This window comes from Streptomyces sp. NPDC044044, from assembly GCF_056434405.1.
In genome coordinates this window covers 113164-169739 of record NZ_JBWKFG010000007.1, presented here as the reverse complement: position 1 = coordinate 169739, position 56576 = coordinate 113164, and the positions used below count along the sequence as shown (strand labels likewise).

The following is a 56576-nucleotide window of genomic DNA, read 5'->3' as shown; positions in this document are numbered from 1 at the left end:
CGCTCAATACATCGCCCGGAGGGCCACGGAGGCCGGGACGGACGCTGCTGAGTACGTCCGCCGCGCTGCCGAGTCGCGCGCCGCCGCCGAGCTGGCAGAGGGCGTGCGCCAAGGAGTTCACCCTGATGACGTCGAACTCTGTCTCGAGCTCGACCGCTTCCCCTTCGCCATGGTGGCGACGTTGGAAGACTCGCTCATGGTCCTCCGCCCGTACGCCATGCCTTCGCTGACCGACGATGCCGAGATCTGATCCCCGGCGAGGTCGAACTCGCAGCGTGTGAGCGCCGGCACCCGGTCAGACATGCGACGTCAACTGCATGTCCGGTTGTGGTGGTTCGGAGGTTCGGAGTGGGGGCAGGTGACGCCAGCCCGCCACCCCGCGGGGTGGCCGTCAGCCGCGCGTCACGCCATTGCGACGGGCATTGCCCCCCCGTCGTGCGTCGGGTCGCGCGGTCCGGGGAATCCCGGCTACCGCGCGACCCGACGGAGCAGTCAGTACTGCTGGGTCTCGACGAAACCGGCGTCCGCGTCGTCGTCGGCGGCGAGCGTGTCGACGGCGGCGACGGGGTCGAATCCGGGCGGGCTGTCCCTGAGCGCGAGGCCCATCCCGTGGAGCTTCATCTTGATCTCGTCGATCGACTTCGCACCGAAGTTGCGGATGTCGAGCAGGTCCGCCTCGGAGCGGGCCACGAGCTCACCCACGGAGTGGATGCCCTCGCGCTTGAGGCAGTTGTACGACCGGACGGTGAGGTCCAGGTCCTCGATCGGCAGCACCAGGTCGGCGGCCAGGGCCGCGTCCGTCGGCGAGGGGCCCATGTCGATGCCCTCGGCGTCGATGTTGAGCTCGCGCGCCAGACCGAACAGCTCGACCAGGGTCTTGCCCGCGGACGCCATGGCGTCACGCGGCCGCATGGCCTGCTTGGTCTCGACGTCGACGATCAGCTTGTCGAAGTCGGTGCGCTGCTCGACACGCGTCGCCTCGACCTTGTACGTGACCTTCAGGACCGGCGAGTAGATCGAGTCGACCGGGATACGGCCGATCTCCTGGCCCACCTGCTTGTTCTGGACGGCCGAGACGTAGCCGCGACCGCGCTCGACGGTCAGCTCCATCTCCAGCTTGCCCTTGCCGTTCAGCGTGGCCAGGACCAGGTCGGGGTTGTGCACCTCGACACCGGCCGGCGGGGCGATGTCAGCGGCGGTGACAAGACCGGGACCCTGCTTGCGCAGGTACATCACGACGGGCTCATCGTGCTCGCTGGAGACCACCAGCTGCTTGATGTTGAGGATGAGGTCGGTGACGTCTTCCTTGACGCCCGGCACGGTGGTGAACTCGTGCAGGACACCGTCGATGCGGATGGACGTGACAGCCGCACCCGGGATCGAGGAGAGAAGGGTCCGCCGCAGGGAGTTGCCGAGGGTGTAACCGAAGCCCGGCTCCAGCGGCTCGATCACGAACCGGGAGCGGAATTCGTCGACGACCTCTTCGGTCAACGAGGGACGCTGAGCGATCAGCATGAAGTATTTCCTCCAGTGGTTAGCGCCCGCTATTTGACGCCGTAGACACTGCGAAGCGTAACGGTCCAGAGGACCACTCCTGGTGATCGGGGTTCACTAGCTGCGTGTCAGAACCGCTGATCTGGGATGTTGAAGGCCGAAGAGAGCGGCCGGAAGGCCCGTCTCCACGGCGCAATTCGCGTGCTCGGCAGGAGCGTCGCGGCTACGTTGACCTCGTTCAGACTCGCCGCTCACCAGCTGATTCCGGCCGCCACCGGCAGGTGGTCGCTGCCGGTGTCCGGCAGTACCCACGAGCTCTCCGGCTGCACGCCGCGGACCAGGATCTGATCGATCCGCACCACCGGGAACGTCGCCGGCCAGCTGAAGCCGAAGCCGCTCCCGGCCGCCTCCTGGGCCGATCGCAGCTGCGAGGTGATGGCGGAGAACGCGCGGTCGTCCATGGAGCCGTTCAGGTCCCCGAGCAGCACCACCCGCTCATTTTGCTCGGCGGCGACGGCCGCGCCGAGCGCCCGCGCGCCGCGGTCCCGCGAGTCCGTCCAGAATCCCGCCCTGGGATTCACCCGTGCGGACCCCAGGTGGGCCACATACACCGCCAGCGGACCCTGGTCCGTGGCCACCGTGGTGCGCAGCGCCCGGTTGTAGGCCATCTTGACCTCGGCCGATTTGGCGTCCCCCAGCGGCCCGGCGTCCTGCTTGATGTCGACCGGCCGGGTGTTCGACAGCGGCAGCTTGCTCCACAGTCCGACCGTGCCCTGCACCGTGTGGTGGGGGTACGCCTTCGCCAGCTCCTTCTCGTACTCCGGCTTCGCCTGCGGAGTGATCTCCTCCAGGGCCAGGACGTCCGCGCCGGAGGCGGCCAGTTCGCGGGCGGTGCCGGCCGGGTCGGAGTTCTCGGCGCCGACGTTGTGGCTGACCACGGTGAGATCGCCGCCCGGGTGGGACTTGTCGCCGAGCAGCCCGCCGAAGAGGTTCAGCCATACGATGACCGGCAGCAGCAGCGCGGCGACCGCGGATGCGGAGCGGCGCCACAGCGCCCCGGCCAGCAGCACCGGGATGAACAGGCCGAACCACGGCAGGACGGTCTCCGCCAGGCTGCCGAGGTTCCCGATCCGGTTCGGGATCTTCGAGTGCAGCAGCATGACCAGGCCGAGCAGCAGCGCAAGGGCCGCGAGCACCCGGCCGCGTTTCCAGGGGCCGGGCCGGGAAGCGATGCGGATCGCCCGGCGGATGCGCGTGTGCCGGGCGCCGGGAGCGGTATCCGGGCTGACGCCCGCGCTCCGGGCCCCGGAGCCGGTATCTCGGCGGCCGGCGCCGCTCTGTCCGGTCTGTGCCGTGTCCACCTGCGACGAGTCCACGTGCGCCGTGTCCACCTGCGCCGTCTCCACCTCTGCCATGGTCTGTCCTCGCTCCCTGCCGGTCACTGCTGCGTCCTCGGGTCCTCGGTGGGGTCGGCATACATGCGCGGGCAGCCGTGATCGATCGCCTCGGTGCGCAGTTCGTAGTGCCAGGGTTCGTTCTTGTAGATCCGGCACAGCCCGTAATCGGCGCCATGTTCGGACAGCCACCCCGTGGCATCAGATGGCCCGATATCGACGGCCCTGCCCGACACGTGAGGAGACGTCGCCGCGGTGGCCACCCACCGTGCGGCCTCGTGTTCGGACCCGTACTCGGCGACCGCCTTGCGGAGCAGCTGATTCTGGTACGCCGGGGAACGCCAGCCGCTGTTGACGTGGAACTCGACTCCGTCGTCCGCGGCAGGCGTCGCGGCCTGGCGGAGGGCCTTGAGCAGACCTGGATCGAGTTTGGCCACGGCCGGCATCGCGTCGTCGAAGACCGTCACGCCGTCGGGCACGACACCATCAGCCTCACCGACGGCGCCACGGTGCTCACCGCGGTGAGCACCCGAGGGTGACGCGGCCGGGGCGGGCAGGGAGGCCGAGGGGGACGAGGGGGACGAGGAGAGCGAGGCCTTCGGCAGCCGGTGCCAGAGCGCCGCGGTGATCACTCCTATGACGACGGTCAGGCCGAAGACAATGAGCCATCGAATCCGGCGGCTCGTTGTTCGTGCGGGGATGCGAGTCATACCGCCAGTCAAGGCAGCGCGGCGTTGCCGGCACGTATGCGGTTTTCGATACGCCGACGATATGTGCCGACTCGTAGCATTCCTCATGCACTGCGCACATGGCTCGGCGAACCCTGGATCATCGCCACCGTGCCAGGGGATGAGCTCCGCACCACTGTGGAACTCCCGGCGGCGACAGCCCCGTACGCCGAGCGGTGAGCGTGGTCGTCTACGACAGCAAGGGCACCGCACCGCCGTTGAGCAGATCGGCGCCCAAGGGGGTGAGGATGTGCCGCACCCGCTGGCGCTCCCGCATGCTGGCGATCAGCCCGGCCCGGCGCAGCACCGCCGCATGTTCGCTGGCCGATGACAGCGATACGCCGGCGTGGCGAGCCAGTTCGGTGGTGGTACGGGGTTCGTGGAGCGTCTGCAGCACCGCGGCACGGGTGTGCCCCAGCAGCGGCGCCAGCCTGGAGTCCGCCGTGGCCGCCTGCTCCGGCACAGGGGAGCAGGCGGGGTAGACGAGGACGGGCAGCAACTGCTCGTCCAGGAGGGCCACCGGCGTACGGCGGCAGAAGTAGGACGGGACGAGCAGCAGTCCACGCCCGCCCAGGTGCACGTCCCTGTCCACCGGATAGTCGGCGGCCAGCACCGAGGATTCCCAGCGCAGCATGGGCGCGAAGGTGTGCATCATCGCCTCGGTCCCGGCGCGGCACTGCACTCCGGTGCGGTGCTGCCGGTCGGCCTCCACGCGGGCGGCGACTCCGGGCCAAAGGGGCTGAAGGACGCACCTGTTGTACCGGTGCAGGGCCCTGCCCAGCCAGTGCAGCGTGTCCACTTCGCCGTCGGCGAGGGATCGTGTCCAGGCGGGCAGGGCGCGGTGCTGCGCCAGCAGGGAGAGTTCCTCGCGCATGCGGCGCCGGGGTGTGGAAAGGACGGCGTCGATGCCGCTGTCGATCCCGTCCAGCGCCGCAGCGGGGGTGAGGAAGTCCGGAAAGTATCCGCGGGCGGGCATCAGCGGGGTCAGCGCACGCAGTATCTGCTGTTGCGGGTGGGACGGCGTCCGGCCGCCGAGGATCGCGCGGGTGTTCCTTCTGCCTTCCTGGAGTTGGTGCATGCTCAGGACGATTTCCCACAGTGGGTCCGGCCTCTCGGCGACCCGGGTCCGGGACAGATCGCCCCTGGTGAAGTGCATACGCAGCACGGTTTCCCCCGATGGTCCGCTACGGCGCTGTCCTGCCGGCGCAGGGTCTTCGCGTTCCTCGGCAGCCGACCCCTCACGGGACGGCCCGAATCGCCGGGGCAGGCAGGCGCTGCCCCTGACGTTCGGCTCTTCCGGCGCTGGTCAGGGCGCCGAAATCGCCTGGTGCGCGGGCAGTTGTCTACAGGCTAGAAGTCACCGGACCCGCGGACCAATGTGCACGGTGCTCAACTCCGGGCGCGGGTTGTGCACGATGCTCAGATGCCTCGGGTGGTCCGGGCCGCGGCGATGTGCAGCGCGTGGACGACGTGGTGGGTGCCGGTTCCGGTGGTCAGGAGATCCAGGCCCAGGGCGGCCTCGGCGGTGCGCAGGTGGGCCCGGACCGTGTTGCGGCTGATGCCCATGTGGTGGGCGGTCCGCTGCGCGTCCGCATTGGCATCGATCCATGCCTGGAGCGTGCGGCGGTGGCGGGGTTGCAGGGGGCGCAAAACCGTCTGGGCCCAGGCGGCGGCAGACTCTGTGCTCAGCAAGTCCTCCAGGGCAGGGGGCACGTGGTGGCCATCGGGTTCGGGACCGGAGCCGGAACCGACGAGCGCGAGGGCCAAGTGGACAGCAGCGCGGCAGCGGACGTCTGCGAGGTCCTGACCGAGAGCTTGTTGGGCACGTCTGAGGTGCGCGGTGACGGTGTTGCGGCTGAGGCCCAGCAGACGGGCCACGCCGGAGCGGGGCATGCTCGTCGCGAGCCGGGTGATGTCGGCACTGGTCTTGGGGGCGGTGTCCAGCGGCCGCAGAAACGCCCGTGCCCAGGCGAGGGCGGGCTGAGCGGGCAGGAGGCCCGTCAGTGAAGTCTGGCCCTGGTGGAAGGCGACACGGCCGGCCGTGGTGCGGGCGCCGGCCAGCGCATGGGCGGCCTGGCTGTAGGCCTCTGCCGTGGCGTGCAGGGGCTGTACGCCGCTGATGCCCAGTGCGTAGCGCGGATTGTCGCGCACCAGACGCCGCAGCGTCTCACCCAGCCTGCGCGCCGGGACGTCGCTGCCGCCGTCGCTGCTGGCGTCGCGGGCGCGGCCGGTGTCGTCGTCCTCGGCGATGAGACAGATCAAGTGCTCTTTGAACACGGGGCAGTGCACTATCAGCGCCGACCCGTGATAGCCGGAGGAATCCTGGTGGGCCTGTGCGATCCGGTCACGGTCGGCCGACGGGCAGCGCAGCAGGTGGATCCGCAGCCGATCAGCGTCCAGGAGCGGGGGAACGACACCGGTCGTCATCCGCCGGGCCAGCAGCGGACCTCCGGCCAACAGCCCGTGCAGCACGGCGAACCGCAACTGGCGTGCCTTGTCGTCGTAGACCCGCCGCGATTGCTGTCCGGCCTCAGCGCTGCGCAGCAAGGCCAGCACGCTGCCGGTGTGCGAGGTCAGCGCGACGGTCTGGGCAGTCGGCTGCGATTCGGAGACCACCACCAGTACCGGGCGCGGTCCGTGCGGCCCCAGCGCTTCGCAGCGCACGTGCAGTCCCAGCCCCAGCCCTAGTCCCTGGGCCTGGGTCGCAGCCGCGGCCAACTGACCCCCGCACAGGCGCGCGAGGAGGCCGGCGAGCTCGGACAGCACCTCCTGAGGAAAGCCTGCCGTGGACGCCTCCTCCGTGCCCGCGTCCTGCGCGACCACCGCAGCGTGGACGCCGGTCTCCTGGCGCAACCAGTCGAGCATCCTGCGGACGTCCGGCCCGGCCTCGCACGATGCCTGGCGTCGCACCTCGCGCAGCAGCCCGCCCAACTGGGCTTCCAGTAACTGCTCCCCGTTGTCCCTCACGGCTCCGCGCCCCCTGCCGTCAGCCAGATTCTCCCCGCGTGACGCTCGACGAACCACCCGCCCACGGGCTACGCGCCGGCCGCACCCCATCCCCACGAGGGCGTGGCCACCCCAACTCTCCTGCAGGCAGACGGACGTCACGACCAGCCTGCCCGAGTTCGCCGTCCCTGCGCAGCCAACTGCCCCCCGGCTTCATCCTGTCGTGGCCGCGCAGGCCTGGTCCGTGGACGGGTAGAGGTTGAGGACCTGGTCGGCGCCGGTGATCTGGAGCATGCGCAGCAGTTGGGGCGGCGGAGCGGCGATGCGCAGCGTGGTGGCCTGATGGATGAGGAGCAGCAGGTTCAATGCGGAGGAGTCCGCGAAGCTCACTGCGCCGGTGTCCAGGATGAGCACCGGGAGTGCGGCGGCCGCCCTCTCCATGGCTTCGCGCACCGGGGGCATGGAGTCCATGTCGAGGTCCCCACGAACGACGACGACCCAACTGCCCTCCCTCGTGTACTGCTCCACGACGCACTTGGGGCGGCTGAGGCCCTCGGGCATGGGGCTACTCCTGACATGCGGGTTCTGGGTACGCGCTCATTGTTACTACCACCAATACCCAATGTCTAATCTGGCGAGGATAGATTTCTGCATTCTGGTCTGTGAGGTAATCGACTCCTGTCGGGTTAGGGGAGTGCTGGGCGGGGCGCGAGGGGGTGGCAAGGCCGAGGATCTCCATCCCGGACACCGAACGTGGGTTCGTCGTGGGCCGACGCGGCAGGCGCCTCGATGAGCGAGGTGCCGTCCGTCGGCTCCGGCTGAGGCCTCGTGCCGGCAAGCAAGGCGCACGTTCGGTGCGGGCGCGCAGAGCCACGTTCGTGAGTCCCGCGTCGGCGCAGTCCTTTACCGCCTCCAGGGGAGTAGCCTCAAAGTATCGAGAGTCTTTCGCACACCGGCTTCCACGTCGGTGTCGTTCTCGGCGAGTGACGACACCGAGCCGGGCCCCCTGGGCCAGCGGTCCGGAGACAGGTTCGCGCAATGCCCGCGACCACCGACCGACCCACACTGCGGATCGTGCCCTTCAGGGCTCCGACCGCCCGCCTCGCGCTGAAACCCGTGAGCTCCGCCCGAGGGGTTCTGGACGGCGCCTGGTGGCCTCGCTCCCGGGACTTGGCGCAGGAGCTCTCCACTCTGGCCGACGTGCTGGATCCCTTGTGGGGGCGGATCACTCGCATCGCCGTCAACCCTATGTACTGGCCGGTCGTCCCGCGGGAAGTGCCCGTCAACGGCCATGTGGTGAAGGTGGGTTGGTTCACGACGGAGTTGGACCCCCACAAGATCATGCTCCTGTCCTACACCGCGGGTCGATGGGACCTGCTGGTGATACCGCCCGAGTCCAGCGCCCCGGCAGCAGCCCGCCTGATGGCCGCCGCGAGCGAGAGCGCCGGGCCTCCTGTGACCGCGAGCACGCTCATGGCAGCGGAACAGGTCCTCCACGGCAGTTCAGAGGCCGGCCGGGAGCCGGATGCCGAGGACGACTGGGAGTACGGCGGTGGCGGCACCCCGTTGGCGCTGGTCGCTGTGGCTCTGCCGAGCCGCCTGACCGGGGAGACGTGAGCGTCGTGCTCACAGGCTTGGCCTTCAGCGTCCTGCTGATCCTGATCGTTGTCGCGACACGGGCCGGGCAGGCCGCAGGCCAGTCACCCACCGCCCCCTCCACGGAGCCCGCCGCGATCCGGCCGCGGCGCGCAATCGCGACGGCGGCCGGGGACGATCGCGCCCTTGGCGCCGGAACACGCATCGTCGCCGGCGCTGATCCGGCAGCGGACGGACGCGGACTCTCCGCGCGCTTCCGCCCGATCAGGTGGCGCCGCTCGCGGCGGCGGCCATGAGGGGCTCGGCGGTGTCCGGCGGGGTGTCGGGCGGCACGACCAACAGGTCCCAGCGTCCCCGGCCGGGGGCGAGCAGGCAGATCGTGTGCGGGGCGGATGCTGCGGTGGACCTGTGCAGGCGCACGACCTGACCGAGCACGAACATCCGGCGGGGTGTCACGGTCCACGTCGATCCGTTGACGGTGACGCTGCTGATGTGACCCCAGGCCCGCGGCAGCCCGGTGAGCAGCCGGGGGAGTTCTGCCAGCAGGTCGTACGAGGAGGGCCACCACACACCGTCGATGGGGTGCGGCAGAGGGCCGGGAGGCACGAGACGCAGACGGAGGAGGGGCTGTGAGGGGAGTGAGGGCTGCAGTGCGGTGGCCATGAGAACTCCTGTGGAGCGCTGTGCGGAGGGGGCGGGGGGATTCACAGCCGGCGGGAGGCGACGCGATCGGGGGTCGGCCAGCGCACGTCGTGCAGCCAGCCGAGGCGCTCGAAGAGACGGATGACGGCGGCCGAGGGGTCGAGCTGGCCGCGGTCGACGCCGTGGCGCGCACTGGTGGGGTCGGCATGGTGGAGGTTGTGCCAGCTCTCGCCGAAGGAGAGCAGGGCCAGCGGCCACAGATTGGTGGCCCGGTCGTGGCGCCGGGTGCGGAACGGCCGGTCCCCGATCACGTGGCACAGGGAGTTCACGCTCCACGTGACGTGGTGGAGCAGCGCGATGCGCACAAGTCCCGCCCACAGCAAGGCGGTGAGGGCGTGGACCAAGGTGCCGCCGATGGCCCAGCCCACCGCGAACGGCAGTGCCAGGGTGAGGATGCACAGGGCGGGAAAGGCGCGCGAGACAGCGCGGATGTCGCGATCCGCGAGCAGGTCGGGGGCGTAACGTTCGGCGGGCGTGGCGTCGTTGCGGAAAAGCCAGCCGATGTGCGCGTGCAGCAGACCGCGCAACTGGCCGCGCAGGTGCGTGCCGTAGCGGTAGGGGGAGTGCGGATCTCCCGGCCGGTCGGTGAAGGCGTGGTGGCGGCGGTGGGTCGCGACCCAGCCGATGACGTCCCCCTGGAAGCTCATCGACCCGGCCACCGCGAGAGCGATGCGTACCGGCCGGACGGCTCGGTATCCGCCGTGGGTCAGGCCGCGATGGAAGCCGACCGTGACGCCGAAGCCCGTGACCATGTAGAGGACGAGGGCGAGCAGGACGTCAGCGGGATGGATGAGGCTGCCCCACAGCAGCCAGACGGCCAGGCCCAGCGCCAGGAAGGGGGCAACGACGATCACCGTCGTCACGATCACGTACAGCCGCTCACCACGGCTGCGCGGAGCGGTCGGTTCTTCACCGGAGAACGGCGCCGCTCCGTCGTACTCCTGAGCGGGCTCAACGGTGCTCGACGGCAGGGCCGTTGAAGGGGAACGGTTCGTGGACGTGGGGGGACTGGCCGACATGTGGAGCTCCTTGACTTCGGCGCGATGGCGCGGCCGGGGTCACGGGCTGCTCCTGTGCGGGCGGATGGCGTGCCGCGAAAAGACGTTCAGCGGGCGATCCGACTCTCGACATGGCCGGTGAACCAGCGATGAGAGGCGGACTTCGGCGGATGGAACCGCGAGGCCCAGGCCAGCCTGAGCGCCGGCATACGAAAGGTCCCGCTGCCCTCAGCGTACTCCTGGTTGCCCGAATGACGTGGCTCTGTGCATCTGCGGAACCGCGGCTGAGTCGAACTGCCGCCGTCCTGCCCGACGTAGAGGAATCGGGCTGTGCGGATCGGTTCTGGGCCCCGTCGAGGGAGGAGGGTGGAGGCAGGGCGCGCCGTCCGTGTCGAGGTCTCCTCCGCGGCCGGCGCAGACCCGATCGTGGGCACCGGTGCAGCGGGACGCATCGGTGCCCATGGAAAGCTGCCGCTCCCGCACCTCACGATGGCCGGGCCGGGCTCAAGGGCGCCCCGCCCTACTGGAGAAGGCGGCCAGGTATCGCCGGAGACGGCGGGCCATGGAGAGCGGGCGCGAGAGCTCGGCTACTTGGATTCGTCCCGCGCCTTCAGCAAACGCCCGATCTCCGCGACGAGTTCGGCGTCGCTGGTCACCGACTTGTCCGAGGCCAGCGCGCCAAGACGCTCGGCGGTCTGGAAGTCGTAGGCCCGCTCCACCTCTTCGCCCGCCACCTTGTCGTAGGTCTCCTCGGCGCGGAAGCCGACAGTTCTGTCGACCACCTTCGCGATGATCCAGGTCAGGATGAAGGAGAACGCGATGACGGAGACGATGGCGACGAGCTGGCGGCCCAGCAGCCCGAGCCCGCCGCCGTAGAACAGCCCCTCCTTGCCACTGATGCGCGCGGTGGCGAACAGGCCCACCATGATCAGGCCGATCAGGCCGCCCACACCGTGCACACCGACGACGTCCAGGGTGTCGTCCACGCCGAAGCGGTACTTCAGCGTGATGGCGAAGGCGCAGACCGCGCCGGCGACCAGACCCGTGACGACCGCTCCCAGGGTGTTGATCTCTCCGCAGGCCGGGGTGATGGCGACCATGCCCGCCACGGCCGAGGAGACGACACCCATGGTGGTGACGCGGCCCGTGCGCCACTTCTCGACGAGCGGCCAGGTGACCATGGCGCCTGCCGCCCCGAGCTGGGTGTTCAGGAAGGCGGCCGCGGCGGCCCCCTGATCGGACAGGGCGGAGCCGGAGTTGAAGCCGAACCAGCCGAACCACAGCAGACCCGCGCCGATGACGACGAGCGGGATGTTGTTGGGCCGCTCCTCGCGGCGCTCCAGATCGCGCGGCGAGCGCAGCACCAGCGCGACCGCGAGACCGGCGACACCCGAGTTCAGCTCCACGGGCAGTCCGCCGGCGAAGTCGAGCGCCCCGAGATGGCGCACGATCCAGCCGTCCTCGTCGAACACCCAGTGCGCGATCGGGATGTAGACGATCAGCAGCCACAGCACGACGAAGACAAGCCAGCCCTTCATCCTGGCGCGGTCGGCGATGGATCCGCTGATCAGCGCGACGGTGATGATGGCGAAGCCCATCTGGAACGTGCTGTAGACGTACGTGGGGATGTGACCGGTCAGGGTGGTCAGGTCGATGCCGCGCATGAACACGTGGTCGAGATTGCCGATCACTCCGGCGCCGCCGACGTCGGGGCCGAAGGCGAGCGTGTAGCCGATCACCCACCAGAGGAGGGTGCCGAAGGCGAGCGCCGCGAAGCTCATCTTGATCATCATCAGGACGTGCTTGGTGCGGACCATGCCGCCGTAGAAGAACGCCAGTCCGGGCGTCATCAGCAGCACCATCGCGGTGGATGCGAGCAGCCAGGCGGTGTCCCCCGAGTCGTATGCGGGGGGCATCGGAGGGGGAGCGGTGATCATCGGCGAATACCTCGTGGGGTGCGGGAGAAGCGGCGGGAACGCCTAGGGCTTACGCAGGTCGGGAGCGGGATGGCCGGTGAGTAGACGGCGTACGGAGTCCCAGGCGGCGTCCTTCGCGGCGGCGACCTGAATCGGGTCGTCGCCCAGGAGGCGCACCCAGGCGCCGCACTCCCTGGGCAGGACGCTGACGCCGTACGGCAGACCGCAGCCGGACAAGCGGGCGTGCAGGGTGTCGGCGACTTCGCCGGCGGGGCTGCGGTCGGTGACGACGAAGAGCGAGGCGACGTGGTCGTGCCCGGCGAACACGCCGGGCCCCGTGACGTCCGCCCGGCCGCCGTTCGGTGCGAGGCGCAGGGTGTCGATGGCAAGGACGGTGCCGTCGGGACGGCCGACGCGCAGGTCGGTGGCGAGGATCCGGTAGTCGTGCCGCTCGCCCCGGGCGAGCCGCCCGGCGGTGAGGGTGTCACCGAGGACGACGGTGGCGCCGGGGGCGACGGTCACCTCGGTGCGCTGGTAGAACCGGGCGTCCTTGAACGGGATCAGGGGGTCGGGGAGGTACTCGACGTAGGAGTCCTCCTGCGCGGTGATGTGCACGCGTTGGCTCGCGTAGTCGTGCTCCATCCGGAAGACCTTGCTCGCTGCCTGGGTGGTGAGATGGACCTGGGTGCCGGGCCCGCAGCGGAAGTCCGTCCGGTAGCGGTCGGCCTGGGCGATGCCGCCGCCGGTGGCCATCAGATACACGTAACTCATGCCGGGCAGCGCCGGATCGATCCACAGCGGCCGCATGATCTGCAGCGGGGACTTCTGATAGCGCTCGACCAGCTCGGTGCGACCGTTCCGGACGGCGAAGGCCAGATCCAGGATGCCGACCTTGGCCGGTGAGCCGGGTGCGAGGGTGTCGGGAAGGGACGCGAGGGCCGCCACGTCCGGGGGGAGACGCACCGCGGCGTAGTGCTCCGGGGCGAGCCGGTCCGTGCCGGGCCGTCGCGTCACGGGAGGCGCGGGCGTGGGCGGCACGTCAGATCAGTACCTTGCGGCGGGACTCCAGGTAGCTGGCGATGTCCTTGATGCCCACTCCGGTCAGGCAGTCCGTCAGGACGACCGGGCGGTCGTCGCGGACCCGGTGGGCGTCGGACTCCATGACGTCGACATCGGTCCGCACGTACTGCGCGATGTCGATCTTGTTGATGACGAGCAGATCGGATTCGGTGATCCCGGGGCCACGCTTGCGCGGCATCTTCTCGCCCTCGGCCGTGTCGAGCACGAACAGGAACAGGTCGACCAGGGCCGGGCTGAACGTCAGGGTGAGGTTGTCACCGCCGGACTCGTACAACAGCGTGTCCGTGTCCGGGAAGTGCTCCAGCATCTCGGCGCCGGCCGCCAGGTTCATCGTCGGGTCGTCGCGTACGGCGGTGTGCGGACAGGCGCCCGTCTCCACGCCCACGATCCGCTCCGGATCCAGGATCCCGGCCAGGGTGCGGCGCACGTGCTGGGCGTCCTCCTGGGTGTAGATGTCGTTGGTGATGACGGCGGGAACGTGGCCCTGGGCGATGAGCACCGGCACCAGCGCCTCGATGAGGGCGGTCTTGCCGGAGCCGACCGGACCGCCGATGCCGACCCGCAGTACGTTGTCGTCCATGGTGCTCCTTTGCACGGTGGGGTGAGAGTTCAGCTGGCGAAGAGACGTGCCTCGGCGCGCTCGTGGCGGCCCGACATGATGTCGGAGGCGAAGACGGTGGCGCCCACGTCGTCGAGATCGCGCCGCAGCGCCTCCTCGACGACGCGCTCGATGACGGGCGCGGCGCCGCGCAGCAGCGTCTGCGCCTTGCGGTGGTCGGTCAGCCGCAGCCGCAGGGCCGCACCGGCGAAGCTGGCGCAGAAGGCGAACAGGTCCGCGGCGACGGCCTGCCGGACGGGGACCTCGGTGGCGGCGTAGACGACCCCGGCGGCGACGGCCTGGGTGCCGGGTGCCTCCCGGCCCCGCACCCGGGCGAAGTACCCGGTGATCGCCGGGCGGTCGAAGACCTCCGCCGCCAGGTCGAGCAGCTGACGTCCGGTCCTGGTGGATGCCTGACGCATCTCCCGGCCCAGTTTGGTGGCGAACAGGTGCTCGTCGATGCCCGCCACCGCGTCCAGGTCCGCGGCCGATGCGGCACGGTGGGCCAGGGCCAGCGCGGTGGCGTCCGCCGGACCGACACCGTGCAGCAGCAGGTCGCTCAGGAGCGAGGACAGGCTGTCCGGACCGACGGCCCCTGCCTGTGCGAACCCCTCCAGGCTGTGCGACAGCGTGTAGAAGCCGCTGGGGAACGCCGAGTCGGTCAGCTGGAGAGCGACCAGCAGGGGGGCGAGGCGGTCACCCTCGTGGGAGCGCACCGGCTTGGGGGAGTGCACCGGCTACACCAGGAAGAACAGGTGGTTGAGGGGAAGTTCCTCGGCGGGGTCGATCGTGGCGACCTTGCCGTCGAGGGTGACCTTGAAGGTCTCGGGGTCGACCTGGATGTCCGGCAGGGCACTGTTGCGCACCATGTTGTGCTTGCCGATCGTGCGGGTGGCGCGGACCGGCAGGACCCTCCGGTCGAGGCCGAGCTCCCCGGGCACTCCGGCGGCGATGCCCGCCTGCGACATGAAGGTGACGTGGGTGGCCGGGAGCGCCTTGCCGAGCTGTCCGAACATCGGCCGGTAGATGACCGGTTGGGGAGTCGGCAGCGAGGCGTTCGGGTCGCCCATCTGTGCCCAGGAGATGATGCCGCCCTTGATCACCATCTTCGGCTTGGCCCCGAAGGAATGGATGGGCCACAGCACGATGTCCGCGATCTTTCCCTTCTCGAGGGAGCCGACGTGGTCGGCGATGCCGCTGGCGATGGCCGGGTTGATGGTCACCTTCGCCAGGTAGCGCAGGACCCGCTGGTTGTCGTTGCGGGCGGAGTCTCCCTCCAGGATCCCGAGCTTGTCCTTGCAGTGGTGCGCGGTCTGGAAGGCGCGCGTCACCGACTCGCCGATGCGGCCCATGGCCTGGGAGTCGGAGGAGAACATGCTGATGACGCCGAGATCGTGGAGCACCGACTCGGCAGCGATCGTCTCGGCGCGGACCCGGCTGTCGGCGAAGGACACGTCCTCGGGGATGTCATGGCTGAGGTGGTGACAGACCATGACCATGTCGAGGAGCTCGTCGACGGAGTTCTTGGTGTACGGCAGGGTCGGGTTGGTGGACGAGGGCAGGATGTTGGGCTCGCCCGCCACTCGCATGATGTCGGGGGCGTGGCCGCCGCCCGCGCCCTCGCTGTGAAAGGTGTGGATCGCACGTCCGTCGATCGCGGAGCGGGTGTCCTCGAAGAAGCCGCTCTCGTTCAGGCTGTCCGTGTGGATGGACACCTGGACGTCGTACCGGTCCGCGACGTTGAGCGCGTTGTCGATGACGGCCGGTGTGGCGCCCCAGTCCTCGTGCACCTTCAGGCCGCAGGCACCGGCCTCGATCTGCTCGTCGAGCGCCTCGGGAAGGCTGCCGTTGCCCTTGCCCATGATGCCCAGGTTCACCGGCCAGCCCTCGGCCGCCTGGAGGAACCGGGCGATGTTGTACGGGCCGGGGGTGCAGGTGGTGCCGTTGGTGCCGTCCGAGGGGCCGGTGCCGCCGCCGATGAGCGTGGTGATGCCGTTGGTCAGTGCCTGTTCGGCCTGCTGAGGGGCGATCAGGTGGACGTGGGTGTCGATGGCCCCGGCGGTGGCGATGAGGTGCTCGCCCGCGATGGCCTCGGTACCCGGACCGATGACCAGATCGGGGTGGACGTTGTTCTGTGTCTGCGGATTGCCGGACTTGCCGATACCGGCGATCATCCCGTCCTTGATGCCGATGTCGCACTTGACGACCCCCACCATCGGGTCGATGACCACGACGTTGGTGATGACGGTGTCGAGCGCGCCCTGGGCACTGGTCGCCTGAGGGGAGGAGGCCATGCCGTCCCGCATGGTCTTGCCGCCTCCGTAGAGGACTTCGTCGCCGTACTGGCCCTCGCTGAAGTCCTTCTCCACCTCGACGACGAGATTTGTGTCGGCGAGGTGGAAGCGGTCTCCGGTCGTCGGGCCGAACATGTCGGTGTACTGCTTACGGGGCAGGATGGGCATCAGCGCGGACCCTTCTTCTTGGCCTTCGCGCTTTTGACGCTCGGCGTGCTCTTGGCCTTGGACGTCTTCCCGGTGCCGGATGCCTTCGGGCTGCCGCTGGTTGTGCCGGTGGAGCCCTTGCTTCCGTCGGACTTCTCGCTGCGCGGGGAGGCCGTGGGCCCGGCCGGTTGCCCGGCACCCTGGAAGCCCTGCTCGATCGCCTTGCGTACGGCCTCGACCTTGGCCGGGTGGGAGGCGAGGCTGCCGTTGAGGAGCCCGCTGAAGCCGACCAGGCGGCCCGTTCCGGCGTAGGCGCACAGTTCGACCTCCCGTGAGCCGCCGGGCTCGATGCGTACGGAGGTGCCCGCCGGGATGTTGAGGTGCATGCCCAGGGCCTGCTGCCGGTCGAACGACAACGCGGAGTTCACCTCGAAGAAGTGGTAGTGGGAACCGACCTGGATCGCACGGTCGCCGGTGTTGCTGACGGTGAGCTTCGCCGTGCGCCGGCCCGCGTTGATCTCGACCGGGTCATCCCCGTAGATGTACTGCTGACGGAACGTCATGCCGAGCTCCCAAGGACGTGTCCCGCGCGCGTGTCTTGCGGGTGCGGGTGCGGGTGATCGTGGCTGTGGCGCTGCTCTTCACCGAGAACGTGACCGGCGGCGTGCGGGTGGCCGGGGCCCGGTCCATCAGCGTGGCCCTCGCCCGGTGGGTGGGTGTGCTGGTGTCCGTGTCCGTCGGCCGCGCCGAGGCCGGCGGTGATCCCGTCGTCACCGTGCTCGCGTCGGCGGCGGACGGCGACGGCGACCCGTTCGCGGAGCACCTGCCGCAGCGCGGAGGGAGGCACGCAGGGACCGGCGACGGTGACGTTCGCGCCCGGTACGTCGGGGACTTCCGGCACCGCGAACGCGGCGGGCAGCAGGACCACCCGGTCGGCGCCCAGCAGCAGACAGCGCCGGACGCCCTCCGCGAGGTCGGGGTCGCCGCCGCCGAACGCGACCTCGACCAAGGCGTGATCGCCGTGGCGTCGTACGAGGCTCGCGACCCGGTACAGCTCGGCGTCCTCGAAGGGGTCACCTGGCGGCGCCGTGACCAGCAGCGCAGCGGAGGCCGGAGTGCGACGGGCGGCGGCCCGCAGCCGGCCGACGAGGTGCTGTGCGGTACCGAAGGGTTCCGCCAGCACGGCCCCGCGCCGGTCCGCCGCCGGTACGGCTCGCAGCGTACGGGCGGAGTCGGCGACGAGTCCGGGGTCGCGCCCGAAGGTCATCGGCACGACGCAGCACGCTTCGCCCCTGCGGCCGTGCTCGACGACGGACCGGAACAGCTCCCGTCCACGGGTCACCAACGTGACGTCCGGGCCCGCGAGTTCCACCAGCGCGCTGCCGTCCCCGGCCTCGTGGCCGCGGACGGCGATCACCCGGCAGGGCGTGTCCACCGGGATCAGCCGCCGACGGGGTCGTGGCAGGAGACGAGTTTCGTGCCGTCGACGAAGGACGCCTCCACCTGGAGCAGGCCGAGCATGTCGCGTACACCCGGCATCGTGTCGTCCTCGCCGACGACCTGACGGCCCAGTTCCATGCAGTCGGCCACGCTCTTCCCGTCCCGTGCGGCCTCCAGGATCGCCTCGGTGATCAGGGCCACCGACTCGCTGTAGTTGAGCTTGAGGCCTCGCCCCTGGCGCTTGCGGGCCAGATCGGCCACGACGTACACCAGCAGCTTGTCGATCTCGCGAGGGGCGAGGTTCATCGTCGCTACCTTCCTCATCGGGGGTATCGGGGGTACCGGCAACACGCCGACCGGCGGGCGGCTCAGTCGCTCGGGCGGAGACGTGGCAGCAGCGGCACCGCGGCCATGAGCACCCAGGTCGTGAGAATGAAGGGCCAGGTGAAGGTGTGGCCGCCGAAAGGCTTGAACAGTGAGGTCAGCGAGGCTGTCAGCCCGGTTGAGGCGGCGGCCCCGAACAGTGCGTACGCACCGTTCCCCACGGTGCTCGCCAACAGGACCGCTCCGACCGCGAGGGCCACCAGGACCGCGTTGTACCCGTAGATTCCGTTGGCGATCAGCTCCGTGGGTGCGCCGAGCCCCCAGGCGGTGAGGATGCCGACGACACTGCCGGCCGCGGCGAACAGGACGACGCGCGCTCCGGCGAGGGCGAGTCCGGCGAGCATGATGAGCCCGACGTACCACTCGTCGACCAGGAAGACCTGCGAGACGTTGGTGAAGAACGCGTGCCACAGGTCGTCCCAGGTCAGCCCCGTCCCTCCGGCGGTCGTGCTGGAGACCGGCGCCGGGTCGCCGTGCCAGATCCTGCCGAACGAGGGCGCCCCGAGAACCATGACGCCGGAGACCAGGCAGAACGGCGCGGTGAGCGGGGTGAGGCCGGCGGGGGCGAGCAGTGTGGTCAGAGCGGCCATCAGGATGGTGCACATGACGGCGCCGACAACGGTGAGCACGTAGGTGGCCGGGTGATGGCCCAGTGAGGTGAGGAGTGCGATGCCGGTGAGGCAGCCGCAGTAGCCCTGAAGCCCCAGAGCGATTCCCGACCGGTCCGCACGGAACGCGTAGGCGGCCGCGGTGGAAACCAGTGTGCCCAGTGTGGCGAAGAGCCCGATCTGCCAGCCGGCCACCCACAGGGCGATAAGGATGACCGCCCCGGTCCACGCCCGGGACTGGAGGTCCACCTGGCCGACCCCGCGCACCGAGGCGAGCAGGAACGTCAACGGCTGAGGAGCCTGCGATCCATGATGCTCTGGCGCTTGGGCGGAAGACACGAGGAACTCCGTAGCTCGGCAAGGGGGAGCCCGGCGGCGCAGCCGCCGCCCCTCGTGCAGGGGAACGTGCATCGCCATATATATCCCATTTGTATATGTTCATCTCGGCGAGGCTGTGCGAGTGTTCCGCCATTGGAGGGGATGGCGGCAATGGGCGGTGGGCCGGCCTCCGCAAAGGCCGACCTCGACCTCGGAGTGCCTTGCCACGGTGGCGGCCTGGCCGAGAGCGATGACCAGGATGCCGTCGTCCTACTCGGGTTCCGGGATGGTGGCGACGAGGATCTGGGCGGCCTCGGTGATGTTGTCCGCGTGGACAGCTCGGGCCATCGCTTCGCGGGCGGCGTCGGCTGCGGTGTCCGGGGGAACCACCAGCAGGGCGAAGTGGTCGTTGTCGCCTCGGGTGATGAGGATGGTGTCGTCGCCGACGGGGTCGGAGTCGAGGTGCACGACCCGGTCGTCGATGACCAGGCGGGTCGGGAGGCCGTTCCAGGCGGACGCGTCCACGCCCACCCGTGTGATCGGCCCCAGGTGCCCGGTCAACACGCTGATCAGCGCGGGCAGCTCGGTCTCGATGTCGCGGGTGCGCGGCCACCACGCGCCGTCCAGGAGCCCCTCCCTGGATCGCTTGGTCTCCAGCCGCAGCAGGGCCGTACCCGGTTTCACCGCCTGGTGGATCGCGTCCGGCAGGAGCAGTGGAGGCGTGTGGGAGATGTCGGAGTCAGTCATGTCGGTCCGCCTGTCTGCGGCGTGCGGCCGTGCATCGCCGCAAGCCGGCGCCGATGCCGACGCCGGTACCCGGTCGGCGATGTGCCCGAACCCGCCGTCGTTTCACGATACTCCGCCCGCCGGAAAACTCCTGGTCAAACCGGTCAGAGTCGGCCGAACAGGCGTAGGGTGAAGGCACCGGGAGTATTTCGCACACCGGCTTTCACGCGGGTGTCATTTCCGGCGATCGCCTAAAAACCGGGCTGCCGACGGGCAGTCCGGGGGCAGGTCCGCATCATGACCACGACCCTCGACCGGACCGCGCCCCGCGACCTCGCCGTAGAGTTCCCGGCTCGCTTGTCCCTCACCCCGAAGACCACGCTCGCCGGCCAGCTGGACGGGGCCTGGTGGCCGCACTCCCGCGACCTAGAGGTCGAGCTCCCACCGCTCGCCGCCGCCCTGGAGGAATCCTGGGGCCGCGTCACCCGCGTCACGGTGAACCCCACCCGATGGCCCGTCGTCCCGCACACGGTTGCCGTGGACGGGCGCAGGCTGCATGTGGGGTGGTTCACGGAACAGGACCCCGACAAGCTCATCCTGCTCTCCTACGCCGTCGGGCGCTGGGACCTCCTCGTCATCCCGCCCGAGACCGCACCGGCAGCTGCCGCGCGCCTGATGGCGGCCGCGGCGATCCCGGGCAGTGTTCTCACCGCGGGCATCCTGATGGCCAACGATGCCCTCGTCGGGCGCGGCATCCGTGACGCCCTGCGTCAGGAATCCACCTGGGAGGGCGAGGGCGGGGCGTGCATGTCGCCCTTCGGGGACCGGATGGGACGAAGCGCCCTCCCTCTGCCCGGTCATGGATGGAGGTGAGCCCCATGGAGACCCTCGTCTTCGTCGCTGTGATCGTCCTCGCGATCGGCATCGGTATGCGGCTGATCCACCTGCTCAACGCCCAACACGACGCACGGATCGAGGCCTACCACTTCAGCGACCCCCTGCCGAAGCCTCCCGGTCTGCCGGACGACACCAGTCGTCGGGCCCACCGCAGGGATGCCGATCAGTGAGCAAGAGACCTTCCTCCGGCCCGGGGCAGCGGGTGGGGCGCTTCGGCGCCCCACCCGCCGGCTTTTCGGCCGTCCTGAAGCTCAGTGCGCCGGGTGCGACAGCTCGATGTCGAGTGCGTCGGTGCCGGGGCCCGTCACGCGGAGCGGGGTGGCGACGGGCGGGTAGCCGCTGGCGATGACGGAGTACTCACCGGAGTCCAGGTCCGTGAAGGCGTACGCGCCGTCCGCACCGGTGGTGGCCGTCGCGGCGACGTTGCCCGCCGCGTCGACCAGTGTGACGCGGGCGTCCGGCACCACGCGCAGATCGGCGGAGCGTACCGCGCCCTGGAGCCGGGCGCCCGGGATGAGAGCGATCTCCACTCGGCCGGTTCCGCCGTCGCCGACCGTGGCGGGAACGGCGGCCGGCCGGTGCCCCTCCGCCGTCACGGCGACGGTGAACTCGCCGGCGGGCAGCTCCTCGAAGGCGAACTCCCCGTCCTGGCCGGTCTGTCCGTTCCCGAGCACCTCGCCGCGCACATCGGTCACGATCACCGTGGCGCCGACGACCGGCAGCCCGTCGGCGCCGCTGACGCCCCCGCTCAGACCCTGCGGGCCGGCGAGCAGGATGTCGTACGCGAGCGGCTCGTCGCCGATGGTGACGGTGGCCGCCTGCGGCTGGTGCCCGTCGGCAGCGGCGATCAGTACGTAGGTGCCGGCGCCGGGTGCGGCGAGCTCGTAGCCTCCGGCGGAGCCGGCCACGGTCCGGCCCAGTTGACGTCCCGTCAGGGAGATCAGGGTGACGGTGGCGCGGGAGGCGCCGGTGGAGGTGCGGATGTGCCCGTGGAGGGTGGGGCCGACCTGGGTGGGCGCTTCCTGGGCCTCTGCGGGAGCGTCGGCCCGTGGTGTTTCCTGGGCCTCTGCGGGAGCGCCGGCCTGGGGCGTTTCCTGGGCGGAGGCCGGAGTCGCCGGCGGGGCCTGCTGGGGGCGGCGGAAGCCGATCAGGGTGGCCGTGGCGATCAGGGCCACCAGCATTCCGACCGCGCCGATGGTCATGCAGACGTGGACCGCGTCGGTGAAACTCGCGCCGATCGCGCCCAGTGCGGGACCGGTTGCCTCGGGGGACAGCCCGAGGTGTCCCGCGGCACCCACACCGCCCTGCGCGAGGGCCTCGCCCACCCGCTGCTGGTCGGCGGTGGACAGTCCGGAGTCCGCGAGGTGCCCGGGCAGGGCGGAGGTGAGCCGGCTGGTGAGAACCGCGCCGAGGACGGCGGGGCCGAGAGCGCCGCCGAGCTGGCGCAGGGTGTTGTTGCCCGCGCCCGCCATGCCCGCCAGGTGGTGCGGGACGCTGCCGACGGCGACCGCGCTGATCGGCGTCATCACGAAGCCCATGCCGAGGCCGAACAGGGCGAGCGGGCCGGCCATCGCGCCGAACCCGGAGTCGGTCTGCAGGCCGGTCAGCCACAGCATGGCGCCGCCGGTGCCGAGCAGGCCGACGCACAGGAGTACGCCGGGTGCGACCTTGCCCATCAGACGGCCGACGAGCGGGCCGGCCACGATGGAGACGCCGTTGAAGACCAGCATCCGCCAGGCGATGTCGAGGACGGAGAGCTGCTGGACGCTGCCGAAGAAGAGGCTGAGGGTGAAGACGGAGCCGATCATCCCGAACATGACGATGGCGTTGACGACACCGGCGCCGGTGAAGGGACGCACTGCGAACAGCTTCAGGGAGAGCATCGGCGAGGGGGAGCGCAGTTCGGCGACGACGAAGGCGATCAGGCCGAGCGCGGCGACGGCGAACGCGACGACGACCTTGGTCTGGCCCCAGCCGTGGACCCCGCCGCCCTCGATCACGCCGTAGATCAGGCCGATGATGAAGACGATCGCGGCGATCTGGCCGGGTACGTCGATGGCGCGGCCGTGCGCGGAGCGGGAGTCCTCCAGCATCCGCACGGCCACCAGGCCGGTGACGGCGGTGATGACGGCGGCCGGAAGGAAGATCCAGCGCCAGGTGGCGTGCTCCAGGATGACGCCGCTGATCAGCGGGCCCAGGGCCATGCCGATGCTCAGGGACGCGGCCCAGGCGGCGATGGCCTTGGCGCGGGCCCGGAAGTCCGGGTAGGCATGGCTGATCAGGGCAAGGGTGGAGGAGGCGAGAGCCGCGGCACCCGCGCCGGCGATGGCCTGGCCGGCCCAGACCTGCTCGACGCTGTGCGCGGTCAGGGACGTCACGGAACCGGCGGCGAACAGGAGCATGCCCGCGAGGTAGGCCTTCTTGCGGCCGTACAGATCGCCGATCAGGCCGAACGTGAGGATCAGCGCGGCCATCGGCAGGATGAACGCGTCGGAGACCCACTGCAGGTCGGACGTGGAGGCGCCGAGCCCTTGCTGGATACGTGACAGGGACACCGAGACGCTGCCGATCGGCACGTAGGCGGCGAACATCCCGAGACACGCCAGCACGGTGGTCAGTGCCGGGCGCGCGACGGCGCGGTGGTGGGGGGTGGATATCGCGGACATGGTGAGACGGCCCTCCTGATCGAACGCGCCGGTCAAGTTATCAGTTGCCTGTCAAAGTCCCAAATGACTGAGACCGGAGGGCGGAGAGCTCTCTCTCGGTACGGAGGGTGTGGACGCACGGTTCAGGCGCCGGGGTCTGCGGGCGCGGGCGCCCCCCGGTGATCGCAAAGTGGCCTTGGTCGGCCGGGCTGTGAAGGGCTCGGCTCTCAGCCGGCCTTGGGCGGGTCCGGCCACATGCGGGCCACGGGGGAGTCGGGGCCGTCGAGGGCCACGGCGATGCGGCGCATGCCGAGCGTGAGACGTTCCAGTTCCTCGGGCCCGCCGACCACTTCGCAGAGCCGTTCGACGACCGCTTCGACGAGCTGCCGCCCCTTGGCCATGCCCAGCAGCCCCGCCTCGGTCGGCTCGACCAGCAGCACACGTTTGTGCACGGGGTGCGGATGCCGCTCGATCCACCCGATCTGCTGCAGGTGCGCCAGCGCCGTCGTCACGCTCTGCGGCGTGATGTTCTGCCCCCGGGCCAGATCCGCCCCGGACAGCGGACCGTGCTGGTCGAGCGTCATCACGATCCCGAGCTGCGTCATCGTGACGCCCAGGGAGCGCAGCCGCTCGTTGAGGGCGCGATGCACGGAGTTGTTCGCCCGCCACATCGAGTGGCTGAACGTCTGGTTCCACGGCATGTCGGAGGCGGTCCCCTCCGGGCGGCGGCTCGGCATCTTCAACTCCCTGCGGGCAAACGGCCCTCATCCTAGCGGTGGGGCGACCGGCCCCCGGCCCGGCCGCGTGCGGGGGACGAGCCATCGGCAGCGTATGCGCAAGGTCAACAGCTGACCTGCGTCCGTTCAAGTGTCGTTCAGCGCACAACCATCGACCGTTTCCGCGTGTCTCGCAGATGAATCACATCTGCGCGCACGCGTCTCGACATCGCTCGCGCTCTAAGGAGGAACCGTGGGCATCCGCAGACCCGCCATATCGACCGCCGTGGCCGCCGCACTCATCGGGTCGTTCAGCGTGCCGATCGTCGCGGGCACCGCATCCGCGGAGGACGGCGCCGCCACCGTGCGCGAGGACTTCGACGGCGACGGTTACCAGGACGTCGCCGTCTCCGCCCCCGGCGCGAAGGTCGGCGGCCACGACTGGGCCGGCTACATCACGATCAGCTACGGATCGGCCAATGGCATCGACTCCGCGCGCACGACAGTCATCACCCAGGACACCCCCGGCGTGCCCGGCGCCTCCGGCGACAACCAGGTCTTCGGCTACGCGATGATCTCCCGCGACCTGGACGGCGACGGTCTGACCGACCTGGCGGTGGTCGCCCGCGATCACCGAGCGGAGAACAACGTCAACGGATCGGTGATCGCCTTGTGGGGCCGGAAGACCGGCATCTCCGGCGAGGGCGCGGTCCGCGTCGATGCACCGGCCAATGCCCAGGTCGGCGACGACATCACCGCGGGCGACTTCGACAGCGACGGGCACACGGACCTGTTCATGCGCAACGGCGAGGACTACGACTACCACGACGTGCTCTACGGCCCCTTCAGCCGTGACGGCGCCCCCGCCCGCGAGCAGCAGGTGCAGGTGTACAGCACCGACAACACCATCAACTCGACCGCCGCGGGCGACTTCAACGGCGACGGCATCGAGGACCTCGCGACCTTCTACGTCTACGAGAACCACGCCGAGGGCGGCAAGCTGTGGCTCGGCACCAAGGACGGCCTGTCCACCGTCCCGCAGCGCCTGAACTCCTCGTCCAGCACGGCCGTGGCCGACTTCGACCAGGACGGCTACGCCGATCTCGCCACCCGCATCTTCCCGAACGGCGACACCGAGGGCACCGAGGAGGACCCCGGCACCGTCAAGATCTACTACGGTTCGTCCTCCGGCCCCAGCCAGACCCGCACGCAGACGATCACGCAGAGCACGGCGGGTGTGCCCGGTTCGAACGAGAAGGGTGACCAGTTCGGCGGACGGCTGAGCGCAGGCGACGCGAACGGCGACGGATACCCCGATCTGGCCGTCGGCGTCCCCGGCGAGGCGATCGGCTCGAAGGCGAAAGCCGGCGCCGTGGTGCTGCTCAAGGGCGCCAAGGCCGGGCTCACCGGCAAGGGCGCGCAGGCGTTCCACCAGGACACGGCGGGCGTGCCGGGCGTCGCGGAGTCCGGCGACGTGTTCGGCGGTTCGGCACGTCTGCTCGACGTGACGGGTGACGGCAAGGCGGACCTGGCCGCGGGTGCGCCCGGCGAGAACCTGGATGCCGTCGTGAACGGCGGCGCGGTGTGGCTGCTGCGCGGCGCGGCCTCCGGCCTGACGGCCTCGAAGTCGGTCGCGCAGAACCCGAAGGACATCGGGGCGCCGGCGACGAAGGCGTTGTTCGGCGCGAACCTGAGCGGCGACAACGGCCCCGGCACCGTGATCCCCTAGCGCGCGCAGCATGATCACGGTCACGATCGGGTCCTCAGTGTTGCGGTGGCCGGCGCTCGGAGCAGCCGACCTCGCACCACTGACGGCCTGTGGGACCGCTGTTAACCTGCGCCCATGATCAAGGGGAGATCGTCCGGCCGAATAGCTCACATGGCGGGGGCCAACAGGTCGGAGCGTGTGCTGATCCTGGCCAGCTTCGTGAACCGAGTCGGCAATGGGCTCTTCAACACGGCGGCGGCGCTCTATTTCACGTTGGTCGTGGATCTACCGGCGGTGCAGGTGGGTGCCGCCCTCACCGTCGCCGGATTGATCGGCCTGCTCGCGGGGATACCGGGAGGGCACCTGGCCGATCGACGTGGGCCGCGCACGATCATGATGCTCGCCCTGGCCGTTCAAGCAGTGGCGATGTCCGCTCTTGTGTGGGTCGAGAGCTGGGCCGCCCTCACCATCATCGCCACCGTCGACCAGCTTGCCGCAGCCGCTGCCGGCGCGGCCTGGGGAGCCCTCGTGGTCCGGGTCGGCACTGACCGCCCGGCGCTGTTCAGGGCGAAGCTCCGTACTTACGTCAATTTGGGCGTCGTCCTGGGAACGGTGGGCGCCGGCTTCGCGGTCGCAGCGAATACGCGTACTGCCTACAGCGTGCTGATTCTCGGCAACGCGGCCAGCTTCGCCCTGTGCGCCCTGCTCCTGTTCCTGCTCCCCAACTACAGAGCCTTGGCGGCGCCGCCGCAGCAGCGCCGCTGGATCGCTCTCACCGACCGTCCGTTCGTGGCCTTCACCGCCCTCTATGGCGCGATGGGGCTGCAGTACCCGGTCGTGTCGCTGCTGCTGCCGATCTGGATCTCGTCGCACACGGACGCACCGCGCTGGACCGTAGCCGCGGTGTCCGCGATCAATGCGGGAGTCTGCGTCCTCTTGCAGACCAGAATCGGGTCCCGCATCGAAACCCCTCGCGACGGCGGCAGAGCGTTCCGCACGGCAGGGCTGCTGTTCCTCCTCAGCTGTCCGATGATGGCCCTGAGCGCGCACACTCCCGTGTGGGCGGCCGCAGGCCTCGTGGTCGCGGCGATCTTCGTCCACAGCCTCGGAGAGATATGGGAGTCCTCGGCCGGCTTCGCCCTTGGCTTCGGCCTGGCACCGGACCATGCCCAAGGCCAGTACCAAGGGCTTCTCGGGCTCGGCTTCAGCGCGGGCCAGGCGCTCGCCCCCGCCATCCTCACCACTGTCGTCCTTGGCCTTGGAACGGGTGGCTGGCTGCTCCTCGGCGTGTTCTTCGCCGCTCTGGGGGCCGTTGGCCCATCGATTGAACGCTGGGGCACGCGAACCCGTTCTCGACAGGAAGCTGCGGCTTCGGGCCCCAGCACGGCAGCCCGAGGCGGTCGCCTCTGACCCTGCTCAGGGTTTCATCGCCACCGCGCCGAACTGGGGTAGTACGGAAGCGGAGTTGGACTCAGGGCGCCATTGGGAGCACGACACGAGGCCGGGTGCGACAAGGTTCAGGCCTTCGAAGAAGGAACTGATCTCTGCGCGGCTGCGGGCCGTGATCGGCGGGGTGGCGTTTTCGTTCCAGAACTTCATGGCCTCGACGTTGCCCTCGCCACCGAGATCGGCGTCGGTGGTGGGGTGTGTCAGGGCGAGACAGCTGCCGGAGGGGACTGCGTCCATGATCCGGCGGACGATGTGCTGCGCCTCGCCCGTGTCGAGAACGAAGTTGAGGATGCCCAGCATCATGACCGCGACGGGCTGATCGAGGTCGAGGGTGGCCGACGCGCCCTCCACGACGCCGTCCGGGTGGTGGACATCGGCGTCGATGTAGGCGGTTGCTCCCTCGGGGGTGCCGGTCAGCAGGCTGCGGGCGTGGACCAGCACGATGGGGTCGTTGTCGACATAGACGATGCGGGACTCGGGTGCGATCCGTTGGGCGATCTCGTGGGTGTTGTCCAGGGTCGGCAGCCCGGTGCCGATGTCCAGGAACTGTCGCACTCCGCGGTCGGCGGTCAGGAATCGGACCGAGCGGCCGAGGAACTGGCGGTCGGCGCGGGCCACGTCCCGGATCACCGGGAACATCGTGGCGACCTGGTCACCGACTCGCTGATCGATCTCGTAGTTGTCCTTGCCGCCGATCCAGTAATTCCACACGCGTGCGTTGTGCGCGACTCCGGTGTTCAGCCTGCCCGACACGTCTGCCGGGTGGTGCTGTCTCTCACTCACGTCTTCCCCTTCTCCCGCTCACCCGCGAGGTGTTCAGGGCGAGCAGCGCCGCGGCGGCATCAGAACGTGGTGCCATTGTGATGCACGTAGATCACGGCGTCCGGGTATTCGGCGTTCCCGAGGCTGAGGTCGAGTGGCGGACTCAGGTGCGGGGCAGCAGGGACTCGACGATCACGGCGGTGCCGACAGCAGGTCGAGCTTCGTGCATCGTGATCACGTCTCCGCACCGCAGATGTCTCCACTGTTCCGGGGCCAGAGGTGCCAGCCGGACATCGGCAGTCCCTCCCGGACCGAGCTCTTCGGCGAACTCCACCCAGAGCCTTGCGATCATCAGGCCTGGGTCTCCGTCAGCGGTGCCGCCCCCGATGTCCCACAACGGCCTGAGCCGGCCGTCCCCGGAAACGGCGCTCCGGCGTCCGCCCTCCTCGGGGCCCAACAGGCTCAGCGTTGCCCGGAGGGTGCCGTGCCGGACCTCCCACCCTCGCCACTGACACCACCGGTGGCTGCGGTCGAGCATCATCTGCCGGGCGGACTCGGCCAGAAGCTCCCAGAACTCCACGGACACGGGGCAAGAATCACCGATCTCGATGAGAACGCCGAGCGCCGTCTCCCACTCCTGACGAGCGACGTCCTGACGGACATCGCCGACCGTGACGCCGTTCGCCGCCGAGGCGCCTGCGGGCAAGAGGTCGACGGCCTGCCGAATGAGTGTGAACGCGTCATCCATGTGCTGCATTTTCCCTGGTTCCCGTACCCCCTCTGTGCGATCGCGACCAGGCGCTGCGGAGGGTGACAGGGTGCGATGCCCGTCATCTCCGGGCAGAGTTGAGCGCGACGGTTGTGCCAATCGTGCACGTGGTGGAAGACAGCTGAACTGACGCGAGGTGCTCTCGCGGAACCGGGGCGATCAATGTTCCGTACGCAGGCGGCCGACGACGGTGACGAGCTGCTTGCCAGGCTCGGGGCGCTGACTGCCCGGGCCCGGGAGCTCGCGGAGATGCAGCGCTCCCGGGTCGAGCTGGCAGTGGCCCTGCAGCGCGGCATGCTGCCCCACGACCTTCCGCAGCCCCCGGGCATCCGGCTGGCCGTGGGCTACATGCCCGCCAACCACGGGCTCAACGTCGGGGGCGACTGGTATGACGCCTTCACCATGCCCGACGGCCGCATCGGCCTGTCCATCGGAGACGTGCAGGGGCACAACATCAAGGCCGCCGCGTTCATGGGGCAGGTCCGTGTGGGGCTGCGGGCGCTGGCCTCGGTCACGAGCGACCCTGGGGAACTGCTCGCGCGTACCAACGATCTCCTGGTTTCCCTGGGCGCGGACCTCTTCGCCACCTGCACTTTCCTCCGGCTCGATCCGGCCACCGGTGTCCTGGAGTGCGCCCGGGCCGGCCACATCCCCCACATCTGGGCCACGGCCGACGGGCGATCCGGTGTCGACGAAGGAGAATGCGGCCCTCCGCTCGGCGTACTCGAAGGCGCCGAGTACCCCGTGGTGTGCCACAGGCTCACCACGGGTGGCGTAGTCGTGCTGCTGACCGACGGAGTGGTGGAGGGGCCGACGCTGAGCCTCGATGAAGGCCTGCGCCGGGTGACGCGGCTCGCCGAGGTCACGGCCGCTGCCGGACTGGGCATCAACACTCTCGCAGGCGGTGTCATGCGGCTGGCGGACACGGTGGGGCATGAGGACGACGCCGCCGTCCTCATCGTCGGTCACGACGGCGGCGCCCCGTAGACGTGCCCACCGCACACCGCCCGTAGACGTGCCCGCGCGGGCGCTCGCATGGCCGAAATGGCCCGCCCGGTGTCTGATGGCTGCTGTGTTGGTGACCCGGCGGTTCCGGCTGTCCATGGAGGTAGTCCTCAAGACACTGGCTGTTGCCGCCTGCTACTACGTGGCCGGGCGGCTTGGCCTGCTCGGTCGACTCACCGTCGAAGGAGTGATCGTCACCCCCATCTGGCCGCCCACGGGCCTCGCCGTCGCCGCACTGCTTGTCTACGGCGTGTCGGTCTGGCCCGGGATCGCCCTTGGGTCCTTCCTCGTCATCGCGTCCCTTGCCACCCCGCAGCCCGCCACCTTCATCACCGTCGCGGGCAACACCGTCGCCCCGCTCTGCGCCTACTGGATGCTGCGCGCGGTCGGATTCCGGCTCGGGATCTCACGAGTGCGGGACGGCCTCGCCCTGGTCTTCATCGGCGGGCTCGGCGCCATGCTGATCAGCGCGACGGCGGGGGTCGCGCCACAGCTGGTGACCGGTGGACTGGCGACAGGGGAGTTCTGGTCCGTGTGGCTTGCCTGGTGGGTGGGGGATGCGATGGGCGTCCTGCTCATCACTCCGCTCCTGCTCGTGCTTGCGGGAGCCGCTGGACCACTGAAACTGAGGCGCTGGAAGGAAATGCTGTGCCTCGGCATCGTGGCCGTGATCGTCGTTCCCGTGGCCGTGCTCGGCGAATTGAGCCTGCTGTTCCTCGTCTTTCCGCTGCTCATCTGGGCGGCGCTGCGCTTCCAGCTGGCCGGGAGCATGCTGTGCGCGCTGTTCGCGTCCGTGCTCACCACGTTCGAGGCGAATACGCAGCACGGCGCCTTCCTCCATCTGTCGGCCATCGAGGTCATGACCAAACTTCAGGCGTTCAACGGTGCCACCGCGCTTACGGCGCTCTTGTTGTCCGCCATGGTCGCCGAACAGCGCGCCACCCGACGATCGGTACAGAGCGCCTGCCGGGAACTCGCCGAGGTCCTGGAGCACCTCGCCGCGGGAGAATCCGCACCCGAACCGTCCGCCAGGGGCGCCACCGGCGTCCGCACGGACCACACGGCGCCGGGGGCCTACCGCGACCAGGAAAAGTAACCTGGTCCGCTCCTGAGGCATCCGCTGCGGGCGTGACCGGGGTACGCGGGCGCCCGCCACGTACGCTGGCAGCTATGCGGATGCGCCCCACACTGACCTGGGAGCCCACTGGTGGCCTTCTCCCGGCCGTCACCGACCTGACGCCTGTCGTAGAGGCGGTGCGCGGAGGCGGCGTCGCGGTGCTGAGCGGGGCCGGGCTGTCCACCGAGTCGGGTATCCCGGACTACCGCGGGGAGAACGGTTCCCTGCGCCGGCACACCCCCATGACGTACCAGGAGTTCGTCGGCGCTGAGCAGGCCCGGCAGCGGTATTGGGCCCGCAGCCAGCTGGGGTGGAGGGCCATGACGCGGGCCCGCCCGAATGCCGGTCATCGGGCTGTGACCGCCTTGCTCGACGCAGGCCTGCTCACCGGTGTGATCACACAGAACGTCGACGGGCTGCAGCAGTCCGCCGGGGCCCGGGACGTCATCGAACTGCACGGGAGCCTGAGCCGGGTCGTGTGCCTGGCCTGTGGGCAGAACAGCTCCCGTTCCGAACTCGACCAGCGGCTGCGTGAGGCCAATCCACGGTTCGAGGCCGACGCCGAGAGGCACCGAGCGGCGCGGGTCAATCCGGACGGTGACGTGGAACTGCCCGACGAGGCGGTCCGTCAGTTCCGGGTGGTGGCGTGCTCGGCCTGTGGCGACGGGGTTCTCAAGCCGGATGTCGTGTTCTTCGGAGAGAACGTGCCGCCCGAGCGAGTTGCGGCGTGCCGGGGCCTTGTCGAGGAAGCTGCCGTTCTGCTCGTGCTCGGATCCTCCCTCACCGTCATGTCCGGACTGCGCTTCGTGCGCCAGGCGGCACAGTCCGGCACGCCGGTCCTGATCGTCAACCAGGGCCCGACCCGAGGTGACCGTTACGCCACCCAGCGGGTCGCACTGCCCCTCGGGGAGGCGCTGGCCGCCCTGGTGGCCCGGGTGAGTCCCTGAGGCCCGAGAGGCTTCAGGCGTGGGCGGCCACGGTGTCGAAGTGAGGCTGGACGGTGAGGAGTTCGGACGCATCGGCGCCGGTGGGGAGTTCGCGTGGGCCTGTGCCGCGGGTGAAGAAGCGTGCCGGGTTCTCGCCGCCGAGCGTGGCGCGGCCCTCCCGCACGCGCAGCCACGATCCCTCACGCAGGCCGAGCACGGGGACGTCGTTCTCCTCGAGGAACTCGGTGAGGCGCTCCTCGCGGGTCTCTCCCTTGTGAGTTGAGGCCGGATCCGGGTCAAGGTAGTGCGGGTTGATCTGGAAGGGGACGAGGCCGAGGCACTCGAAGGACGGCGGCTGCACGATGGGCATGTCGTTCGTGGTGCGCAGGGTGGGAGCGGCCATGTTCGTGCCGGCGCTGGCGCCCATGTAGGGCAGCCCGCCCCGTACGGCGGAGCTCAGGGCGTCGCGCAGTCCGGTCCGGTACAGCGCGCTCAGCAGGCGGAAGGAGTTGCCGCCGCCGACAAAGACCGCGTCGGCCTGTGCGAGTGCGGACAGCGGAGCGCCGTCCTCGTGCACGCCGTGGACGTCGATGCCGCACGGGGCGAGCGCGTCGCGGACCTTGGCCGTGTAGGCGTCGTGGTCGGCGAGGGCGTAGGGGACGAAGGCGAGGCGGGCGCGCTCGGGGAGGAATCCGGTGACGGTGTCGAGGGCGTGGGCGAGGTAGCCGCGGCCGTGCTGGGTGGAGTTGGAGAGCAGCAGCAGGTTCGTCCGGGTCAACTCAGGCTCCTAGCAGGGTATTTGGTGTGTGGGTATTCGGGTGCTGGTGGGTTGTTGCTCGCGTGACGTGGGCGGTGACGGCGGCGGGTGGCCGTCGTGCGGCGTCTCGCTCAGGCGGTGTCGACGCGGGGGCGCCGGGTGCGCTGCGGGGGGTGGGTGAGGCGCTTCTCCAGGAGCTGGGCGGCCCGGCGGAGGGCATCGAGGCGACCGTCGGGACCTTCGGGGAAGCGCTCCTTGGCCGCGCCGAGGCTGAGGCTTCCGTACGGTTCGCGGCCGAGGAAGACCGGTACGGCGACGGTGCCGATGCCGGCGTCGTACTCGCCGACGGTCCAGGCGTACCCCTGCGCGCGGATCTGCAGGAACTCGCGCTCCAGGACGTCCGGGTCGGTCACCGTGCGGTCGGTGAAGCGGGCCATGGGGCGCCCGCGGAAGAGCCGGTTGCGCTGCTCGTCGGGCAGGAAGGCGTAGTACGACTTGCTGGTGGCACCGGCGTGGGCCGGATACAGCTCGCCGACCAGGGGGTAGTAGCGCAGCGGCCCCTCCTCGCCCTCGACGGCGGCGACGCAGCGCATGTGGAAGCTGTCGGGCAGGCAGAACAGGACGGTGTCACCGGTGGCGGCGCGCAGCTCGTCCAGGACGGGTCCGGCGAGGAGTTCCAGGGACCCGGAGCGTTCCCAGAGACGGCCGAGGCGCAGTACGGCGGGCCCGATTCGGTAGCGGCGGGTGACCGGGTCGGAGACCAGGAAGCCGCGGCCGGCGAGGGTGGACAGCAGCCGCTGGGCGACGGAGGTGTCCCAGCCGAACTCGGCGGCGACCTCGGTCACGCCCCAGTCCGGCCGGGTCCGCTCGAAGGCGAGCAGCACGAGCAGGGCACGGTCGACGGTCTGCAGGGCGCCGGCCGGGGTCTTCCGGTCGAGCGGGATGTCCTGGGGCATCGGCGGTCGCTCCTGGTTGGCGGGGGAGGGGGCATGCGGGCCCCGGTGTGAGTGCGGGTGCGGGCGGGTGTGGATGTGCGCGGCTTCGGCCTCGGCGTCAGCCTCGGTATCTCACCATGCAGACCTTTATTGCAGATAACGGGAAACTGTTGCCCACAACGCTAACTCATCCCGACTCTGGTCTCCGTACCGGCGCGGGGCTACCCGGCCGCCGGCGTGCACGATCAGGAGAGGTCGCCCATGTTGAAGTACGTCCTGGACATCATGGATCTGCTGGATGATCCGGACGCCGACGGCAAGCGTGCCGTCGCGTACCTCGACTCGGCCGCGGGTCCAGAGGGATCGGGCGCCGAAGTCACCACCGTCACCGGCGAGCGCGGCTCCACGGACTTCGTGCGCGTCCGGATCCCGGGGCGCTCGGGCCGTGCGGCGGGCGGCAAGTCCCGCACGCTCGGCGTCGTCGGCAGGCTCGGCGGCGTAGGCGCACGGCCCGAGATCGCGGGACTGGTCTCCGACGCGGACGGCGCGGTGGCCGCCCTGTCGACCGCGGCCAAGCTGCTCGACATGCGCCGCCGCGGTGACGTCCTGGAAGGCGACGTCGTGGTCGCCACCCACATCTGCCCCGACGCCCCCACCGCGCCGCACGACCCGGTCCCGTTCATGGACTCGCCGGTGGACATCGCCACCATGAACCGGCACGAGGTGACGGACGAAATGGAGGCCGTGCTCTCCATCGACACCACCAAGGGCAACCGGATCATCAACCACAAGGGTCTCGCCCTCTCGCCCACCGTCAAGGAGGGCTGGGTGCTGCGGGTCAGCGAGCAGCTCGGCGAGCTGCTCGCCGTGGTGACCGGTGAGCCGTTGGTCACATATCCCGTGACGAACCAGGACATCACGCCCTACGGTAACGGTGTACACCACATCAATTCGATCCTGCAGCCGGCCACCGCGACCTCCGCCCCGGTGGTGGGCCTCGCGGTCACCTCGGCCGCGGCGGTCCCCGGCTGTCAGACGGGTGCGAGTCACGAGACCGACATCGCGTCCGCCGCCCGGTTCGCCGTCGAGACCGCGAAGGCCTACGGCGGCGGCCGACTCGACTTCCACGATGTGGCGGAGTTCGACAACCTTCTCAACCGGTACGGCTCGCTGGCGCACCTGCAGACCTTCGGCCACGCATCCAGGGAGTCGTGATGGCAGCCCCCTCCGCCGCCGAAACAGGCGGCAAGCGGATCGGCAGCGACGACTACGCGCTGTCCCGGGTCCCGCGCGACAAGCGCCTCGGCTTCTGGACGATGCTGCTCCAGTGGCTCGCCCAGTCCGGCTCGATCTCCCAGTTCACGCTGGGTGCCACCATCGGCGTCGGCATGACCTTCGGGGATGCGTTCCTCGCCTTCACGCTCGGTGCGGTCGTCCTCGAGGTCGTGATCTTCGCGATCGGCCTCGCGGGGATGCGCGAGGGCCTAGCCACGCCGCTCCTGACCCGCTGGGTGGGCTTCGGGCGAAACGGTTCCGCGCTGGTCAGCTTCGTGATCGCGGTCAGCCTCGTCGGCTGGTTCGGCGTGCAGAACTCGATCTTCGGCAACAGCGTGTCGGCCCTGGTGGGCGGACCCTCGTGGCTCTGGTGTGTGGTCGCCGGTGTGGCCATCACCGCCCTGGTCATCTTCGGCTTCAAGTACATGGCGATCTTCGCCAAGATCGTGACGCCGCTGTTCTTCGCCATGGTCGCCTGGTCGGTGACCAACGCCCTCATGGACCACTCCGTCGCCGACCTCGTCAGCTCGCCCCCGCCCGGTGAGACCATCCCGCTCGCCGTCGCGGCCACGGCCATCGCGGGCGGCTTCATGACCGGTGCGATCGTCGCCCCCGAGATGACCCGCTACAACAAGAAGGGCTCGCACGTCTTTCTGCAGAGCGCCTCGTCGATGATCCTCTCCGAGTACATCGTCGGCATGACAGGCGTGCTGCTCGGCCACATGGTCAAGAGCAGCGAGGTCTCGCACATCGTGCTCTCCACCTCGGGCGCCTTCGGCGTCCTGGTCGTCCTCATGTCGACGGCGAAGATCAACGACTGGAATCTGTACGGCTCTTCCCTCGGCGTCGTCAACTTCTTCCAGGTCGTCTTCGGCAAGCGTCTGCACCGCGGCGTCGTCACCATCATGCTCGGCCTGGCCGGCACGCTGCTGTCGGCGGTCGGCATCATGACCCACTTCACCGAGTTCCTGTCGGTGCTCGGCGTGGCCATCCCGCCCATCGGCGGCATCATCGTCGCGGAGTACTGGGTGGTGCGCCGGATGTGCAAGCCCCTAGACGACACCCGCGCGGCCCAGACCCTGCCCACCACCTCGCCGACCTGGGTGCCGATGTCCCTGGTGATCTGGGCACTGGCCTTCTGCGTCGGCAAGTTCTACGACGGCGGCATCCCCGCCCTGAACTCGCTCGCCATCGCGTTCGTCCTCTACTCCGTGCTCGGTCTGCTCGGCTGGATCAGGACGTACGGCACCACGACCCTGGACGACGAGGCCACACCCGCCCCCGCCGCCCGCACGTCCGAGACCGTAGGAGCGGCATGAGCAACCCCGACACCCCTGTTCCCGGCGCGCCCGTGAACACCACCCCGGCCTCCGAGGAGGCGCAGACAGAGGTCGTCGATCTCTGCGCGGAGCTGATCCGCTTCGACACCTCGAACCCCACCAGCGACGAACGGGCCTGCGCCGAATGGGTCGTGGCGCGCCTGTCCGACGCGGGCATCGAATCGACGCTCGTCGAGAGCGCACCGGGACGAGCCAACGTCATCGCCCGTATCCCCGGCACGGATCCCACCCGGGGCGCCCTCCTCGTCCACGGTCACCTCGACGTCGTACCGGCCGACGCGACCGAATGGCAGGTGCCGCCCTTCTCCGGCGAAATCCACGACGGGTACTTGTGGGGCCGCGGCGCGATCGACATGAAGGACACGGTGGCCGTGATGCTGGCCACCGCACGGCACTTCGCGCGCACCGGAACCCGGCCGGCCCGCGAGATCGTGCTCGCCTTCCTCGCCGACGAGGAGGCGGGCGGCAAGTTCGGCGCGCACTGGCTGGTCGAGCACAGGCCCGAGCTGTTCGCGGGCGTCACCGAGGCGATCGGCGAGGGCGGCGGCTTCAGCTACGCCCTCGACGACACGCGGCGCCTCTACCCGATCGAGAACGCCCAGCGCGGCATGGCCTGGATGGAGCTCACGGCGAACGGCCGTGCCGGGCACGGATCCTCGCCCAACGACGAGAATGCGGTCACGGACCTCGCCGAGACGCTGACCCGCATCGGCCGCCACACCCACCCGGTGCGGCTGATCGAGCCGGTGCGCGCCCTGCTCGCCAAGGCGGCCGAACTCCTGGGTGTGGAGATCGACTTCGAGGCTCTCGGCACCCTGGACCAGGAGGCCGTCGACAAGGAACTGACCAAGCTCGGTCATGTCGCCGACTTCATGCAGGTGGTGCTCCGCAACTCGGCGAACCCCACCATGTTCTCGGCCGGCTACCAGACGAACGTCATCCCCGGGAAGGCCACGGCCCGCGTGGACGGCCGCTTCCTGCCCGGTCACGAGCAGGAACTCATCGACATCATCGACGCGTTGCTGCTGCCCTCCGTCTCCCGCCGGTGGGTCAATCACGACATCGCCATGGAGACCTCCTTCGACGGCCCGCTCGTCGACGCCATGTGCGCGGCCGTGCGCGCCGAGGACCCGGACGGGCACCCGGTGCCGTACTGCAATCCCGGCGGCACCGACGCGAAGGCCTTCACCCAGCTGGACATCCGGTGCTTCGGCTTCAAGGGCCTCAAGCTCCCGCACGACTTGGACTACGGCCGCCTCTTCCACGGCGTCGACGAGCGGGTGCCGCTCGAGGGGCTGCGGTTCGGCGTGCGGGTGATGACCCGCCTCTGGCAGAGCTGCTGACCCTCCCGCGCTCGGCCCGCTGCCACGCCGGCGCCGGGCACGCCCGGCGCCGTATGCCCAGTGCCGGTTCGTAGCACTTCCCCTCGCGCCTTGTGCACCGCGGCGCACGACCCGTGACCTCGCGCGCCTCTAGCCTCGCCGCATCGGCGCGACAACGAGAACGATCGAGGGGCGTGGCCTGTGAACTGGCTGATCCATGACTACCGCGAGAGCGATCTCGCCGCGGTGGTCCACCTGATGGACACCACGGCCGAGCTCGGCCAGGAATCCGTCTTCTCCGTGGCGGAGTGCATCAGCGCCCTCACTTCCCGCCAGCCGGGCGTCGTCGCCGTCCACCAGGGCGTACCCATCGGGACGGCGCTCGCCTGCGTGGCGGGGGAGCGGGCCTGGGTGATGCGGATCGCGATCGCCCCGGCCTGGCGTGGGCGTGGCCTGGCCAGCGCGCTCCTGGTCGAGCTTGAGCGCCGCCTGGTCGCCGCGCGGGTCGGCCGGATCGCTTATGTCCTGCCGGAGGAGGAATTGTTCGGAGACGGACTCCTCAACGCGGGCTACACCCGCCGGCCCGCTGTGGCCTACTTCGAGAAGGTCGAGCCGGTGCACGGGCCCGCCGCCAGCCTTCTCGACGACCTCGGCGGCCGGCTGCTGCCCGGTGACCTGTGGGACAAGGTCGTCGGCATGGAGCGTGAGAAGGACCTGATCGAGCGGCGGATCGTGCTGCCGCTCGCCGAGCCGGAGCGCGCGGCGCGACACGGTGTGCGCCCGCCGCGCGCGGTGGGCCTTTTCGGCCCGCCGGGTACCGGCAAGACGACCTTCGCGCGCGCGATCGCCTCGCGGCTCGGCTGGCCGTTCGTGGAGATCCTGCCCTCCCGGCTGGCCGACGGAGGCAATCTGGCGGCGGCGCTGCGCTCCGCGTTCGCGGCGATCGCCGAGCTGGAACGGGTGCTGGTCTTCATCGACGAGGTCGAGGAGATCGCCCCCGTCCGCCAGGAACCTGCACAGCCCGGCGGGATGCACGGAGTCACCAACGAACTGCTCAAGCTCATCCCCGGTTTCCGGGAGCGCGACGAGCGGCTCCTGGTCTGTGCGACGAACTCGATCCGCTCTCTGGACCCGGCCTTCCTGCGCCCCGGTCGTTTCGACTACCTGGTCCCGATCGGTACGCCGGACAAGGCGGCCCGTGCGGCGATCTGGGCGCGTTACACCGATGGCCGGCCGGAGGTGAATGTGGACGAACTGGTGTCGGCGAGCGACCTGTTCACGCCCGCCGACATCGAGCACGCCGCCCGGATCGCCGCCCAGAGCTCCTTCGAGCGCGACCTGGTCCCGGCCGGCGGGCAGACGGCCGCTCAGGAGCTGATGCCGGGCGCGAGCACGGCGGACTACCTGGAGGCGATCGGCCAGTGCCGTCCTACGGTGACTCCGCAGATGATCAACCAGTTCGAGTCGGACATCACCACACACGCCCGGTTCTGACCGGGCGTGTGTGGTCGACGGTGTGGCTGCCGCTCCGAGGGGGCGTCCGCCTCTCGCTACCGTTGTGCGAAGCGGTCCACCCAGTACGCCGTCCGGTCCAGGTAGGCGGTCTCGGCCGCCTCACCCGTCTTTCCGTACGCTCCTTCGAAGGTCAGATAGCCGTGACCGGCCGGCGGTGAACTGTCGGCCGGCTCGATGGAACTCCCCTCGTGCCACTCGTTGAAGGACGTCACCGACACCCAGGCGGGCGAGCCGCCGATGGCCGGGTCCAGGGCGTTGTTCCACTGCTTGTCGTACGCCGCACCGTCGGCGCGGTCGAGAGTGGGAGTCGTGTTGCCGGGGACCGCCCGGTCGTCGATGTAGCCGGGAGCGACCGAAGGGGCCCAGATCAAGTCGTGGGCACGGGCGTAGTCGCCGGCCTGCTTCCAGCCGGGGGCGGTGGCGCCCGCGATCCCGTCGTACGTGTACATCCCCGAGAAGTGGGCGATCTTCGTGGTGTCGGTCGTCTGGGCGAGCACGATGCTGCTGTCCGTCACCGCGTCGAGCGCGGCCCAGTCGGTGATGCGCAGGCTCTCGAAGACGTAGAACGCGGGTCTGTCGCCGTGCTCTGCGGAACGGTAGAAGGCGGGATGGCCGCCGTAGGTGTCGTTGATGTACTGGATGTCGGACACCGTGGAGGCCGCGGTACGTCCCGAGTACGGCTCCAAGTGCCAGGCCACCTTGATGCCTTCCTCGGCCGCCGCATCCAGGACGCCCTTGGCGAGCCGGTCCTCGTAACCGCCACGGCCCCACCAGCTGTAGACGATGACCCCGGCGCCGGATTCCTTCACCCACTTCATGTGCTGGGCGACGGCACCCTCCATGTCCCCGGAGTCGTACGGGCCGAGCGCCGGGTAGTAATCGGCGCCGACGCCGTCGGGCGGGGTGTGACCGCCCTGGGGCCAGTGGCGCCAACTCCCGTTCACGGCAGGGTTTCCGTACCACGGGTAGTAGAAGAGGTGGACGTCCTGCGATCCCTCCGCCGTGCCGCCTCCCGTATCGGGCGCGCAGCCGCCGGGCGCCTGCCCCGCGGCGTAGCGGACCGCGCCGAGCAGCAGAGTGCGGAAGTCGGGGTCGGCGTACGACTCGGCGGTGTGGCCGAGGCCGGTGTAGAAGGAACGGCCCTGGCCCTGCGCGTGGCACCAGGTGATGGGGTGGTCGCCCGCCATCTCCCCGCCGCTGTACGTCGATTCGTCCAGGCTCTGCAGGACGTGGACGTCGGAGCGGGGGGTGGTGCGGTAGTTGTACCACTCGTCGGTGCGGGCCCAGGTGGCGCCGAGGTGAGAGGTCGCCGGGTGGGTGCGGTCCTCGTTGACCACGGTGGCCCGCTGAATGGCGGGGTGGCTCTTGAACCAGGCCCCGACGAGCTGCCCGTAGTACGGCCAGTCGTACTCGGTGTCGGCCGCCGCGTGCACCCCGACGTAGCCTCCGCCGGAGTCGACGTACGACTGCAGGGCATCCTGCTGGGCGCTGTTGAGGACATCGCCCGTGGTGCTGAGGAAGACGACGGCCTCGTACCCGGCGAGGTTGTCCGGGCTGAAGGCCGTGGCGTCCTCGGTGGCCGTGACGCTGAAGCCCTGTTCCTGGCCGAGGCTGCGCAGGGCGTCGATGCCCGCCGGGATCGAGTCGTGGCGAAAGCCCGCCGTCTTGGAGAAGACGAGGACGTCGTAGGCCGCGGCCCGCGCGGACCCGGTTGCGGTGATCGGCACCGTGAGGACGGCGGAAAGTGCGAGGGCGAGAACGGCGGGTGTGCGGCGCAGCCGCCTCAGCACTCTGCTCATGCTGCTCATGGTTGGCGCCCCTTCTGCGCGGCGGTGGCGAGGGTGAACGCGTCGACGTCGAAGAGATTCCCCTGGCCGCCCGGCCCCTTGAAGACGAGCACGAGGTCCGTGGTCCCCGGCGGCGCGCCGGACAGATTCGCCGTGACGTCCTGGTAGTTCTCCCAGCCGCCCGTCACGGGCACGGCCACCTCGCCGAGCCGCGTCCCGGTCGGCGAACCGGCGCGGATCTCGATCGTGCCCCCGGCGCCGCCCGAGGCGATGCGGGCGGTGAACGACTTCGCGTCGGCGAGTGCGTAGGGCTTGAAGGAGATCCAGTCGCCGTCGTCGGTGAAGCCGACGGTGTTGGCGCCTTCCGCGGCGCCGTGCCCGGCGATCTGGATGCCCGACTGGGCGGTGAAGTGCTCGGCCTGCCGGTGGCGCGGCTGCAAGGTCCGCAGGCTGTGCGCGGTCAGGCCGGCCTTGTCGGTGTACTCGGCGTCGAGGACTCCGTACAGATTGGCCGCGCTGTCGTGCTCGCCGTCGGCCGGCACCGCGATGCTGCCGCTGCAGCCGTTCTTGGACGTGATGGCGTGCGAGTGGCTGTCGTGCCCGAGGAGATAGGTGACCTTCACCTTCGCGCAGTCGATCGCGCCGTCCTCCGGATCGCTCACCGAGACCTCGAAGGGCACGGTGTCGCCGAAGGAGAACAGCTTTCCGTCAGGGGGCTGTCGGAGGGAGACCATGGGCGCGGTGTTGCCGGCGGTCACCACGAGGCTCGCGCTGCCGGTCAGGCCCTCGGGATCCTTGACGGTGAGCGTCGGGCGGTAGGTCCCCTTCGTGGTGTACGTGTGCGCAGGGCTGGCCTGGGTCGATGTGGATCCGTCGCCGAAGTCCCAGGAGTAGGTGAGGGATCGCCCCTCGGGGTCGGAGCTGCCCGCGGAGGAGAACTGCACGGTCAGCGGCACGGCGCCGGAGGTCTTGTCCGCGGCGGCCTTGGCGATCGGGCTGCGGTTGGTGCCGCCGAGGTACTCGATGCGGAACAGGGCCTGGTTGTTGCTCCCGGTGCCGTAGTCGAGGACGTACAGGGCGCCGTCCGGGCCGAAGTCGCTGTCCATGACCTGGGTGCCGGTCCACGGGAAGTCCTCGATGACGCCCCGGGATCCGTCGGACTTCACCTCGATCGACTTGATCCACTTGCGACCGTACTCGGTGGCGAGGAAGCGGCCGTCGAGGGACTGCGGGAACTTCACCGACGACTGCAGGTCGGGGTCGTAGCGGTAGACCTCGCCGCCCATGGGCGACTCGGAGCCGGTGCCCAGCTCGGGCGGCGACCCGTCCCAGCCGTACTTGATCCAACTGGCCCGCGCCGGAGGCAACGTGGACTGTCCGGTGTTGCGGAACGAATCGTTGGCAGGACCGCCCGCGCAGTCGTACTTGGCGCCGGACGGACCGCTGGGGAAGGTGTACGCGTTGTACGTCTCGGCGCCGGTGTTCGTGCCGGTGCAGTACGGCCAGCCGAAGTTGCCCGGGGCGGTGATGCGGTCGAACTCCACCTGGCCGCCGGGGCCCCGGTTCGCGTCGCCGCCGCCGGCATCGGGTCCGTAGTCGCCGAGGTAGACGACGCCGGTCTTCTTGTCGACGCTCATCCGGAACGGGTTGCGAAAGCCCATCGCATAGATCTCGGGCCGGGTGTTCGCGGTGCCGGGGGCGAAGAGATTGCCGGACGGGACGGTGTAGCCGCCGGCCGCGGTCGGCTTGATGCGCAGCACCTTGCCGCGCAGGTCGTTGGTGTTTCCGGAGGAGCGCTGGGCGTCGAACTGCGGGTTGCGGTCGGTCCGTTCGTCGATGGGCGCGTAGCCGGAGGAGTCGAACGGATTGGTGTCGTCGCCCGTGCTGAGATACAGGTTCCCGGCGGAGTCGAAGTCGATGTCACCGCCCACATGGCAGCACTGGCCGCGGTCGTTGGCCACTTCGAGTACGACCTTCTCGCTGGCCATGTCGAGAGTGTTGTCGGCCTTGAGCGTGAACCGGGAGAGATTCAGATGGCCCTTCCACCGCTCGAAGTCGGCGGCGGTTCCGGCGGTGGGCGCGTCACCGGCCGGGGTGTCGAGCTTGGGGGAGTAGTAGACGTACACCTGGCGGCTTGAGGCGAAGTCCGGGGCGGCGGATATGCCCTGCAGCCCTTCCTCGTCGTGGGTGTAGACGTCCAGTTTTCCGGCCTGGGTGGTGTTCCCGGCGGCGTCGGTGTATCTGACCGTGCCGTCGCGGGCGGTGTGCAGCACCGAACGGTCGGGCAGCACGGTGAGGGACATGGCCTCACCCAACTCGGCTGCTCCGGTGGCTAGTTGGACCTGCTGGTAGTCCGCGGCCGGAATGTCCTGGGCGTCTGCGCCCGCGGGGGCCGCAGTGGTGGCGGTGAGCCCGGAGAGCATGAGTGCGAGCGCGGTGAGCAGCTTGAGCCCTGGACGAGGGCGTGGGGGCATGAGGCATCCTCCTGACGCTTGGGGGTGTGTCAGGCAGGGCGCGCGCCGGCCGCGCTTGCTGCGGTGATCGAAAGCTGGTGAGCGCGTACTGAAGTACGGACTGACGTGCCGATGCATGCGTGAATTGCGCATTCGGCACAGGAAATTACGCAGAAGTGCGAGCGCTTTGCATCCTGACGACCCCTCACTTATTTGTCAAGGGCCTGTCAGAATGCGCGTCAGGGTCCTCCTCTGCCGGGCACCCGGCGAGGTCGAACGACGCTCAGCGCCGGCGCCCGCGTCCCCGTCCGCGTGCGGACCAGCCCGACCCGATGCCGCCCGAGTGCAGGGCGAGAAGGGCGAGGCCGACCAGCATGAGACTCGTCGGGCTGAAGACCGTCTCGGTCGACGTCTCGGTCGCGTGGATGATGAAGGCGATGACGAACAGCACGGCCGCGGCGAATGCCAGCATCTGTCTTCTCCTGCCGATGAACGGCGAGCCAGAGGCGATTCCGCTGGCCGCGCCGATCTTCGACGAGTGCCCCGATCACCACTGATCACCCCCGCGGGACGCGTGGTCGTCAAACCGCTGCCCTCCGCGGGTGTGTGGCTGGTGGAGGGCAGCGGTGGTCGGCGGCGCGGGATCACCGCATGTGCGGCATCAGGGGCAGGTGACGAGGATGACGGAGACAGCGGTGCAGGTGACGGCCGCGCTGTCGTTGGCGGGGTTGGTGTCGGTGGGCGCGGAGGCGGTGCGCTGTCCGGTGACCTTGACCTTGCCGAGGGTCAGCAGATGCAGCGGGACGCGGAAGGTCTTGTTCACGCTCGCGTTGTCGGCGATGGCTCCGTAGGTGCAGGTCACCGTGGAGGCGGCGACGGTGCATCCGGCGGAGAGGTTCGTGGCGGAGGCACCCGGCGGGAGCGCCGCGGTCAGGGTCGCGGAAGTGACGGCGTCGGGGCCGGTGTTGTGCGCGGTGAGGGTGTAACTCAGGTAAGGCACCAGGAGGCCCAGGTTCGGCTTGGCGGTGAGGTTCACGTCGATGTCCGCCTCCTGCGCCGATGACGGCGCGGGAATGAAGGCAATGCCGTAGGGGCTGTTGAACCCGCTGATCGTGGCAGTGACGGCGTTGGTCGCGGTGTCGATCACCGAGACCGTGTCGTCGGCTCGGTTGGTGGCATAGACGGCCGTGCCGGACGGGTTCACCTCGATCTTGGCCGGGCCGTTGCCGACCGGGACGGTCGCCGTCACTGTACTGGTCGCCGTGTCGATGACCTTCACGTCGTCGCTGCCGGTGCTGGTGACGTAGGCCAGAGCGCCGGAGGGACCGAACGCCACGCCGTTCGGTCCGGATCCGACCGGGACGGTGGCACTGACGGTGTTGGCCGCGGTGTCGATGACCGAGACGGTGGTCCCGTCGTTGTTGGTGACGTACGCACGGGTCCCGGACGGACTGACTGCCACAGCGGAGGGCCCGTCCCCGACCGGGACGGTGGCGCTGACGGTATTGGTCGCCGTGTTGATGACCGAGACCGTGTCGTCTCCGTTGTTCGTCACGTAGGCGGTGGTGCCCGACGGGTTCACCGCCGTCCCGTTCGGGGCGTTCCCGACCGGGACGGTGGCGCTGACGGTGTTGGCCGCGGTGTCGATGACCGAGACGGTGGAGTCGGAGAGGTTCGTGACATACGCGCGGGTCCCGGACGGGGTGAACGCCACGGTGAGGGGGTTGCTGCCGACGGGGATGGTCGCGGTGACCGCGTCGGTCCCGGTGTCGAACGCCGAGACGGTGCCGTCGTCGAAGTTGGTGACGTACGCCTGCGCGTCAGCCGGGTTGACCGCCACGCCGGTGGGATTGCTGCCGACGCTGATGCTGCCGGTGATGGTGTTGGTGCCCGTATCGAGCACCGAGACGGCGTCGCCCCCGAAGTTGGAGACATACGCTTTCGGGCCGGCATCGGCGTGAGCGGGCGTGGTGAGCGCCACCACACCCGTCAGCGCCAGGGCGCCGGCGGCAGCGAGCGAGGTCAGGCGCCGCCGCTGGTGGGAATGGGAGCGGCGGGGTCTGGAGAGTGCAGAAATCAAGGGACTTCCCCCTTCATCGGTTCCGCACCCTGACGGCAGATCCGAAGGACCCCGGGAACCGGCAGCGGTGCGGTAGCGCAAGCCCCACCGCCAGCGGTCCACTCAACCACCGAGCGCCGGGGCCCCGTACATCGCGCACCACCGCGGCAAGAACAGGGCCGCAACAGCCTTACCCCGCGCGAACACCGGCGGAGTCGGCGGTCGGCGAAGTCAGGAGAATCATCCCGCTCCCTCATCGACCTCGGAGCGGAACCTCACAGTCGTCCGCATTCGGTCAAAAGCTGACCGCTCGGCATCTTGACACCACGCTCGAAGGGTTCGGCACCTGCTGTGTCAGCGTCAGGTGGAGCCACTTGGGGAAGCCGTGCCGTTTCACACCCCTGTGCCGTTTCACACCCCCAGGATGCGGGAGAGTCCATAGTCGAAGCGCTCGTCGAAGGAGGTGTCCTCGAAGTATGCGGCGGCTCGGGACAGCGAGGGGTATTCGCCCGAGTCCAGCCGTCGTGCGAACGCCGGACCGATCGCGTCAGGAAGCGCCTGTTCCTCCTGAGCCAGCCCCAAGGCGAAGTAGACAAGGCTCCAGCCGGTCCAGACCGCCTCGCGTTCCGCAAGACCGCCGGCCAGCAGCGCCTCGGTCATCAGGTCGGCGAAACGGAGTGTGGCGGGTTCGGCGGCGTACGTACCGGCCACGATCCTGGCCCCGTCCCGGTGGGCAAGGAGGGCGCGGCGGTAGCGGTGGAGCAGTTCGCGGACCCGTGGTTCCCAGGGCTCGGGCAATCCGTCCACCGGCGCCTCGGCCACGATCGCGTCCGCCATCAACTCCGACAGTCGCGCCTTGGTCTTCGCATGCCAGAGCACTGTGTTCATCCGGACGCCGAGCCGGTCCGCGATGCCGCGGATCGAGAGCCCGTCCGCGCCTTTCTCCTCCAGTAGTTCCAGGGCCGTTCGCACCACCGTTGCGGGGTCGAGCCGAGTCCGGGCGAGATTCTCCGCTTGCTTCTTGGTCACCGACCTAGTCTACTGGGCGCATCCCGTCTTGGTCACTGACCAAGAAATTCTTGAGGAGCTGCCATGGAGCACGAGCACAAGCACAAGTACGAGCACGAGCGCAAGCACGTAGTCATCGCAGGAGGCGGCCCCACCGGGCTGTGGCTGGCCGCCGAACTGCGGCTGGGCGGGACATCCGTCACCGTCCTGGAAACTCGCCGCGAGCGGGATCCCCACTCCAAGGCCCTCACCATCCATCCGCGCACACTGGAGGCCCTGGCCAGCCGGGGCGTGCTGGAGCCCTTCCTCGCGGAGGGGCGGCGCATACCCAGCGGCCACTTCGGCGGGCTCGACGACCGGATGGATTTCGGAGTCCTCGACACCCCCTACCCCTTCACACTCGCGCTGCCGCAGGCCCGCACCGAGGAGCTGCTGGAGGAGCACGCGGATGCGGCCGGAGCCGACGTCCGGCGCGGGCATCAAGTGACCGGACTCGCCCAGGACGAAGCCGGGGTGAGCGTTGAGGCAACCGGCCCCGACGGCCCGTACACACTGCGCGCCGACTACATCGTCGGCTGCGACGGCACCCGAAGCACCGTGCGCCAGGCGGCGGGCATCGACTTCCCCGGCAACGACGCCACCACCTGGGGCTTCCTGGGCGACGTCGTCCTGGACAACCCGCCGCACGAACCGGTGCTTGCCATGTCGGGCCCGACCGGCGGCGTCATGGTCGTCCCGATGCCGGGCGACATCCACCGGATCGTCGGCGGCGACCCGGACAGTGCCGGTACCGGCTACCCCGGTGAACTCACCCTCGACGGGCTGCGCGCCAAGGTGACCCGGATCGCCGGCACCGACTTCGGCATGCGTGACCCGAGCTGGCTCTCCCGGTTCGGCAACGCCACCCGCCAGGCCGCCGAGTACCGCAGGGGCCGCGTCCTCCTCGCGGGCGACGCGGCGCACATGCACTACCCGGCCGGAGGAGTGGGCCTCAACGTCGGGATTCAGGACGCCATGAACCTCGGCTGGAAGCTGGCCGCCACAGTGGCAGGCACCGCCCCCGCCGGACTCCTGGACAGCTACCACGCCGAACGCCACCCGGTCGGCGCCGACCTGCTGCTCAGCACCCGCGCCCAGACGGCACTGATGAACGCCTACTCGGTGGAGGGCCAGGACCTGCGCGCACTCCTGAGCCAACTCATCGCCACCGTGCCCGAGTTCTCCCGAAGCCTGGCCGAACGACTGTCCGCACTGGCCGTCACCTACCCGGGCTCCGCACACCACCCCCTGACCGGTCACCGCGCACCCAACCTCGAACTCTCCGACAGCACAGACCTCTTCACACTGCTTCGGCCCGGCCGCCACGTTGTGCTGCACTTCACCGGCACCCCGGCGCCGCCCTCCACCCCTCACATCGTCACGCACACAGCACACCGGCCCGACCCACGCCCCGCCTGGTCCACCGTGCGTGCCGCGCTCATCCGCCCCGACGGCCATGTCGCCTGGGCGAGCGAACAGCCCGACGCCGAAGTTCTGCGGGCTGAGGCGCACGCGGCGATATCCGCGACTCACTCCTGACCAGGACGCGGTCGATGTCCACGGCCCTCGGCCCTCGTCCGTCGGCAGCCGACAGCCGGACTGTTCGCACCGGCCACCCCCTCCGACCTGCTTGTGCACTTCGGCCTTTGCGGTGCGAGGCACTAGGCCCGGCAGGACACGTCGCGCACGGGCAGTCGGCCGTCTGCCAGATAAGCGTTGACCTGCGCGTCCGCGCACGAGCTGCCGTACTCGCCGTAGATCCCGTGCTGTTTGGCGCCGGGCAGGGTCACCAGGCGAGAACGGGACCACCGTTCGCGCACCTGGCGCGCGCCGGCGTAGGTGGTGCGGGTGTCGCCCGTGGCGTTGACCAACAGGGCCGGAACGTCGTTGTCGACCACGGTCGGTGCCTCCGCCGGACCATTCCAGAATTCGCACGCCGTGAGGTTGTACGACAGCGGGGCGGCGAAGGGGTGCTTCTTGCGGCCGGCCTGGATGTCACGCCAGTAGCTCTCGGTTCCGCGCTCCGTCGCGACATCTCCGCACAGGATGGCGGCCTGCACGCTGCCCTGCTGAGAACCGGCCTTGGTGGTCATGGCCGCCAGAAGGTCGGACAACCCCGCCCCGGGCTCGACGTGTTGACCGTCGGCGGCGCGTGCGAGGGTTCGGGTCGCGGTGGCCAGCTCGGCCCGAGGCTTGTCCAGATCGCTGCCCAGGCCGCTGAAGTAGACGAGGGGAACGAAGTGTTCGTCGACCCGGAAGTCGCCGACCCGTAGGGGCTTTTCGGCCGCGGCCCGCAGGATGCCGCGCACGGTGGTCAGCACCGTTTCGGCGGTGCGGCCCAGGGCGTAGGTGTCGTGCCGGGCGGCGGTCCAGGCCGCCCAGGCGTGCAGTGCCCGTTCGTTGGCTTCCGTGGAGTCGGCGAGCAGCGTCTGGCTGTACCGGGCGGGGTCGATGACACCGTCCAGCACCATGCGGTCGGTGCGGCCGGGGAACAGCTCGGTGTAGACCTGACCGAGGTAGGTGCCGTACGAGTAGCCGAGGTAGGAGATCCGCTGTGCGCCCAGCGCGGCCCGGACGACGTCCATGTCCCGGGCGGTGTTGCGAGTGCTGACATGGGGCAGCACATCTCCGTTCGTTTCTCGGCACCGCTCGGCCAGGTCGCGCTGACGGGCGACCGAGTGCTTGAACCCGGCCCGCCCTTCACCGGCCGAGAAGACCGTGGACCCGATGTCCCAGCCGCAGTCCAGGGGAGTGGAGCGGCCGACGAAGCGCGGGTCCAGGCCGATGAGGTCGTACTTCTTCGCCACCTTTCCCATGGCCGCGCCGACCGTGAGCGGCATGTCGAGGCTCGGCCCGCCGGGGCCTCCGTTGTTGAGCAGGAGCGGGCCGACCCGGTGTGCCGGATCGGCGGCGCGTAGCCGGGAGATGGCGACGGTGAGGGTGCGGCCGCCGGGGTCGGTGTAGTCGAGCGGCACGGTGAGGTCGGCGCACTGGGCGCCCGCGGCGTCGAGCTTGTGTCCGGTGGCGTCGTCAGGTCCCAGGGTGCAGTCGTGCCAGTCGACGTCCTGGGCGAGGTACTGCCCGATCCCCGACGGCCCCGTGGCTGCATCCGCAGCGGTGACGGGTGACGTCCCCGCTGCCACGGCCAGCATCGCGACACCGACAACGGCCGCTTGCCCACTTCTGGTCATCTGCATCTACCGCACGCTAGGCGCGCCGTCGCCCGGTATCGCTGCGGCCACCCCCCGAGTCTTGCCTACGGGTAGCCCTACTGCGGGGAGCCTCGGCCACGGGACCCGGGAGTGACACCAAGGGGTGCGCTCAGTGCCCCATGCCTCCACCACCGTCCACGGGTACGACAGCTCCGGTGATGTAACTGGCATCGGGGGACACGAGAAAGGCGATGGTCGCGGCGATCTCCTCGGGGCGAGCCAGCCGGCCCAGGGGTATCTGCTGAATGAGGCTCTCCCGTTGCTCATCGGTGAGGCTCTCGATCATCTTCGTCTCGGTGAGACCAGGTGCGACGACATTGAAGGTGATGTTGCGGGAGCCGAGTTCGCGGGCCATCGAACGGGCGAAGCCCACAAGACCGGCCTTCGACGCGGCGTAGTTGGCCTGACCGCTCTCACCGCGCAGAGCGACCGCCGAGGAGACCAGCACGACGCGGCCGAACCTGGCCCGCAGCATTGCCTTGCTCGCTTGCTTCACCACGCGGAACACGCTGGTGAGATTCGTGTCGAGAACGGACGTGAAGTCGTCCTCGCTCATGCGCATGAGCAGTTGGTCCTTGGTGATGCCGGCGCTGCACACCAGTACCTCCACCGGACCGTGTTCGTTCTCCGCCTCTTTGAAGGCGGCCTGTACCTGGTCGGTGTCGGTGACATCGCACCGGATGGCGAACAGTCCCTCAGGGGGTTCACCGGTGCGGTAGGTGACGGCGACGCGGTCGCCTGCCGCGTGCAGGGCGCGGGCAGTTGCCAGGCCGATGCCGCGGTTGCCACCGGTGATCAGAACCGAACGGGACATGGAGGATCCCTTTCTGAAAGTGCTGCAGAGATGGTGAGTTGATGCAGGTCAAAGGATAGATCCGGGCATGCCGGAGCACGTCAACTGCCTGCTGATGGTCGCTGCCGAATCCAGCACGGCCCCCGTCAAGCGGCTTCGGACCGTGGGACTGCGCATCTGGCTGTGCGCGGCGAGAAGGCTGACGGCACCGGTCACGGTCGAGCTGGGGCCGGGCCGCGGTGATGTCACCGAGGCAGGCGAGGATGGCCCAGCCCGGAGGGTCTGCTTCGAGGAGCGGAGCACGCCACAAGGCCTGCGGCGCGAACAGTAGCCGAACCCGGGCAGACCTGCTCGGGCGGCGATGGAGGACAGCGCATGGGCACCGTCGCCGAGTTGCTGCAGCGCACGCAGCGCCGCGAGGGTGCGCGCCACGGAAACGCCACTGCCCTTCCGACGGCACGGCGGCAGTCGTCTGCAGCAACGCGTTAGTTCCCCCTCGCAGTTGAGGATCGCCGCGTCTCCCACCGCACGAGCAGATCCGAACGTCCATTGTCGCTAGCGCCCCATGGGCACTACCAGGACCAGCTTTTTCCTGTCCGCGAATTTCAGGAAAGTGCCCTTCCGGTATTTGGGTCGGGCGTGGGCGGCGCTCGGCGCAGGAGGGGGTGAACGGTGGGCACTCCGCTCTTTCGCCAACTACAGCCCTTGCGGCCACGCTTGAGCCTGGACAAGGATGCTGGGGTATGCCGTCAGGCGACGGGGAGACCCGGTTCGGTGCGACGGTTGAAGGCCCACCGGGCGGCTCCATGCGCCAGCTCCATGACGCTGTGACCCAGGATCTCGCCCCGAAGGTGGCGGTACTCCATCGCGATCACAATCATGAGGCGCTCGGGAAGGCCGAGCTGAGGGTAGAAGCCGCGCCGGTAGATGTCATCCATGGCTTCTTCAACAGTCAGGCCGTCTTCGAAGCGCAGTCGGATCTCGCGCTGCGCGGCGCGCAGATAGTCGATGTGCTCGCTCACGTCACCGGGACCCTTGAGCCCTCCATGACCAGGGACGATGATGCTGGGTGACAGACCCAGGATCGTTTCGTTGGCGTCGATGACGTTCTGTATCGGACCCGACCAATGCGGAGGGTGGTCGTCGGGGAAGAAGACGTCGCCCGCGCAGACGACATCGCCGACACGGACGATCAGATCACCCGTGTGATGCGCTGGCCCGACCTCGAAGAGCTCGACCTCCAACTCCCCGACCGTGAAGGCGTGGTGGCCGCTGAACGTCACCGTGGCGACAGGCTCGCGGGCTGAGAGAAAGTCGAACACGCCGAAGTGACGGCGGAAATACCAGCCCAGAGGATCCTCGGGCGACGTCTCGTGCAGCAGGCGGTGCATGTCCTAGGAGTCGGCTCCTCATGCTGATGCTCGGAACCTGACTGCGTGGAGATGACGCTCGCGTCGGGGAACCTGTGATTGCCCCAACTATGGTCGCCGTTGGCGTGCGTGTTGACCACCGTCGACACCTGGCGCCCGCCCAGGACCGGACGGGCCGCCTGGATCATGGCGTCCGTGAGCGGCCCGTCATAAGGGGTGTCGATGAGCGCGGCCTCGTCGCCGGAAATGATCCACAGGCAGTTCGCGTATCCCCAACCGCCGCTGCGGTAAGGCATCCACACATGCAGGCCGGAAGTGTTCGGGATCGGAACGAGCTGACTAGGGAGGTCCATTCAGACATTGTCGCGGACGACGCCCGTCACATCCTGTGGCCTGGAACATCTCAGGCGCTTGGGGGCTGCTGAGTCGCCGGATCGGCGGTGACCCGAGTGCCACGTGGTGTTCACGGGTAGAGCGGGGTAGACCGGCGAAGCGATGAGAGAACTTCCGGACAGACAGCCGCCGCATGATTGCGGCGGCTATCTGTCATGAACTGGACATGCGCGCATCCTCGTGGTGCGCCAGGAGAAGGGCGACGACGCCATGAACAGATCCGCCTTCAAGGGCTCGGCCCGGACGAGCATCACGCTCGGTGCCGCCCTGGCGTCGACCATGCTGTGCGCCACGGCGAGTGTGGCCGTGCCCGGGGACGCGAGCGGCGTCACGGTGACGGCCGCGGTCGCGGGGGTGAGCGCCGAACGTGCCTGCCCGGTCGTGTACTTCGACCTGGGCGAGACCCTTGTGCACACCGCCGAGGACGGCGGCACCAGCTATCAGGCCGGCGCGGCCTCCTATCTGCGAGCCCTGCGCGAACGCCACATCAGAATCGGCCTGATCACCAACGTCCCGTCCTCCTGGGGCACGACCGACGCCGAGCGTGCCGCGAGGCTGAAGAAGGAGGTCGACGCCACGTGGCAGGGCTCCGAGCCCTTCGCCTGGAAGGACTTCGGCGACCGGATCTTCACTCCCCGAACGGAAGCGGAACGTAAACCGGCTCCCGCCCTCTGGCAGCGCGCGAAGGCCGACTCGGGTCACTGCAGGGTCGTCTACCAGGCGGAGACGACCGAGGAGGTCAAGGCCGCGGCGTCGCTCGGCTACGTGGCGTACCAGGTCGCCCGGCCCCACCGGCCCGCGTTCCTCCCGGTCCGGCTGATCGAGTTCCTCGGCGATCGTTCCCGCTGACCGGAGTTGGCGAACATGGGGCCCGCTGACGTGCGTACCTTTCGCGGGTGCGTACGTCAGCGGGGCGGGCGGCGGCCCTCTCTCCGCGGCTGCGGCTGCGTGTCAGCCCCGCGGCCCGCGGCGTCCACCTTCGGTCAGCCGGTCCGTGTCGCCCGCGTCGTGCCTGTCCGCGTCCGTCCTGTCCGGACCCTCGGCCCCGGCTCCGGCCGGAAGACCCTCGGACCCGGCCGGGAGCGCTCCTGGCGCCGCAACCAGCGGGCCCCGCTTCACCATCCCGCTGCGCAGGACCAGTTGGAAGGCTCCCAGCAGCACCGCCGTCGCGAGCGCGCTGTGCCACAGCAGGGCGTCCAGGTGTCCGGCGGAGAGATAGGCACCCGCGGCGACCGCGGCCAGTGCGCACACCGCACGGTCCACGATGCTCTCGACCGAGAGGAGCGTGGCGCGCGGGGCGTGCGCGGGCACCGCGTCGTTCACCAGCTTGCGCTGAACCGGGTACGCGAAACCGGTCGCGGCGGCGAACAGGCAGAGCAGCGCGACCACGGCCCAGGGCCCGCCGAGCGTCATGGCCGCCAGGGTACCCGCGAGCGCGAGGCTGAGGACGGAGACCCAGGCGACCGGAGTGAGGCGACGGCTCAGCCACTGGGGGCGGGCCGAGGCCACCGCCTCCGCCACCGTCATCGCGGCAAGGACTCCGCCGTGCGAGGCCTCCGCGATGCCGTGGTCCAGCAGGATCGGCTGGAAGAGATTGACCTGGCAGATCCGGGACAGCGTGAAGACCGCGACGCCCTGCACCATCACCAGGGCCAGCCACCGTGAGGATGCGACGCAGCGCAGCGCGGAGCCCGCGTCCCGCAGGAAGTCGCCGCCTCTGCGCCCTCCGCTCGTCCGCTCGTCCGCTTTGCCCGTGCCGCCGTCCGCTCCGGCGAGCCGGGGCAGCGCGACGGCGCAGGCGAGGGAGCCCGCAGCGCTGGCGGCACTGAGGACGTACGGAGCCGCGTGGGCGACGGCCATCAGGGGCCCGATCAGCGGCCAGCACACGACCTTGGCCGCCAGCCCCAGGGCCCGAGCGGTGCCCTCCGCCTTCAGATAGTGCTCGCCGCATTTCTCGGCCTGCAGCCCGTCGTACAGATAGGCACTTGCCGCACCCGAGGTGAGCGAACGGCCCGCGGCGATGGCGAGGAAGTGGACGAGGAAGCCGGTGTACGAGGCGCTGACCACCGGGGCCAGGTTGGCAGCCGTCATGACCACCGCCCCGGCCCGCAGGCAGTTGCGGGTGCCGATCCGGTCGGCGATCAGCCCGGTCGGGATCTCGAACAGGCAGAAGGCGACGTAGTAGATGCTCTGGATGCCGAAGATCTGCCCGTCCGAGAGACCGGCCGCCTTTTGGTAGGCGTAGAACACCGGCATCCACCACAGCAAGTTGAACAGCAGCTGGAAGCCGTAGTTGAGCCGGATGACCCGGCGGGCGGTGTCCGTCAGGCCATGACTCCCTTCTTTGCCGGGGCGCGGACGCCCACCTCGCGCGCTCACAGCGCGTACGGGCGGATCTGGACCAGACGGAAGTCGCCCCGCTCGGTCATCAGCCACTCGATGTCCAGCGGCTTGTCCACCTCTGAACCACCGACGCGCGACCCGCTGAAATGGGACTGCAGGAGCCGCCCGGTCAGGGACAGGTCGGCGAGCCGGGCGCGGGTCACGGCGGACAGCGCCTCGCCCCAGGAGCCCAGGGCGACGGTGCGGCCGCCGCCCTCCACCGTGTTGTACAGGTACTGCTGGGGCAGGACCGTGCCGTCGACCACCTGCTCCGGGGAGCCGGGGGAGCAGTTGAGGTAGACGTTGCGGAAGTCCTCGCGGCGGGTCGGGTTGCAGGTGACCAGGACACCGCCCAGTGAGGCGGGCACGTACTCCTGGACGATCACACCCATGTAGGTGTCGTCCAGGGAGATGCCGACCTGGTGGCGCAGTCGCACACTGCGGGGCGACACCAGAGAGGCCCACACCTGGCGTACGGCTTCCAGGAGTTCGCCGGTGCCGTGCACGGTGGTGACGGAGTCGTAGACGCCCGCCGCGGAGAAGCCCGGAAGGTCCTCCGCGTTGGACGAGGAGCGCACCACCAGTCGCCGGCGCGAGGCCGCGGCGGCGGGGAGGGCCTGGCAGATCTGCCGGGTGACGGACTCGGGGACGGGCGTGTGCCGGATCAGGTGCTGGAGTTGCAGGCAGAGGGAGTCCAGCACGTCGGTGGCGTCGAGTTCGAGCGCCATCTTGAGTTTGCCGATGCCCTGCTGGAGGGCGGGGGAGGAGGCGAGGAAGTGCTGCTGGAGCGCGAAGGGGAGCGCGACGCCTTCCGGAGCGCCGACCGTTGCGGCGACGAAGTCGGCTGCACCGGCGCGCAGTTCGGCCGAGGACGGTGCGTGCAGGCCGAGCCGCGCCGCGAGGTGCCCGTAGAGGTCCTCGCGCGGCGGGCGGGGCCGGCCGTAGAACGCGGTCAGGTCGGCCGTACGGCTGTCGAGTACGTGGTGCAGCTCGCCGAGGTTGGCCGCCTTGGTGCCGTACCGGTCCCGGTCGGTGCTGCGCAGCCGGTGCAGGGCCAGTACGGGGGCGTCCTCGAGCAGGGGCGGTTCGAGGCGAATGCGTTGCTGGTGCCAGGCCGGAGCCCGCAGGGCCGGCTCGTGGTCCAGCCGTTCCAGGGAGATCTCGTCCTCACGCACCCGGTAGCGCACCCACGCGCCGTCCAGTTGGTCCTTCTCGACGAGCTGTTCCAGGTCGCGCACGATCGCGTTGGGTATGCCCCAGCCGGAGGCGAGGACGTTGGTGTGCGAAAGCGGGGTGATCGGCTCGGTGTTGAGGAATCCGGCGACCCGGGGCACGTCGTCGGGCAGGCACGGCATGGCCACGATGTCCGCCCAGCCGAGCCCGGCCTCCGCCGCCGTGTACTCCTCATGCGTACGGAAGCACCGCAACCGCCCGGTGGCCTCGCCGGGATTCAGCGGCGTCCGCGTCCGGGAGCCGAAGAGCTCGTGGCTCAGGATGCGTGGCACGAGCAGTTCGCTGATCGCCGCGAGCTCCTCCTCCTGGCCGTGGTTGGCGGGCTTGAGGAGTACGGGCAGCCTGCCGTCGACGCGTGACCGCACGAACTCGTAGAAGAACAGGAGCAGTTCACCGTGCATGGTGTCGGCCTCGGTCGTCTCCAGGACGAGGAAGGTGCGTTCGCGGCCCTCTGCGTCCTGCTCGGTGTGCAGGGACAGCACACCGAGGAGGAAACGGCGACCGGGGTCCATGTAGACGGAGGCGTTGAACGTGTCCAGGTCCGCGTCCAGCGCGGCGAGTTCCATGCCCAGTACGTGGGTGGCGATGTAGTTGACGTGGAAGGGGTGCGCGGCCGTGTCGAGCAGGTGCCAGTTGTTCTCGACGCGGTCGACGACGACCTTGAGGTACGGATGACCGGCCAGAACACCCGAGAGGGTGCGGAAGAGCGGAAGGGAGAGGTTCTCGCCGACGACCGTGCGGTCCGTGGCAGGCTCGGCGGAGCCGGCGCACAGCTGGGCGGTCATCGGGAGACCTCCTCGAGCTGCGCGGTGGGCAGGACCCGGGGCAGGGCGTCCACCAGGGTCTCGAAGTCGCGGAGCACCGTCCGCGCGTCGGTGGCGGACAGCAGGCACAGGGCCGCCATGGTGTTGGCGCCCGCGGCCGGATCGTAGACCGGCACGACGGTGCCGTCGGCGAGTGAACTTTCCGCGACCACCGACAACTCACTGCCCTGTCCGAGCGGCACGTCCGCCGCTACCGCCGAGAAGTCCCAGACCTTGCGGTCCTGCCAGGCTTCGCCCGTGCCGTCGACCGCGAGGACGACGAGGGAGCCCGCCGCACCGTGCGCCTGCGCGGGCGTCAGCGCGTGCTCGGGCCACTCGACCGGGCGGCCGAGGAGATGGTCGACGAGCATGCCGATCAGGTCGAGCCCGAACACCTCCTCGACCTGCGGCACCGTCATCGCGCCGCCGAACCGGGCGGCCGTCTCGATCAGCCACATGCTGCCGTCCGCACCGAGCTTGATCTCGGTGTGGATTCCGCAGTCGCGCAGGCCGAGGGCGTCGACGGACTCCCGGGCG

General features: G+C 69.8%; 52 protein-coding genes (2 of these 52 only partly in view). 16 read left to right on the top strand and 36 right to left on the bottom strand.

Annotation, left to right across the window (positions count from 1 at the left end; genetic code table 11):
• Nucleotides 1-250 carry the final stretch of a 2-phosphosulfolactate phosphatase gene (locus AC07AG_RS26300; protein ID WP_478758769.1) on the top strand. It extends 452 nt beyond the left edge of the window, so 250 of the gene's 702 nt are visible here — the last part of the coding sequence; its start codon lies off the left edge, out of view; the stop codon is at nucleotides 248-250.
• A 242-nt stretch (nucleotides 251-492) separates the two neighbouring features.
• Here the strand turns inward: AC07AG_RS26300 and AC07AG_RS26295 are convergent, their stop codons facing one another.
• From AC07AG_RS26295 to AC07AG_RS26270, 6 genes are all read right to left on the bottom strand, one after another.
• Nucleotides 493-1515 carry a DNA-directed RNA polymerase subunit alpha gene (locus AC07AG_RS26295; RefSeq protein ID WP_478758179.1) on the bottom strand — a complete coding sequence of 341 codons (1023 nt, stop codon included), beginning with the start codon at nucleotides 1513-1515 and terminating at the stop codon, nucleotides 493-495.
• A gap of 230 nt (nucleotides 1516-1745) precedes the next feature.
• Complete coding sequence (locus tag AC07AG_RS26290; RefSeq protein ID WP_478758177.1) at nucleotides 1746-2909, bottom strand: endonuclease/exonuclease/phosphatase family protein; 1164 nt, start codon at nucleotides 2907-2909, stop codon at nucleotides 1746-1748.
• A 23-nt stretch (nucleotides 2910-2932) separates the two neighbouring features.
• Complete coding sequence (locus AC07AG_RS26285; RefSeq protein ID WP_478758175.1) at nucleotides 2933-3598, bottom strand: M15 family metallopeptidase; 666 nt, start codon at nucleotides 3596-3598, stop codon at nucleotides 2933-2935.
• A gap of 208 nt (nucleotides 3599-3806) precedes the next feature.
• Nucleotides 3807-4772, bottom strand: a complete 966-nt coding sequence (locus AC07AG_RS26280; RefSeq protein ID WP_478758173.1) for a helix-turn-helix domain-containing protein — start codon at nucleotides 4770-4772, stop codon at nucleotides 3807-3809.
• A gap of 263 nt (nucleotides 4773-5035) precedes the next feature.
• Nucleotides 5036-6583, bottom strand: a complete 1548-nt coding sequence (locus AC07AG_RS26275) for a helix-turn-helix domain-containing protein (RefSeq protein ID WP_478758171.1) — start codon at nucleotides 6581-6583, stop codon at nucleotides 5036-5038.
• Nucleotides 6584-6775: 192 nt separating this feature from the next.
• Entirely contained in the window at nucleotides 6776-7123 is a 348-nt protein-coding gene (locus AC07AG_RS26270) for an STAS domain-containing protein (RefSeq protein WP_478758170.1), read from the bottom strand.
• Nucleotides 7124-7600: 477 nt separating this feature from the next.
• On the opposite strand from AC07AG_RS26270, the gene AC07AG_RS26265 reads away from it, so the two are divergent.
• The gene (locus AC07AG_RS26265; protein ID WP_478758168.1) at nucleotides 7601-8179 is read left to right on the top strand and encodes a DUF5994 family protein; all 579 of its coding nucleotides are present in this window, start codon (nucleotides 7601-7603) and stop codon (nucleotides 8177-8179) included.
• 243 nt (nucleotides 8180-8422) lie between these two features.
• Here the strand turns inward: AC07AG_RS26265 and AC07AG_RS26260 are convergent, their stop codons facing one another.
• From AC07AG_RS26260 to AC07AG_RS26205, 12 genes are all read right to left on the bottom strand, one after another.
• Entirely contained in the window at nucleotides 8423-8821 is a 399-nt protein-coding gene (locus AC07AG_RS26260; protein ID WP_478758166.1) for a DUF5994 family protein, read from the bottom strand.
• Nucleotides 8822-8862: 41 nt separating this feature from the next.
• Nucleotides 8863-9879, bottom strand: a complete 1017-nt coding sequence (locus tag AC07AG_RS26255) for an acyl-CoA desaturase (RefSeq protein WP_478758164.1) — start codon at nucleotides 9877-9879, stop codon at nucleotides 8863-8865.
• Nucleotides 9880-10445: 566 nt separating this feature from the next.
• Nucleotides 10446-11795: an ammonium transporter gene (locus AC07AG_RS26250; protein ID WP_478758162.1), complete on the bottom strand. Its 1350-nt coding sequence runs from the start codon at nucleotides 11793-11795 to the stop codon at nucleotides 10446-10448.
• Between the two features lie 42 nt (nucleotides 11796-11837).
• Nucleotides 11838-12812, bottom strand: a complete 975-nt coding sequence (locus tag AC07AG_RS26245; protein WP_478758160.1) for an urease accessory protein UreD — start codon at nucleotides 12810-12812, stop codon at nucleotides 11838-11840.
• Between the two features lies 1 nt (nucleotide 12813).
• A complete protein-coding gene (gene ureG / locus AC07AG_RS26240) occupies nucleotides 12814-13434 on the bottom strand; it encodes an urease accessory protein UreG (RefSeq protein ID WP_478758158.1) in 621 nt (206 codons plus the stop codon).
• Between the two features lie 29 nt (nucleotides 13435-13463).
• On the bottom strand, nucleotides 13464-14186 hold the full coding sequence (locus tag AC07AG_RS26235) for an urease accessory protein UreF (RefSeq protein WP_478758157.1): 723 nt from the start codon (nucleotides 14184-14186) through the stop codon (nucleotides 13464-13466).
• A gap of 3 nt (nucleotides 14187-14189) precedes the next feature.
• The gene (gene ureC, locus AC07AG_RS26230) at nucleotides 14190-15914 is read right to left on the bottom strand and encodes an urease subunit alpha (RefSeq protein WP_478758156.1); all 1725 of its coding nucleotides are present in this window, start codon (nucleotides 15912-15914) and stop codon (nucleotides 14190-14192) included.
• Nucleotides 15914-16456, bottom strand: coding sequence for an urease subunit beta (locus AC07AG_RS26225; RefSeq protein WP_478758155.1), 543 nt, complete (start codon nucleotides 16454-16456; stop codon nucleotides 15914-15916). The genes ureC and AC07AG_RS26225 overlap by 1 nt, the downstream gene beginning before the upstream one ends.
• Nucleotides 16453-17328: a cobalamin biosynthesis protein CbiX gene (locus tag AC07AG_RS26220; protein WP_478758153.1), complete on the bottom strand. Its 876-nt coding sequence runs from the start codon at nucleotides 17326-17328 to the stop codon at nucleotides 16453-16455. The genes AC07AG_RS26225 and AC07AG_RS26220 overlap by 4 nt, the downstream gene beginning before the upstream one ends.
• Before the next feature lie 5 nt (nucleotides 17329-17333).
• Nucleotides 17334-17639, bottom strand: coding sequence for an urease subunit gamma (locus tag AC07AG_RS26215; protein ID WP_478758152.1), 306 nt, complete (start codon nucleotides 17637-17639; stop codon nucleotides 17334-17336).
• A 62-nt stretch (nucleotides 17640-17701) separates the two neighbouring features.
• On the bottom strand, nucleotides 17702-18664 hold the full coding sequence (locus AC07AG_RS26210; protein WP_478758151.1) for an urea transporter: 963 nt from the start codon (nucleotides 18662-18664) through the stop codon (nucleotides 17702-17704).
• A gap of 249 nt (nucleotides 18665-18913) precedes the next feature.
• Nucleotides 18914-19390, bottom strand: coding sequence for a DUF5994 family protein (locus tag AC07AG_RS26205; protein ID WP_478758150.1), 477 nt, complete (start codon nucleotides 19388-19390; stop codon nucleotides 18914-18916).
• Between the two features lie 276 nt (nucleotides 19391-19666).
• Between AC07AG_RS26205 and AC07AG_RS26200 the strand changes: the two genes are divergently transcribed.
• Together AC07AG_RS26200 and AC07AG_RS26195 are read left to right on the top strand one after the other, a co-directional pair.
• Complete coding sequence (locus tag AC07AG_RS26200; RefSeq protein ID WP_478758149.1) at nucleotides 19667-20242, top strand: DUF5994 family protein; 576 nt, start codon at nucleotides 19667-19669, stop codon at nucleotides 20240-20242.
• Nucleotides 20243-20247: 5 nt separating this feature from the next.
• Nucleotides 20248-20436 (top strand): hypothetical protein, encoded by a 189-nt coding sequence (locus tag AC07AG_RS26195; RefSeq protein ID WP_478758147.1) that lies wholly within the window; start codon nucleotides 20248-20250, stop codon nucleotides 20434-20436.
• An 81-nt stretch (nucleotides 20437-20517) separates the two neighbouring features.
• Here AC07AG_RS26195 and AC07AG_RS26190 read toward each other — a convergent pair whose 3' ends face one another.
• Both AC07AG_RS26190 and AC07AG_RS26185 read right to left on the bottom strand, forming a co-directional pair.
• Nucleotides 20518-22932: an MFS transporter gene (locus AC07AG_RS26190; RefSeq protein WP_478758146.1), complete on the bottom strand. Its 2415-nt coding sequence runs from the start codon at nucleotides 22930-22932 to the stop codon at nucleotides 20518-20520.
• A 206-nt stretch (nucleotides 22933-23138) separates the two neighbouring features.
• On the bottom strand, nucleotides 23139-23648 hold the full coding sequence (locus AC07AG_RS26185; RefSeq protein WP_478758144.1) for a MarR family winged helix-turn-helix transcriptional regulator: 510 nt from the start codon (nucleotides 23646-23648) through the stop codon (nucleotides 23139-23141).
• 232 nt (nucleotides 23649-23880) lie between these two features.
• Here AC07AG_RS26185 and AC07AG_RS26180 point away from each other — a divergent pair, with 232 nt between their 5' ends.
• Nucleotides 23881-25356: an FG-GAP and VCBS repeat-containing protein gene (locus AC07AG_RS26180; RefSeq protein WP_478758142.1), complete on the top strand. Its 1476-nt coding sequence runs from the start codon at nucleotides 23881-23883 to the stop codon at nucleotides 25354-25356.
• A 177-nt stretch (nucleotides 25357-25533) separates the two neighbouring features.
• Nucleotides 25534-26745 (top strand): MFS transporter, encoded by a 1212-nt coding sequence (locus tag AC07AG_RS26175; protein WP_478758141.1) that lies wholly within the window; start codon nucleotides 25534-25536, stop codon nucleotides 26743-26745.
• Between the two features lie 6 nt (nucleotides 26746-26751).
• Here the strand turns inward: AC07AG_RS26175 and AC07AG_RS26170 are convergent, their stop codons facing one another.
• Nucleotides 26752-27567: an SAM-dependent methyltransferase gene (locus AC07AG_RS26170; protein WP_478758140.1), complete on the bottom strand. Its 816-nt coding sequence runs from the start codon at nucleotides 27565-27567 to the stop codon at nucleotides 26752-26754.
• 142 nt (nucleotides 27568-27709) lie between these two features.
• On the bottom strand, nucleotides 27710-28294 hold the full coding sequence (locus AC07AG_RS26165) for a hypothetical protein (protein WP_478758139.1): 585 nt from the start codon (nucleotides 28292-28294) through the stop codon (nucleotides 27710-27712).
• Between the two features lie 183 nt (nucleotides 28295-28477).
• Here AC07AG_RS26165 and AC07AG_RS26160 point away from each other — a divergent pair, with 183 nt between their 5' ends.
• From AC07AG_RS26160 to AC07AG_RS26150, 3 genes are all read left to right on the top strand, one after another.
• A complete protein-coding gene (locus AC07AG_RS26160) occupies nucleotides 28478-29302 on the top strand; it encodes a PP2C family protein-serine/threonine phosphatase (protein WP_478758138.1) in 825 nt (274 codons plus the stop codon).
• 76 nt (nucleotides 29303-29378) lie between these two features.
• Complete coding sequence (locus AC07AG_RS26155; protein ID WP_478758137.1) at nucleotides 29379-30416, top strand: MASE1 domain-containing protein; 1038 nt, start codon at nucleotides 29379-29381, stop codon at nucleotides 30414-30416.
• A 74-nt stretch (nucleotides 30417-30490) separates the two neighbouring features.
• Nucleotides 30491-31384 carry an NAD-dependent protein deacetylase gene (locus tag AC07AG_RS26150; RefSeq protein WP_478758136.1) on the top strand — a complete coding sequence of 298 codons (894 nt, stop codon included), beginning with the start codon at nucleotides 30491-30493 and terminating at the stop codon, nucleotides 31382-31384.
• A 13-nt stretch (nucleotides 31385-31397) separates the two neighbouring features.
• On the opposite strand, the gene pepE is transcribed toward AC07AG_RS26150, so the two are convergent.
• Nucleotides 31398-32141 carry a dipeptidase PepE gene (gene pepE / locus AC07AG_RS26145; RefSeq protein WP_478758135.1) on the bottom strand — a complete coding sequence of 248 codons (744 nt, stop codon included), beginning with the start codon at nucleotides 32139-32141 and terminating at the stop codon, nucleotides 31398-31400.
• A gap of 110 nt (nucleotides 32142-32251) precedes the next feature.
• Nucleotides 32252-33076, bottom strand: a complete 825-nt coding sequence (locus AC07AG_RS26140; RefSeq protein WP_478758133.1) for an IclR family transcriptional regulator — start codon at nucleotides 33074-33076, stop codon at nucleotides 32252-32254.
• Nucleotides 33077-33316: 240 nt separating this feature from the next.
• On the opposite strand from AC07AG_RS26140, the gene AC07AG_RS26135 reads away from it, so the two are divergent.
• The 4 genes from AC07AG_RS26135 to AC07AG_RS26120 all read left to right on the top strand — a co-directional run bounded on the left by AC07AG_RS26135 (nucleotide 33317) and on the right by AC07AG_RS26120 (nucleotide 38486).
• Nucleotides 33317-34270, top strand: a complete 954-nt coding sequence (locus tag AC07AG_RS26135) for a DUF1177 domain-containing protein (RefSeq protein ID WP_478758132.1) — start codon at nucleotides 33317-33319, stop codon at nucleotides 34268-34270.
• Nucleotides 34270-35649 (top strand): cytosine permease, encoded by a 1380-nt coding sequence (locus AC07AG_RS26130; RefSeq protein ID WP_478758131.1) that lies wholly within the window; start codon nucleotides 34270-34272, stop codon nucleotides 35647-35649. Before AC07AG_RS26135 ends, AC07AG_RS26130 begins: the two co-directional genes overlap by 1 nt.
• Complete coding sequence (locus AC07AG_RS26125; protein WP_478758130.1) at nucleotides 35646-37013, top strand: M20/M25/M40 family metallo-hydrolase; 1368 nt, start codon at nucleotides 35646-35648, stop codon at nucleotides 37011-37013. Before AC07AG_RS26130 ends, AC07AG_RS26125 begins: the two co-directional genes overlap by 4 nt.
• Nucleotides 37014-37193: 180 nt before the next feature.
• Entirely contained in the window at nucleotides 37194-38486 is a 1293-nt protein-coding gene (locus tag AC07AG_RS26120) for an ATP-binding protein (protein WP_478758128.1), read from the top strand.
• A 56-nt stretch (nucleotides 38487-38542) separates the two neighbouring features.
• On the opposite strand, the gene AC07AG_RS26115 is transcribed toward AC07AG_RS26120, so the two are convergent.
• The 5 genes from AC07AG_RS26115 to AC07AG_RS26095 form a co-directional block, all read right to left on the bottom strand.
• The gene (locus AC07AG_RS26115; RefSeq protein WP_478758126.1) at nucleotides 38543-40306 is read right to left on the bottom strand and encodes a ThuA domain-containing protein; all 1764 of its coding nucleotides are present in this window, start codon (nucleotides 40304-40306) and stop codon (nucleotides 38543-38545) included.
• Nucleotides 40307-40311: 5 nt separating this feature from the next.
• Nucleotides 40312-42768, bottom strand: coding sequence for a carbohydrate-binding protein (locus tag AC07AG_RS26110; protein WP_478758124.1), 2457 nt, complete (start codon nucleotides 42766-42768; stop codon nucleotides 40312-40314).
• Nucleotides 42769-43030: 262 nt separating this feature from the next.
• Nucleotides 43031-43219, bottom strand: a complete 189-nt coding sequence (locus tag AC07AG_RS26105) for a hypothetical protein (protein ID WP_478758123.1) — start codon at nucleotides 43217-43219, stop codon at nucleotides 43031-43033.
• 189 nt (nucleotides 43220-43408) lie between these two features.
• Nucleotides 43409-44827 (bottom strand): beta-propeller fold lactonase family protein, encoded by a 1419-nt coding sequence (locus tag AC07AG_RS26100; RefSeq protein ID WP_478758122.1) that lies wholly within the window; start codon nucleotides 44825-44827, stop codon nucleotides 43409-43411.
• Between the two features lie 390 nt (nucleotides 44828-45217).
• On the bottom strand, nucleotides 45218-45835 hold the full coding sequence (locus AC07AG_RS26095) for a TetR/AcrR family transcriptional regulator C-terminal domain-containing protein (protein WP_478758120.1): 618 nt from the start codon (nucleotides 45833-45835) through the stop codon (nucleotides 45218-45220).
• A gap of 63 nt (nucleotides 45836-45898) precedes the next feature.
• Here AC07AG_RS26095 and AC07AG_RS26090 point away from each other — a divergent pair, with 63 nt between their 5' ends.
• Nucleotides 45899-47392, top strand: a complete 1494-nt coding sequence (locus AC07AG_RS26090) for an FAD-dependent monooxygenase (RefSeq protein ID WP_478758119.1) — start codon at nucleotides 45899-45901, stop codon at nucleotides 47390-47392.
• Between the two features lie 122 nt (nucleotides 47393-47514).
• On the opposite strand, the gene AC07AG_RS26085 is transcribed toward AC07AG_RS26090, so the two are convergent.
• Both AC07AG_RS26085 and fabG read right to left on the bottom strand, forming a co-directional pair.
• Complete coding sequence (locus AC07AG_RS26085; protein WP_478758117.1) at nucleotides 47515-49050, bottom strand: alpha/beta fold hydrolase; 1536 nt, start codon at nucleotides 49048-49050, stop codon at nucleotides 47515-47517.
• A 124-nt stretch (nucleotides 49051-49174) separates the two neighbouring features.
• Nucleotides 49175-49879: a 3-oxoacyl-ACP reductase FabG gene (fabG, locus tag AC07AG_RS26080; RefSeq protein ID WP_478758115.1), complete on the bottom strand. Its 705-nt coding sequence runs from the start codon at nucleotides 49877-49879 to the stop codon at nucleotides 49175-49177.
• Between the two features lie 67 nt (nucleotides 49880-49946).
• Between fabG and AC07AG_RS26075 the strand changes: the two genes are divergently transcribed.
• Complete coding sequence (locus tag AC07AG_RS26075) at nucleotides 49947-50189, top strand: hypothetical protein (protein ID WP_478758114.1); 243 nt, start codon at nucleotides 49947-49949, stop codon at nucleotides 50187-50189.
• Between the two features lie 418 nt (nucleotides 50190-50607).
• On the opposite strand, the gene AC07AG_RS26070 is transcribed toward AC07AG_RS26075, so the two are convergent.
• Both AC07AG_RS26070 and AC07AG_RS26065 read right to left on the bottom strand, forming a co-directional pair.
• Nucleotides 50608-51249: an MBL fold metallo-hydrolase gene (locus AC07AG_RS26070; protein ID WP_478758112.1), complete on the bottom strand. Its 642-nt coding sequence runs from the start codon at nucleotides 51247-51249 to the stop codon at nucleotides 50608-50610.
• Complete coding sequence (locus AC07AG_RS26065) at nucleotides 51138-51524, bottom strand: MBL fold metallo-hydrolase (RefSeq protein ID WP_478758767.1); 387 nt, start codon at nucleotides 51522-51524, stop codon at nucleotides 51138-51140. Before AC07AG_RS26065 ends, AC07AG_RS26070 begins: the two co-directional genes overlap by 112 nt.
• Nucleotides 51525-51831: 307 nt before the next feature.
• Between AC07AG_RS26065 and AC07AG_RS26060 the strand changes: the two genes are divergently transcribed.
• Entirely contained in the window at nucleotides 51832-52470 is a 639-nt protein-coding gene (locus tag AC07AG_RS26060; protein ID WP_478758110.1) for an HAD family hydrolase, read from the top strand.
• Nucleotides 52471-52572: 102 nt separating this feature from the next.
• On the opposite strand, the gene AC07AG_RS26055 is transcribed toward AC07AG_RS26060, so the two are convergent.
• The 3 genes in view from AC07AG_RS26055 to AC07AG_RS26045 are tightly spaced (each overlapping or abutting the next) and all read right to left on the bottom strand, a layout consistent with a single transcriptional unit that may run on beyond the window.
• Nucleotides 52573-54000: an MFS transporter gene (locus AC07AG_RS26055; protein ID WP_478758108.1), complete on the bottom strand. Its 1428-nt coding sequence runs from the start codon at nucleotides 53998-54000 to the stop codon at nucleotides 52573-52575.
• Entirely contained in the window at nucleotides 53997-56021 is a 2025-nt protein-coding gene (locus tag AC07AG_RS26050) for a PEP/pyruvate-binding domain-containing protein (RefSeq protein ID WP_478758106.1), read from the bottom strand. Before AC07AG_RS26050 ends, AC07AG_RS26055 begins: the two co-directional genes overlap by 4 nt.
• Nucleotides 56018-56576, bottom strand: partial view of an ATP-grasp domain-containing protein gene (locus tag AC07AG_RS26045; RefSeq protein WP_478758105.1) — the 3' end only. It continues 815 nt past the right edge of the window; only the last 559 of its 1374 coding nucleotides appear in the window; its start codon lies beyond the right edge, outside the window; the stop codon is at nucleotides 56018-56020. The genes AC07AG_RS26050 and AC07AG_RS26045 overlap by 4 nt, the downstream gene beginning before the upstream one ends.

Excerpts from the sequence above, each read along its gene's own strand:
- AC07AG_RS26295 (WP_478758179.1), bottom strand. The coding sequence starts at position 1,515 with ATGCTGATCGCTCAGCGTCCCTCGTTGACCGAAGAGGTCGTCGACGAA.
- AC07AG_RS26290 (WP_478758177.1), bottom strand. The coding sequence starts at position 2,909 with ATGGCAGAGGTGGAGACGGCGCAGGTGGACACGGCGCACGTGGACTCG.
- AC07AG_RS26285 (WP_478758175.1), bottom strand. The coding sequence starts at position 3,598 with ATGACTCGCATCCCCGCACGAACAACGAGCCGCCGGATTCGATGGCTC.
- AC07AG_RS26280 (WP_478758173.1), bottom strand. The coding sequence starts at position 4,772 with ATGCACTTCACCAGGGGCGATCTGTCCCGGACCCGGGTCGCCGAGAGG.
- AC07AG_RS26270 (WP_478758170.1), bottom strand. The coding sequence starts at position 7,123 with ATGCCCGAGGGCCTCAGCCGCCCCAAGTGCGTCGTGGAGCAGTACACG.
- AC07AG_RS26265 (WP_478758168.1), top strand. The coding sequence starts at position 7,601 with ATGCCCGCGACCACCGACCGACCCACACTGCGGATCGTGCCCTTCAGG.
- AC07AG_RS26260 (WP_478758166.1), bottom strand. The coding sequence starts at position 8,821 with ATGGCCACCGCACTGCAGCCCTCACTCCCCTCACAGCCCCTCCTCCGT.
- AC07AG_RS26255 (WP_478758164.1), bottom strand. The coding sequence starts at position 9,879 with ATGTCGGCCAGTCCCCCCACGTCCACGAACCGTTCCCCTTCAACGGCC.
- AC07AG_RS26250 (WP_478758162.1), bottom strand. The coding sequence starts at position 11,795 with ATGATCACCGCTCCCCCTCCGATGCCCCCCGCATACGACTCGGGGGAC.
- ureG (WP_478758158.1), bottom strand. The coding sequence starts at position 13,434 with ATGGACGACAACGTACTGCGGGTCGGCATCGGCGGTCCGGTCGGCTCC.
- ureC (WP_478758156.1), bottom strand. The coding sequence starts at position 15,914 with ATGCCCATCCTGCCCCGTAAGCAGTACACCGACATGTTCGGCCCGACG.
- AC07AG_RS26225 (WP_478758155.1), bottom strand. The coding sequence starts at position 16,456 with ATGACGTTCCGTCAGCAGTACATCTACGGGGATGACCCGGTCGAGATC.
- AC07AG_RS26215 (WP_478758152.1), bottom strand. The coding sequence starts at position 17,639 with ATGAACCTCGCCCCTCGCGAGATCGACAAGCTGCTGGTGTACGTCGTG.
- AC07AG_RS26205 (WP_478758150.1), bottom strand. The coding sequence starts at position 19,390 with ATGACTGACTCCGACATCTCCCACACGCCTCCACTGCTCCTGCCGGAC.
- AC07AG_RS26200 (WP_478758149.1), top strand. The coding sequence starts at position 19,667 with ATGACCACGACCCTCGACCGGACCGCGCCCCGCGACCTCGCCGTAGAG.
- AC07AG_RS26195 (WP_478758147.1), top strand. The coding sequence starts at position 20,248 with ATGGAGACCCTCGTCTTCGTCGCTGTGATCGTCCTCGCGATCGGCATC.
- AC07AG_RS26190 (WP_478758146.1), bottom strand. The coding sequence starts at position 22,932 with ATGTCCGCGATATCCACCCCCCACCACCGCGCCGTCGCGCGCCCGGCA.
- AC07AG_RS26185 (WP_478758144.1), bottom strand. The coding sequence starts at position 23,648 with ATGCCGAGCCGCCGCCCGGAGGGGACCGCCTCCGACATGCCGTGGAAC.
- AC07AG_RS26165 (WP_478758139.1), bottom strand. The coding sequence starts at position 28,294 with ATGGATGACGCGTTCACACTCATTCGGCAGGCCGTCGACCTCTTGCCC.
- AC07AG_RS26160 (WP_478758138.1), top strand. The coding sequence starts at position 28,478 with ATGTTCCGTACGCAGGCGGCCGACGACGGTGACGAGCTGCTTGCCAGG.
- AC07AG_RS26155 (WP_478758137.1), top strand. The coding sequence starts at position 29,379 with ATGGCTGCTGTGTTGGTGACCCGGCGGTTCCGGCTGTCCATGGAGGTA.
- AC07AG_RS26150 (WP_478758136.1), top strand. The coding sequence starts at position 30,491 with ATGCGGATGCGCCCCACACTGACCTGGGAGCCCACTGGTGGCCTTCTC.
- AC07AG_RS26140 (WP_478758133.1), bottom strand. The coding sequence starts at position 33,076 with ATGCCCCAGGACATCCCGCTCGACCGGAAGACCCCGGCCGGCGCCCTG.
- AC07AG_RS26135 (WP_478758132.1), top strand. The coding sequence starts at position 33,317 with ATGTTGAAGTACGTCCTGGACATCATGGATCTGCTGGATGATCCGGAC.
- AC07AG_RS26130 (WP_478758131.1), top strand. The coding sequence starts at position 34,270 with ATGGCAGCCCCCTCCGCCGCCGAAACAGGCGGCAAGCGGATCGGCAGC.
- AC07AG_RS26125 (WP_478758130.1), top strand. The coding sequence starts at position 35,646 with ATGAGCAACCCCGACACCCCTGTTCCCGGCGCGCCCGTGAACACCACC.
- AC07AG_RS26115 (WP_478758126.1), bottom strand. The coding sequence starts at position 40,306 with ATGAGCAGAGTGCTGAGGCGGCTGCGCCGCACACCCGCCGTTCTCGCC.
- AC07AG_RS26110 (WP_478758124.1), bottom strand. The coding sequence starts at position 42,768 with ATGCCCCCACGCCCTCGTCCAGGGCTCAAGCTGCTCACCGCGCTCGCA.
- AC07AG_RS26105 (WP_478758123.1), bottom strand. The coding sequence starts at position 43,219 with ATGCTGGCATTCGCCGCGGCCGTGCTGTTCGTCATCGCCTTCATCATC.
- AC07AG_RS26090 (WP_478758119.1), top strand. The coding sequence starts at position 45,899 with ATGGAGCACGAGCACAAGCACAAGTACGAGCACGAGCGCAAGCACGTA.
- AC07AG_RS26085 (WP_478758117.1), bottom strand. The coding sequence starts at position 49,050 with ATGCAGATGACCAGAAGTGGGCAAGCGGCCGTTGTCGGTGTCGCGATG.
- fabG (WP_478758115.1), bottom strand. The coding sequence starts at position 49,879 with ATGTCCCGTTCGGTTCTGATCACCGGTGGCAACCGCGGCATCGGCCTG.
- AC07AG_RS26075 (WP_478758114.1), top strand. The coding sequence starts at position 49,947 with ATGCCGGAGCACGTCAACTGCCTGCTGATGGTCGCTGCCGAATCCAGC.
- AC07AG_RS26070 (WP_478758112.1), bottom strand. The coding sequence starts at position 51,249 with ATGCACCGCCTGCTGCACGAGACGTCGCCCGAGGATCCTCTGGGCTGG.
- AC07AG_RS26065 (WP_478758767.1), bottom strand. The coding sequence starts at position 51,524 with ATGCCTTACCGCAGCGGCGGTTGGGGATACGCGAACTGCCTGTGGATC.
- AC07AG_RS26060 (WP_478758110.1), top strand. The coding sequence starts at position 51,832 with ATGAACAGATCCGCCTTCAAGGGCTCGGCCCGGACGAGCATCACGCTC.
- AC07AG_RS26050 (WP_478758106.1), bottom strand. The coding sequence starts at position 56,021 with ATGACCGCCCAGCTGTGCGCCGGCTCCGCCGAGCCTGCCACGGACCGC.